A 45,998-nucleotide genomic window follows, 5' to 3' on the forward strand; every position below is an offset into this window, starting at 1 on the left:
GGCGACGGGGGCAATAGTGCATCGCTCCCCGGGGAGATCACGACATAAGCCGTAAAGCCACTGCGCAGGGAAGGCCGGATGTTTTGGCTTCACCTGTATGCCGCTGTGCAGATTTCGCTACTGCCTTTCGCACAGTGGACCGCGGGCGCCAGCCGGCACCCGGTCTTCCCTGCGCCCTCTTTCATGTGAGGGTGAGGCGACCAATCAAAGCTCGGGCGAACAAGCCGCGAGGCTGCGAAGGTGTGTCTACGATGGAGATGCGAATTGAACGGGCGACGTCAACCTCACGCTCCGTCATTGCGAGGAGCCCTTGCGACGAAGCAATCCAGACTGGCGCCTTGGAGGGATTCTGGATTGCTTCGCTGCGCTCGCAATGACGAATTAGGGGGCGGTCTACGCGACTATTATATTTTACGTGCCCAAGCCCCCCGGTGTTACCGTGAGTAGTGCCGGGGGATTCGCGCCCGGACGTCTGTGGGGCTGCCGCCAGATGATCCGAATGTCTTTGCCATGGTTTCTTGATGTCGTGTCAGCGATCGATGCGATACCCAACACTTTCTTCCAAGGGAATCCCACGCGTCCGTCAGCTTACGTGTTCCACAACGCAAAAGGTCAGCTTGAAGCGCTGTTTAATCAGAGTATCTATGCTGCTTACTTACGAGCATCTCGCGAACAGGCAGGCAATCTAACTACCTCTTCTGCTGCAGTGTCCTTGGTTTGAAATCTCACAACCACGCACGCGCGTTATTGCACACGGACAACATCAACAATTTACGACGTCTAACGTCACCCAGCGAGGTAACCAAAAATGAGGACGCCCAGCTAGGCGCCCAGCTGGGCGTTAGATTTGGTCTGGGCTACGGGACTCGAACCCGTGACCTTTCGCTCCTCAGGCGAACTCTCTACCAACTGAGCTACGCCATCGCTGAAATAGGGATGAATCGCCCGAGATCGAGAATTGAAAGGCAATGGAAAATATATTGCCTAAGTGTTTGATCTTACTGAGACAGGTACGTGGGTAGGATGTTCCCGCGTCTGCAAGTGATCGAGCATACCCCAGACATGAGAAAGCGCCCGTGGGGGGCGGGCGCTTTCTGTAGTCGACTTGGGGTTGGGGTCGTCTACATATCCACGTGGCGACTTTGGGGGGCTGATAAAGAGCCGCGTGAATTCCTGAAACTCAAATCTCCTTAGCGAACGAGGGAAACGTTCGAGCTGGTGATGGCGATCGGCTTGCCCGCCTTCATGACGCGAGCGGTCTGGGTCAGGCCTTCATCTGAACTCGTACGCGCGGTGATCCCGAGACCCGCCACCGTGATGCCGGCAACGAGCGCGACAACCACGATCTTGAGGTGGGTCGAGCGATCTGCGCTGTAAATCGAGTGGTTCATGGAAGGCTCCTGCCGCCATCTACCCGAAGTAGTCGCCTGCGTGTTTGGGCAGGTTCATGCTTCCGGTGCCCAACAACCTAGTATTGGGGGGATTCGTTCCCAAGAGGCGATCACAAGAGCGTGACAGGACGTGAGAAGCCGCGATCAAAAACGGCCCTGAATCGTGCAATTTAGCAATTATTTCAAAGCTGTAATGTGCCTGTCAGGCGCCTTGCCGGCCGTTGATCGGCGAGGCGCCAAAACCTGAAAAACCATTTGCCTGTGTCCGAAAAACACACGGCTTCTTAAGGCAAATCAGATGCTTCCGACCGTTTTCAACCTCGCCCTGGGGTGGATTTCAGCCTGCGACAGCACGGTCGTCTGGGCCCGGAACCGCTCGACCAGGGAACGCACGAAGGGACGAATTGCCGCAGAGGTGACCAGTACCGGGGCCTCGCCTTCACGCGCGGCCCGCTCGAAGGCCTCGCGCACGCCGGTCATGAACTCCGACAGCTTCGAGGGCTGCATCGCAAGGCTGCGCTCCTCGCCCTGGCCGATAATGGATTCGGCGAAGGCTTGTTCCCACCGCGCCGACAGCGCAATCAGCGGCAGGTAGCCGCTGTAGGAGGTGTTCTGCGCACAGATCTGCCGCGCCAGGCGGGCGCGGACGTGCTCGACCATGGTGGCGGGATTGCGCGAGAAGGCGAGCGAGTCGGCGATGCCTTCCAGAATGGTCGAGAGGTCGCGGATCGAGATGCGCTCGGCGAGCAGCAGCTGCAGCACGCGCTGGATGCCGGAGACCGTGACCTGTCCGGGCACGATGTCCTTGACCAGCTCGCCCTGCTCCTTCGGCAGCTCCTTGAGCAGCTTCTGCACCTCGCCATAGGAGAGCAGGTCCGACATGTTGGCCTTGAGCAGCTCGGTGAGGTGGGTCGAGAGCACGGTCGCGGCGTCGACGACGGTATAGCCCTTGAGCGAGGCCTCCTCCTTGAGGCTGGCATCGACCCAGGTCGCGGGCAGGCCGAAGGTCGGCTCGGTGGTGTGGATGCCGGGCACCTGCACCTGGCTGCCGCCGGGGTCCATGACCATGAACTGGCTCGGCCAGATCTTGCCGGTGCCGGCGTCGACCTCCTTGATCTTGATGATGTAGGTGTTGGCTTCGAGCTGGACGTTGTCGAGGATGCGCACGGCGGGCATCACGAAACCCATCTCGATCGCGAGCGAGCGGCGCAGCGCCTTGATCTGCTCGGTCAGGCGATCGGTGCCGTCGGGGCCGTTGACCAGCGGCAGCAGGGCATAGCCGAGCTCGATCTTGAGGTCGTCGATCTTCAACGCCGCGGAGATCGGCTCCTCCGCCGTAGCGGAGCCGGCTGCGCCCGGCGTTCCCGGCGCAGGTGCGGTCTTCGCGACTTCCTCAGCCCTGGCAGTCGCGCGGTTGCGGTTGCGGGCATGCCAGGCGAGGGCGCCAGCGCCGGAGCCGAGCGCCAGGAAGGGAAGGGTCGGGATGCCCGGCAGGGCCGCCAGCACCAGCATGACCGCCGCGGACATTGCCAGCGCCTGCGGATATCCGGAGAACTGCTTCATCAGCGCCTTGTCGGCGGCGCCGGAGACGCCGGCCTTGGAGACGAGCAGGCCGGCCGCGGTCGAAACGATCAGCGCCGGCACCTGGGTGACGAGGCCGTCACCGACGGTCAGCAGCGTGTAGCTGCGGCCGGCATCGGCAAAGGACAGGCCCTGCTGCGCCACGCCGATGATCATGCCGCCGACGACGTTGATGAAGACGATCAGGAGGCCGGCGATGGCGTCGCCGCGGACGAATTTGGAGGCACCGTCCATGGCGCCGAAGAAGCCGCTCTCGTCTTCCAGATCCTTGCGCCGCTGCTTGGCGACCGCCTCGTCGATCAGTCCGGCGGAGAGGTCGGCGTCGATCGCCATCTGCTTGCCGGGCATGGCGTCGAGGTGGAAGCGGGCGGCGACTTCGGCGATACGGCCCGAACCCTTGGTGATGACGACGAAATTGACGATGATCAGGATGGCGAAGACGATGATGCCGATGACGAAATTGCCGCCCATCACGAAGCTGCCGAAGGCCTCGATGACGTGACCGGCGGCATCCGTGCCCTCGTGCCCGTGCGACAGGATCAGGCGGGTCGAGGCCATGTTGAGCGACAGCCGCAGCATGGTCGAGATCAGCAGGACGGTCGGGAAAGCGGAGAATTCCAGCGGCGCCTGGATGAACAGCGACGTCATCAGGATCAGGATCGAGAGCGTGATCGAAATCGCCAGGAACAGGTCCAGCACGATCGCGGGCAGGGGAAGGATCAGCACCACCAGGATGGTGAGGACGCCGAGCGCCAGCGCGATATCGCCGCGCTTGAGGATGTTGCCGATCTCGGCAAGGGTGGGGAAACCAGCGTTTGTGCTGCCTACGCCCTGTCCCGCGGTGACGTCGACCATGGTAGCTGCCCCTCCGCGCGACTGCCGTCCGCGCGCCCCAAACGTCTGCCCGACGGCCGAAGGGCCGCCGTTCCGAAAGTGAGGCACCGCACTGGCGTCCACAGGGCACTCCCCGTTCTACGCGGCTGACGACACTCGACTCCACTGGGCAATTCTTGCCGGGTGTATGGTTAGCAAAGGGTTAATAAAGGGTGTGGCATGGGGGCTGACCGGGGTATTTCGGGGCTCTCAGGCCGTCATTCCGGGGCGCGCGAAGCGCGAGCCCGGAATCCATGTGCCGCAGGCGTCGTGGGGAAATGGATTCTCAGATGCGCAATTGCGCATCATAGCTCGCGCCAAGAGGCGCGCCCCGGAATGACCATCGTGGAGGCAGCCTACTTCGCCTTCTCCATTCGGGTCACGGTGTAACCCGAAGCCGCCTCCTCGGCTTCGAAAGTCACCTTGTCGCCGACCTTCACCTGTTTGAGCACGGCCGGGTCCTTGACGCGGTAGACCATGGTCATGGGTTCATCCATGCCGAGGTTCTTCGCGGCCCCGTGCTTGAGCGTGATCTTGCCGGCGCCCTCGTCGATCTTCTTGACCTCGCCGCTGATCGCGGCGCCCTGGGCCGCCAAGGCAGCTGTGGCAAGGCCGACGGCCAGCGACAGCGCTGCGGCGATACGGATGATGCGGTTCATGGGACTCTCCTTTATTGCTTCACGGTGACGTGGCCGACCATGCCGTAGTCGCGGTGGTCGGGAATCAGGCAAGAAAATTCGAATGTGCCGGCCCTGCTGAACTTCCAGAGGATCTCGGCTGTCTTGCTCGGCGCAAGCCTGACACCGTTGGGATCGTCATGCTCCATGTGCGGATGCTTCTTCATCTCCACCGCATGCGCGAGATTCTCCTTTGTGGTGGCGAGCAGGAATTCATGGTCCTCCTTGCCGACATTGCGCAGCACGAAGCGGATCTGCTCGCCGCGTTTGACCTCGATCCTGGCGGGTGCGTAGTCCATCTCGTTCAGCAGGATCTCGATGGTGCGCGCGGGCTTTTTGGGATCGCCGGGCTCGCCGGCCGAAAAGGTGCCGTGCCCGTGCTGGTCATGGGCAAAGGCCGGTGCGGTGGAAAGCGCGGCCAGCGCGAGACCGAGCTTGATCGTCGTCTTCATTGGTATCTCCAGTTGGTGGTGGTTCATCGAAACGCTCACATCTTCATGTTCTGCATCGGCGGTCCCCCGGGTTGTTGCCGCACGGGCTCCGGGGCCGGCGGCGTGACCTCGTAGGCGACGGTGCCTTGCGGGAATTGGTAGGGGCCGGGATCGCGATAATCGTCGCGCGCGAGGCCCTCGCGGATCTTCATCACCGTGAACATCCCGCCCATCTCGATCGGACCGAACTGACCGGTGCCGGTCATCATCGGCAGCGTGTTGTCGGGCGCGGGCATCTCCATGTTGCCCATCGCCATGCCGGTCGAGCCCATCGCCATGCCGTCAGGCGCGAGCTTGCCGACGGCTTTGGCGAGATCCTTGCGCGACACCCCGATCATGTTGCGCATGTCGTGTCCCATCGCATTCATGGTGTGATGCGACTTGTGGCAGTGGAACGCCCAGTCGCCGGGGTTGTCGGCGAGCACGTCGAACACCCTGACAGCGCCGACCGGTACGTCCGTCGTCGTTTCCGGATATTGCGCGCTCTCCGGAATCCAGCCGCCGTCGGTGCAGGTCACCGCAAAGCTGTGGCCGTGCAAATGGATCGGATGGTTGGTCATGCTGAGATTGCCGATGCGCACGCGCACCTTGTCGCCGAGCCTGACCGGCAGCGGATCGATGCCGGGAAATACCCGCGCATTCCACGTCCACATATTGAAGTCGGTCATCTCGTTGACCTTCGGCAGATAAGTGCCGGGATCGACGCGATAGGTGCTCATGACGAAGACGAAGTCGCGGTCGACGGCCCGAAAGTTCGGATCGCGCGGATGCACGACGACCATGCCCATCATGCCCATCGCCATCTGCACCATCTCGTCGGAATGCGGGTGGTACATGAAGGTCCCGCTCTTCCTCATCTCGAACTCGTAGACGAAGGTTTTCCCCGGCTGGATGTGCGGCTGCGTCAGTCCGCCGACACCGTCCATGCCGCTGGGAATGATCATGCCGTGCCAGTGCACGGTGGTGTATTCGGGCAGCCTGTTGGTCACGAAGATGCGGACCTTGTCGCCCTCGACGGCCTCGATGGTCGGGCCCGGCGACTGGCCGTTATAGCCCCACAGATTCACCTTCATGCCCTCGGCGAATTCGCGCACCACAGGCTCGGCGACGAGATGGAATTCCTTCCAGTCGCCGTTCATCCGGAACGGCAGCGACCAGCCGTTCAGCGTCACGACGGGGTGATAGTCCGGCCCGCTGATGGGTTGCAGCGGCGGCTGCATCACCACCTTGTCCATGTGCGGGGCTTCCGGAATGGAGGCGGCCTGGGCGCGGCCGCTGACGACGGATGCGCCGGCGAGCGCGGCGCTGCCCAAAAATCCTCGGCGGGAAAACATGCTGGCCTCCATGTCAATGGCCGCCATCGGCAGGCGCTGCCGCGGCGATAGTGGTTGAATTGTCGCCGTCAGCAGGCGCGCCGCCGCCATTGACGGCGGTCTGCAAGTCGGACTGGGCAAGGAAAAATCTTTGCTTGGCATCGATTGCACCGCGCAGCGACGCGAGCCGCTGCCGCGCCTCGGTGAGCAGCGCGAAGATATCGACCTGCATGCTGGAGAAGCGGAGCTGCATCTCCTCGGTAATGATTTTTCGCAAGGGGATGATCTCGCGCTGATAGTGGCTGGCGATGTCGTAGCCGGAGCGATAGACCCGGTAAGCATCGCGTGCCTCGGAGCGTATATTTACGGCGCACTCGGTCAGCCGGTTGAAGGCGAGATTGTAGGTCTCCGCCGCCTGTCGCACCCGCACCTCGCCGCCGTCGAAGATCGGGATCTGGAACTGGACGTCGAAGCCACGCTCGCGGAACGGCGCGCCTTCCGGATCCCGGGTGCGGCGGGAGATGCCGGCGAGATCGAGCAGTGTTACGAAGCGCGTCGCCTCCGTGAGGTTCAGCGACTTTGCCAGCGCGGTGAGCTCGAGCCGCCCGATCTGAAGGTCGATGCGATGAGCGACCGCGTCGGCTTCGATGGACGGCAAGGCCTGCGGCCGGCGCGGCAATGGCGGCAGCTGGCTGGGCAGGCGGAAGTCGAGGCCGCCGTCCCACAGCCCCATCAGGCGCGCCAGCTTTTCGCGCGCGCTCGTTGCCGTCTGTCGCGCGGTGGCGAGGTCGGCGGTGGTTTCGGCATAAAACACCTGTTCACGAACCTGATCGAGCTTGTTGATCGAGCCGGTTTCGCCGAGCTTGACCGCGAGCTGTGCGGTCGATTCCGCCGTCGCCTTCGCATCTGTCAGCAACGCCACCATCTCGTTGCCGCCAACGGCGCGCCAATAGACGCGGCGGACATCGGCGGCAAGCCGCAACGTCGCCAGGCCTGCGCGCAATTGCGCCTGACGAAAACGATCGCGGGCGATCTCCGAGCGGAACGGCAGCGTGGCGAGCGCAAGGATGTCGCCGACAATTTGACGCTCGATTTCGCTGGCGCCGTTGCCCGAGATCCGCGAGACCGAGAACACGGGATTGGGCGGCAGGCTCTGCTCGACGAGATCGGTCTCGGCCAGCGCCAGCTCGTTATAGGCGGCCTGAAGCCCCTTGTTGTTGAGCAGTGCGATCTGCACGGCGGTCTCGGGGTTGAGTGTTCGCGAGAGCAGTTGGCGAACGCGCGCGTCGACCGCGCCGGCTCCTTCGGTTGTTCGCACAAAGGCGACATCCTTTTTGATGGTCTGGCTCGTCAGCTCCGAGACGGCATTCATGCCGCTGTCGGGCGAGAAGGCGGCGCAGCCCGACAAGCCGAGCGAGGCAAGAACGAGCAGGCTTGGCACGAGACGGCTTGGCGCGAGACGGTGTGTCATGGCGCGCTCCTAACGGTCTTGCTTGGGCTGCGGCGCGACGCTCTCGTTACGCTCGCGCCATGGTGCCGGCGTCACCGGCCGCAGGCTGGTGTACGGCGCAATCGCCGAACGATAGCCGGCGCGCGCGACCTTGGCCGCGGGGTCGGCAGGATCAGCGCCGGCGATCTGTGTCGTTGCCGGCATGCAGCCGGACAACGCCAATGCCGTCGCGGCCAGCAGCGGCCAATTGAATCGAAAATGTCGTCCCCGCGCTGTGGATGCAGCGGCGGACTTCGCCCCGGAAAGCGTAAGCATGAGTCATTCCTGATCTGTCTGGAGACCACAGGTTCGCGCGCGCGGATGCGCGCTCGGCCTGACGTCGTCGCGCGTCAGATCAGACGATGGGAGGGCGGTAGAGCAGGGGAGCCGCCGTGCTGTGCAGGCTGGCCACGATCTCGGGCGAGCAGGCGGAAACCGGCTGAAGCGGCTTTGCGACGCTGGGCAGGTCGGCCGGCAGCGCGCTTACGCACATCATCGCGCAGCACGGTCCCGGCGTACCCTTGCCGTCGTGATGATGGGGCACGGGGGCGTCCTGCGCGGTGGTCTGATGACGCGCATGCGGCCCGGCATGGTCATGCGAGGCGCCGTCATGCGTGTGGCCGGCCTGCATCTGGTGATGCAGCGGCACGAGGTCGGCGAGGAGCGCTTCGTCGAGGCACGGTGCTGGAGCGCTACCCCAGGCGAGGCTTGCGGCCGGCGCGAGCACGCAGAACAGATAGGCAAGGGCAATCACACGCCCCACCCTGATCCGCATCGATCGCGTCAATCGCATCAACATTCAGCCGACATGCCCTTCGCGGGCAATGTTGCACGCGCTGATTTGCAAAATAATGACAAAACCCGCGTTCGCCAAGCTCCTTCTTACCGCAGTGCACCGTGCATGCCCAATATCGCGCCACAATGCTTGACCCTGTGGCGATCCGCGGGCCATGGTCCCGCCCGTGCACGCGCCAAATCAATCAGGACAAACACCCGAAGCATTCACCCCTGATTCGCGTCAGGCCTGGATGCGCCTCGTCATTGCGCTTCTGATCGGTTCGATCGGCGGCGTCGGCATGTGGGCGATCGTCGTCATGATTCCCGCGGTGCAGGCCGAATTCTCCGCCACGCGCGGCGCGGTGTCGCTGGCTTTCACCCTCATGATGTTCGGCTTCGGGCTTGGCGGCGTCATCGCCGGCAGGATCACCGACCGGTTCGGCATCGTGGCGGCGATGGCGATCAGCATCGCCTTCCTCGGCGTCGCCAACGTGCTGGCGGGTCTGTCGACCCAGCTCTGGCAATTCGTGGCGGCCTATTTCCTGATCGGGCTCGGCACGTCGGCGACCTTCGCGCCGCTGATGGCGGAGGCCTCGCACTGGTTCGAGCGCTATCGCGGCCTCGCCGTGACCATTGTCGCCAGCGGCAATTATGTCGCCGGCACGATGTGGCCGCCGCTCGTGAGCACGGGCATGCAGACGATCGGCTGGCGCTTCACGCATATCGGCATCGGCCTGGTCTGCGTCAGCCTGATGACCATCCTGGTGCTCGTCCTGCGCGCGCAGATGGGTGACGACAAGGTTCACGATCATGCCAATGCAGCGCCGCCGCGGGTCGACCTCAAGCTCTCGACCAACACGCTGACGGTGCTGCTCTCGATCGCCAGCATCTCCTGCTGCGTCGCCATGGCAATGCCGCAGGTGCATATCGTCGCCTATTGCGGCGATCTCGGATATGGCGTGGCGCGCGGCGCCGAGATGCTGTCGCTGATGATGGCCTGCGGCATCGTTAGCCGGATCGGCTCGGGCTACCTCGCCGACAAGATCGGCGGCATCCCCACACTGCTGATCGGTGCGCTGGCGCAAGGCTTTGCACTCGTATTCTACCTGTTCTTCGACAGCCTGACCTCGCTGTATTTGATCTCCGCGATGTTCGGCCTGTTCCAGGGCGGCATCGTGCCGAGCTATGCCATCATCGTGCGCGAGGCGATGCCGGCGAGCGAAGCCGCAACTCGCGTCGGCATCGTGATCTTCGCCTCCGTGTTCGGCATGTCCTTCGGCGGCTGGGTCTCGGGCGTCATCTTCGATGCGACAGGCTCCTATGCGGCTGCGTTCGCCAACGGCGTGGCGTGGAACGCGCTCAATATCGGCATCGTCTTGACGCTGCTGATCCGTTCGCGGATGAATGCAGTCAGGACCGGCCCGGGTTTTGCGACCTAGACTGCCTGTCCTGCCTTCAGCAGCGAACAACCCGTGATCTTGTAGCTGCCGTCCGCCTGCTGCTCGAGCGTGTAGAGCGCTTCCCAGGCCTCGCCATTGGCATCGATGATATGGACGTGCTGGGCAATCCGGCTGCCCTCGCTTTTGCTGTCGCCAAATTCAAAGCTCTTGTGCCGATAGACCGGCAGATAGCCGTTTTGCACCATAGACATGAAGATGTCGGGCGCGGGGAAGATCTCCCGGATTGCCGGCGCGGCGTAGGAATAGGCCGCGCGCGCGTCGTCGCGGCCGAATGCCTGCTCCTGGGCGCGGATGATATCCTGTGCCGTCGTGACATCGTCGGCGCGCACTGAGATGGGACCAAAGGCGACACTGAGAAAGACCAGCAAGGCGGCGATGCGCATGACAGGCTCCGCGTTGAAATCCCGGCGGCGCCGATCCTAGCACATCTCGCCGGCTATCGCTTCCGCTTTGCAGCCGGCTTCGCGGGCTTGGCGGCCGCGCGTACCCTGGCTTTCGTGACAGGCTGCACCCGCAAACCGTCGACGAACACGTCGAGCATCCGCAGCACCGAGGATTGCCAGCCGGGCTGGTCGTGCATGTAGCACATGCCGAAGAACGCGCGCAGCAAGTCCTCGGGACTGACGTCTGCCCGCATCGCGCCGGCCGCGGCTGCGCGATCGAGCAGCGAGCCGATCGCCTTGGTCAGGCGCTCAAAGGAAAAGGCATGCAACTCCGACCCGCTCTGCACCGCGAGTGCCAAGGCTGCCACCATGCCCTTCTTGGTAGCAACGAATTCGACCCCCGAGCGGAGCCATCGCCTGAGCGCGTCGACGGGATCCCCGTTCTTCAAATGCTCGGCGAGCTCGCTGAGCTGCTCGACCTCGCGCCGGTATACCGCCTCGAACAAATCCTCGCGGGTCGGAAAATGCCGATAGAGCGTGCCGATGCCGACGCCGGCGCGTTTTGCCACGGCTTCGAGGCTCGCCTCCGGACCACCCGCGTTGAACACGGCCTTGGCCGCCTCCAGCACGCGCTCGCGATTGCGCACGGCGTCGGCGCGAGGCTTGCGGGTCTGGTCGGTGTGGTCGTCCATGCCGGCACTGTAGATCACGAATTGGTTAGATTGAACCCTTCGCTGGCTGCATCGCGTTGATGCGCACGGGCTTTTGACGAATTCCAAATATTTACCACCGGCTCTTGTTAAGCGGAGGGTGCCTCCGTATCTTCGCTGAAGACGTTGGCCCGGATCATGTTCGGGCGGCGCATGTCGACGGCGGCCACGGCGGTGGCGCGCTGCGCGACGACTCATGTCCATATCTGATCGGAGCCTTGTATGAACCACTCCATCAGCCTCACCGTGAACGGTGCGCGGCGCGACTTCGTCCTCGACGATCCGCGCGTCACGTTGCTCGATCTCCTGCGTGAGCGCCTCCATCTGACCGGAACCAAGAAGGGATGCGACCGCGGCCAATGCGGCGCCTGTACCATTCTCGTCGACGGCAAGCGCATCAACTCCTGCCTCGCGCTCGCGATCAGTCATGAAGGCGCCGACATTCTCACAATCGAAGGCATCGCACGCGGCGACCAGCTTCACCCCGTGCAGGCCGCCTTCATCGCCCATGACGGATTTCAGTGCGGCTTCTGCACGCCCGGCCAGATCATGAGCGCGATCGGCATGATGAGCGAGGCGCAGGCCGGCAACGATCCCGCGCGCATTCGCGAATGCATGAGCGGCAATCTGTGCCGCTGCGGCGCCTATGCCGGCATCGTCGATGCCGTGCTCGACGCGCAGGCCGGCATGGACGAATCCAACCAGAGGCGCTCCGCATGAAGCAATTTGATTACGTCAGGCCCGCCACGGTCGCCGAGGCCGTCGCCGCCGCCGCGCAGCCGGGCGCCGTCTATCTGGCCGCCGGCACCAATCTGCTCGATCTGATGAAGGGCGGCGTCACCCGTCCGGATCGTCTGGTCGACGTCACCCATCTCGACGGCCTCGATCGGATCGAGCGCCTCGGCGACGGTGGCATGCGTATCGGCGCACTGGTGAGTAACGCCGATCTCGCGCATGACGCCGACTTTGCCAAGGCCTATCCGGCCGTCGCCGAAGCACTGCTCTCCGGCGCATCGGCGCAATTGCGCAACGCGGCGACGGTCGGTGGCAATCTGCTGCAACGGACGCGTTGCGCGTATTTCTATGACACCGCCAGCCGCTGCAACAAGCGCGAGGCCGGCAGCGGTTGCGACGCGCGTGAGGGCGAGAACCGCACCCACGCCGTGCTCGGCTGGAGCGAAAACTGCATCGCCACGCATCCGTCCGACTTCTGCGTACCGCTGGTCGCGCTTGACGCCATCATCGAGATCGAGGGCAGGAACGGGCGGCGCGAGATCGCGCTCGACGAATTGCATCGGCTGCCCGGAGATACGCCCGAGCGTGAATCGGCGCTCGAACCGGGTGATCTCATCGTCGCGGTGCGCCTGCCGCCGGCTGCGCGCGGCTTTGCCGCGCATGCGCGCTATCTCAAGGTCCGCGATAGGGCGTCCTACGCGTTTGCCGTCGTCTCGGCTGCGGCTGCGCTGCGGATCGAGAATGGCAAGATCGCGGAGGCGCGGCTTGCGCTGGGCGGTGTCGCCGCAAAGCCGTGGCGCGCCCGCGCTGCGGAGGACGTGCTCAGGAACGTCGCGCCCACGGTGGACGCTTTCCAGGAAGCCGCCTCGCGCGCGCTCACCGACGCAAAACCGTCCGGCGACAACGCCTTCAAGATCGAGCTCGCGCGCCGCATCGTCGTGCGCGCGCTGAGCCTCGCCGTCGCCGGTACGCCCGCGCGCATCCCCGCGCTGCCGGCCTCTCCCTTTGCCTCGACCTCCGGAGCCATTCATGCCCGAGCTTAATCTCACCAGCGCACCCGCCCATCTGCGCCACGGCTCGAACATCGGCCAGCCGCTGACCCGCCGCGACGGGGTGCTCAAGGTCAAAGGCCAGGCGACCTACGCCGCCGACAATCATTCGCCCGGCATGCTGTTTGCGGTGATGGCCGTTTCCAGCATTTCGCGCGGTCGCGTGATCTCGCTCGATGTTGCCGCTGCCAAGCGCCACCCCGGCGTCGTCGATGTCATGACGCCAGACCACAAGCCTGAGCTCGCGATCGACCCCGAGATCAAGACCAATCCATTCGTATTCCGGATGGAGGTCTTGCAGAGCAACGAGGTCCGCTACGCCAACCAGCCGATCGCCGTCGTGATCGCCGAGACGCTGGAGGCGGCGACGGAAGGCGCGGCGCTGCTGGCGCCGCGCTACGAGACGCTGCCTGCGCTCATTGGGCTCGATGCGGGTGAAAGCTTCGTGCCGCCGGTCGTCGGCGTCGGCAACCCCACGGAAAATCATCGCGGCGATGTGGAGGCGGGACTTGCGTCGGCCGAGAAGCGGATCGACGCGGTTTACGAAACGCCGCCGCAATATCACAATGCGATGGAGCCGCATGCGATCGTGGCTGCATGGGATGGCGACAACCTGCAGATCGACATGCCGACCCAGGGTCTCATGCTGTCGCTGGCGCGTGTTGCCGAATTGTTCGGCATCGCGCACGACAAGATCCACATCCGCAGTCCGTTCCTCGGCGGCGGGTTCGGCTCGAAGGGGCTCATGGCTGGTCCTCCGGTCCTCGGCATCATGGCGGCAAAGCTCGTCGGCAAACCGGTCAAGCTGGTGCTGCGCCGTGAGCAGATGTACGGCCCGGTCGGCCATCGCGCGCCGACGCGGCAGCGGCTGCGCATCGGCACCGACGGCGAGGGGCGCCTGACAGCGCTCGATCACCACGCGCGCACCGTGTCGAGCACGTTTGATGATTTCTACGAGCCCGCGGCCGATGCCTCGCACACGCTCTATGCGGCGCCCGCGATCCGCACGTCGCATGATGCCGTGCGCGTCAACACCGGCACGCCGCTGTTCATGCGCGCGCCCGGCGAGGCGACCGGCTCGATCGCGCTGGAGAGCGCGATCGACGAGATGGCTTGGGCCTGCGGCATCGATCCGCTTGCCTTTCGTCTGAAGAACTATGCCGAGGTCGAGCCGATCACCAGCAAGCCGTTCTCGTCCAAGGCATTGCGCGCGTGCTACGAGCAGGGCGCGGCGCGCTTCGGCTGGGCGAAGCGATCGCTCCAGCCGCGGCAGATGCGCGACGACGATGGTCTTCTGGTCGGCTGGGGCATGGGCACCGCGACCTTCCCGGCGTTGATGTTCCAGGCGGAAGCGCGTGCCGTGCTTCGCCGCGACGGCTCCGGTGCCATGGAGATCGGCGCGCATGACATGGGGCAGGGCGCCTGGACGGCGCTGGCCCAAATCGCGGCCGACGAACTGGGGCTCGATATCGACCGCCTGGAGTTCAAGGCCGGCACGTCCGACCTGCCCGATGCCGGCATCGCCGGCGGCTCGGCACACACGGCAACCGCGGGTGCCGCGATCCACAGCGCAGGCGCCGCTGTGATTGCAAAACTCGCCGATCTCGCCGCCAGCGATGAGCGCTCTCCGCTGTTCGGCGCCGGCAATGCCGGCGTGATCGCGCGCGATGGCAGGTTGATCCGGCGCGACGACGAGAGCCGCGGCGAAAGCTACGCCGAGATTCTCGCGCGTGCCGGCGTCGCCGAGGTCGAGGCGCGCGGCACAGGCGCGCCGAATCCGGCCGCGATGGAGGAGTATGCGATGCACGCCCATGGCGCGGTATTCGCGGAGGTGAAGGTCGATCCCGAACTCGGTCAGGTCCGCGTCACCCGCATGGTCGGCGCCTTCGCCGCGGGGCGCATCGTCAACCCGCGCATGGTGCAGAGCCAACTGTTCGGTGGCATGATCTGGGGCCTATCCTTCGCCTTGCACGAGGAAGCCATCACCGACCGCCGCACGGGCCGGATCATGAACGCCAATCTCGGCGAGTACCATATCCCGGTGAATGCCGACGTGCCGCCGCTCGACGTGATCACGGTCGATGAGCGCGACCCGTACGTGAACGCGCTCGGCATCAAGGGTGTCGGCGAGATCGGCGTCACCGGCAGCGCGGGCGCGGTCGCTAACGCCGTCTGGCATGCGACGGGCGTGCGTGTGCGTCGCTTCCCGATCCGGATTGAGGAGTTGCTGACGTAGCTTTGAGGCCGCGCGCGGACGATCCTCTCGCTCCGCCGCGCGCTAGTGCAGCTTCTTGCGAAGAGCCTTGAGCGCTTCTCGCTGCGCCTCGATGTAGTTCGCGATGGCCTTGCGCAGCTCCTCCGAATGGAGCCTGTCGCTGTCGCGCTGCACTTCATCGAGTGCGGCCTCTGCATTTGCGAGCGTGATCTTCATAGCGAGCCCTGTTACGAAGCGGCTCCGGAAAGCGGAGGCTGCTTGGCTATGGCTCGAAACATATAGAGGATCGGGCTGCGGAAATTGAGATGGCTCAAGCTCCGTAGGATACCGGTGGCTCCGTAGGATTGCGGATAACTTCAAAACGTCGGCGGCGTGCAGGCCGAGATCACCTCGCACGGCTTGCCTCCGACGCAGCGGAAGCGATGCGGCCGACGGCTCTCGAAGTAGTAGGCATCGCCCGGATTGAGGATGCGGCGCTCGTCCTCGACGGTAACTTCGAGCTTGCCCGAGATCACGATGCCGCCTTCCTCGCCGTCATGGACGAGGTGAACGCGCCCGGTGTCGCTGCCGGGCTCGTAGCGCTCCTTGAGGATCTGCAGGCTGCGACCGAACAGATTGTCGCCTATTTGCCGATACGAGATCGGTTTCTTGCCGACCTCGGTCAGCTCTTCGCCGCGGTAGAAGATCTTGCGCCGGCTCTCAGGCTCCAGCGCGAAGAACTCGGCGAGCCCCATCGGAATGCCGTCGAGGATGCGCTTGAGCGCCCCCACCGACGGGTTCATCTGGTTGGATTCGATCAGCGAAATCGTCGAATTGGTGACGCCGGCGCGTTTGGCAAGTTCGCGCTGCGACAGCTTCTGGCGCGCCCGGATGAATCGCAGCCGTCCACCGATATCGACGCTCATGTCCCTGTCCCGTGTTGCAGGTGTTGCGGATCGCGCAAATATGGACCGGCAGCCCCAGTTAAATCAATGGCTTGCAGCCCGTCAGAAAAGGACTTGTTGCGCTTTTCAAGCCGTGCCTCTGGTACGAGGTCAGCAAAGGAGCGTGGCCCGTGACCCTTCATCAGATTCCGAACACCATCAAGACCGACTCGTTCTGGATGCCGTTCACGGCCAACCGGCAGTTCAAGAAGGCGCCGCGCCTGTTCTCCTCGGCCGAAGGCATGCACTACACCACCGTCGACGGCCGCAAGGTGATCGACGCCTCCGCCGGCCTCTGGTGCGTCAATGCCGGCCACGGCCGCAAGCAGATCGCGGCTGCCGTCGAGCGCCAGCTGATGACGCTGGATTTCGCACCGTCGTTCCAGATGGGCCATCCGCTGGCATTCGACTTCGCCGAGCGTCTGGCCGAGATCGCGCCGAAGGGCCTCGATCGCATCTTCTTCACCAATTCCGGCTCCGAGTCGGTCGATACCGCGCTGAAGATCGCGCTCGCCTATCACCGTGCCAACGGCCAAGCGAGCCGCACCCGCCTGATCGGCCGCGAGCGCGGCTATCACGGCGTCGGCTTCGGCGGCACCTCGGTCGGCGGCATGGTCGCCAACCGCCGCGCCTTCGCCACCCTGCTGCCGGGCATCGACCACATCCGCCATACCCACGATCTCACCCGCAACGCCTTCGCCAAGGATCAGCCCGAGCATGGCGCCGAGCTCGCCGATGATCTCGAGCGGCTGGTGGCCCTGCACGGCGCCGAGACCATTGCTGCCGTCATCGTCGAGCCGGTGCCGGGCTCGACCGCGGTGTTGCCGCCGCCGAAGGGCTATCTCCAGCGCCTGCGCGAGATCTGCGACAAGCACGGCATCCTCCTGATCTTCGACGAGGTCATCACCGGCTTCGGCCGCCTCGGCACGCCGTTCGCCGCCAACTTCTTCGGCGTCACGCCTGATATGATGACGACGGCTAAGGGCATCACCAACGGCACCATTCCCTGCGGCGCCGTGTTTGCGAGCCGCAAGGTTCACGACGGCCTGATGGTCGGCCCCGAGAACGCGATGGAGCTGTTCCACGGCTATACCTATTCGGCCCATCCGGTCGCCTGCGCCGCGGGCATCGCCACGCTCGACATCTACAAGGACGAAGGCCTGCTGACGCGCGGTGCGTCGATCTCAGAATATTGGCGCGATGCGCTGCATTCGCTGAAGGGCCTGCCCAACGTCGTCGACATCCGCAATTGCGGCCTGATGGGCGCGGTCGAACTGTCGCCGCGTGACGGCACCGTCGGCGTGCGTGGCTACGACGTCATGGTCGACTGCTTCAATCGCGGGCTGTACTTCCGCATGAGCGGCGATAGCTTTGCGCTGTCGCCTCCGCTCATCGTCGAGAAGAGCCACATCGACGATATCGTGTCGATCCTCGGCGATGCCATCAAGCGGGTGGCCTGATAATTGCTCTCGCCGTTGCGGAGTTCCCTCTTGCAGCGGCGAGCGTGATGCCGCGGGAGTTTGACGAAGCGTGAAAGTTCTGATCCTCGGCAGCGGCGTCATCGGTGTCACCTCTGCCTACTACCTCGCGCGTGCCGGCCATGAGGTGACGGTTGTCGACCGTCAGCCCGAGCCGGCGCTCGAGACCTCCTTTGCCAATGCCGGCGAAGTGTCGCCCGGCTATTCCTCGCCCTGGGCTGGTCCCGGCGTACCGGTGAAGGCGTTCAAATGGCTGCTGATGAAGCACGGCCCGCTGGTGATCCGGCCGAAGCTCGATCCCGCGATGTGGGTCTGGCTGCTCAAGATGCTGCGCAACTGCACCAGCGAACGTTACGCGGTCAACAAGAGCCGGATGATTCCGATCGCGGAATATAGCCGCGATTGCCTGCGCGATCTGCGCCGCGACATCGGCATCCAGTATGACGAGCGCTCGCAGGGCACCTTGCAGCTGTTCCGCTACCAGGCCCAGCTCGACGGCACCGGAGAGGACATCGCCGTGCTCAAGGAGTACGGCGTACCGTTCGAGGTGCTGAGCCGCGAGGGCTGCATCGCGGCCGAGCCGGCGCTGGCGGGCGTGAAGGAGAAGTTCGCGGGCGGGCTGCGCTTGCCGCAGGACGAGACCGGCGACTGTCACATGTTCACGCAGGCCCTGGCCAAGCATGCCGAAGCGCTCGGCGTGCGCTTCATGTTCAACACCGGCATCGACCGCATCGTCACCGACGGTGCGCGCGTCAGCGGCGTCGCGACCAGCGCCGGCATGTTGCAGGCAGACGCTTACGTGCTCGCGCTCGGAAGCTGGTCGTCGCGGCTGGTCGCGCCGCTCGATATTTCGCTTCCGGTCTATCCCGTGAAGGGCTATTCGATCACGGTGCCGATCAAGGACGCTTCCGGTGCGCCGGAATCGACTGTGATGGACGAGAGCTATAAAGTCGCCATCACGCGCCTCGGCAATCGCATCCGCGTCGGCGGCACCGCCGAAATCTCCGGCTTCTCGAGCCAGCTCTACGACGCGCGGCGCGCCACGCTCGATCACTCGCTGACCGATCTGTTCCCGCGCGGCGGCGATCTCTCCAAGGCGACGTTCTGGAGCGGCCTGCGCCCGATGACCCCGGACGGCCCGCCCGTGATCGGCCCGACGCAATACGCCAACCTTCACCTCAACACCGGCCACGGCACGCTGGGCTGGACCATGTCCTGCGGCTCCGGCCGCGTGCTCGCCGACATGCTGTCGGGCAAGAAGCCGGACATTGATGTGAGCGCGCTGACAGTGGACCGGTACAAATATCGGTTCGGCTAAGTCTCTATCCTCCCGTCATCGCGAGGAGCGAAGCGACGAAGCAATCCAGAGTGTCTCCGCGGTGAGAGTCTGGATTGCTTCGCTTCGTTCGCAATGACGGCTGCGCTACCCCGTCCCCGTCACGCAATTCACCCACAGCACCACCGCCTTGGCATCCTCGGCCGGGTTGGAGAACCGGTGCGGCCTTCGGCTTGCAAACCGAAAACTGTCGCCGGCCTTCAGCGACCATGTCTCGCTGTCCACTGTCAGCATCATCTCGCCTTCGAGCACAAGGCCGGCCTCTTCGCCGTCATGCGTGTAGAGTTCGTCGCCGGTGGAGCCGCCGGGCTCCAGATGTACCAGGAACAGGTTGAGGCGGTTGTCGGCGCTGGCGGGGCTCAGCAATTGCTTCGACACGCCGGTGCGCCAGAGCTTCAGCTCGGGCCGCTGAAGCCCGCGCGTGACGATTTGGTCGGATGCACCGTCGGCGTTCGGGCTCGCGCCGAACAGCGCGGCGATGCCGACGCCGAGCACGTCGGCGAGCGTGGCCAGCACGCGCAGCGACGGCGACGACAGGCCGCGCTCGATCTGGCTGAGAAAGCCGATCGACAGCTCCGTGCGCGAAGCGACCGTCTCGAGCGAGAATTGCCTGATCCGCCTGAGATCGCGAATGCGGCGGCCAACCGCGACATCCATTGCCGGCTCGGCCGCTTTGGCGATAGCCTTGGTGCTGGCGTTGGCTTTCACCTTCGCCTTCATCTGCACCTTCTTCACCGGCTTTGCGGCGGCCGGTCTGCGCATTCTTTTGCCACCGCTCACGTCAAACCGCTTCCTTCATGTCCATGAAAACCGCTTGCAACTGCCGTGAAAGTGTGACCAAATTTTCATATTGGTGAAAATAGGCCGAAACGGCTTGGCCCGCAACGTCTGCGATGACGAGATCCGCGAGCGCCGCCATCGGCCGGACCCAAGGGGGATGCGATGAAGCGTTTTGGTCTGGCCGCGGTAGCGGCACTCGCGATTGCCGCAGCAGCGCCGGCTTCGGCGCAGCAAGTGCTGAAGGTCGGCTCGACGCCGACAGGCATTCCCTTCACCTTCCTCGACACCAAGACCAATTCCATCCAGGGCATCATGGTCGATCTCGTCACTGAAGTGGGCAAGGATGCCGGCTTCAACGTGCAGATCGAGCCGATGCAGTTCTCGGCGCTGATCCCGTCGCTGACATCGAGCAAGATCGACATCATCGCGGCCGCGATGTTCATCACCGCGCCGCGCAAGGAGGTCGTCGACTTCTCCGACCCGATCTACACTTATGGCGAAGGCCTCGTAGTGCCGAAGAGCGATGCCAAGGCCTACGCCACCCAGGACGATCTCAAGGGCGAGACCGTCGGCGCCCAGGTCGGCACCGCCTTCGTCGATGCGCTGAAGAAGTCCGGCCTGTTTGCGGACGTCAAGGCCTACGATACCATTCCCGACATCCTGCGCGACGTGAACACCGGCCGCCTCAAGGCCGGTTACGCCGACTATCCGATCCTCGCCTACAATCTGAAGCAGGGCGGCTTCCCCGAGGTGCGTCTGGTCGACGGCTATAAGCCCGTCACCGTCGGTTCGGTCGGCATCGGCGTGCGCAAGGGCGAGACCGCGCTGCTCGGCAAGATCAACGCCTCGCTCGCCAAGCTGAAGGCCAACGGCACTGTCGACAAGATCCTCGATAAATGGGGTCTGAAGGCGCAAGGTTGATCGCGAGAGGCCGATCGATGAAGGCTGATCGATGAAAGGCTTCTGGCACGACGCGGCCGAATTCTTCCCGATCCTGATGAGCGGCGTCGTGCTGACGATCGTCGTCACCATCGGCTCGCTGCTGCTTTCGACGGTGCTTGGCCTGGTCTGGGCGATGATGCGGGTCTCCGGCATCCGCGCCCTGTCGCTGCTCAGCGCCAGCCTGATCAATGTGATCCGCGGCATTCCGATCATCGTGCTGTTGTTCTACCTCTACTTCGTGATGCCGGATCTCGGCGTCACGCTCAGCGCGTTGCAGGCCGCGATCCTCGGGCTCGGCATCGCCTACTCGGCCTATCAGGCAGAGAATTTTCGCGCCGGCATCGAGGCCATCGACAAGGGGCAGATCGAGGCGGCGCAATCGATCGGCATGGGCTGGTGGCTGACCATGCGTCGCGTCGTGCTGCCGCAGGCGGTGCGTATCGTGCTGCCGCCCTACGGCAACGTCATGATCATGATGCTGAAGGATTCCTCGCAGGCCTCGACCATCACGGTCGCCGAGCTCGCGTTGCAAGGCAAGCTGATCGCGTCCTCGACCTTCAAGAACACCAACGTGTTTACGATGGTTGCGCTGATGTATCTCACCATGAGCATTCCGCTGATCCTGCTGGTCCGCCACTTCGAGAAGCGGGCCGGCAAGAAATGATCGAGCTGACCGACGTCCACAAGAGCTTTGGCGAGAACGAGGTGCTCAAGGGCATCACGGCGTCCGTCCAGAAGGGCGAGGTGGTCTGCATCGTCGGCCCCTCCGGCTCCGGCAAGTCCACCATCTTGCGCTGTATCAATGGTCTCGAAAGCTATGACCGCGGCGAGATCAGCGTCGAGGGATTGAAGGTCGACCGCGACGCGCCGTCGATCGTGCAAGTCCGCACCCAGGTCTCGATGGTGTTCCAGCGCTTCAACCTGTTTCCGCACCGGACCGTGCTGGAGAACGTCGTCGAAGGTCCGCTCTATGTGAAGAAGGAGCCGCGCGCTGCCGCATTCGAGCGTGGCCGCGCGCTGCTCGCCCAGGTGGGCCTTGCCGAGAAAGCCAACGAACATCCGCCGCAGCTCTCCGGCGGCCAGCAGCAACGCGTCGCGATCGCACGGGCGCTGGCGATGCAGCCCAAGGCCATCCTGTTCGACGAACCGACCTCGGCGCTCGATCCTGAATTGGTCGGCGACGTTCTCGGCGTGATGCGCAAGCTCGCCGACGATGGCATGACGATGGTCGTCGTCACCCACGAGATGGGCTTTGCCCGCGACGTCGCCGACCGCGTGCTGTTCATCGACGGCGGCGTCATCGTCGAGCAGGGACCGGCAAAATCGGTGCTCAACCAACCGCAGCATGCGCGGACGCAGGATTTTCTGCGCCGCGTGCTGCATCCGCTCTGATCGGTCTCGCCATGACCACGCGCCTGCCTCTGCCGCCGTCTCTCTATGCCGACACCGCCGTCGCGCCGGTGGCCACGCCGCCACTCGACGCCGACAAGACGGTCTCGGTCGCCATCATCGGCGGTGGCTACACAGGTCTGTCCACCGCGTTGCATCTGGCGGAGCAGGGCGTCGAGGCGCTGGTGCTGGAGGCGCAGGAGCCGGGCTGGGGCGCATCCGGCAATAATGGCGGCCACACCAATCCCGGCTTGAAGCACGACCCAGATCAGATCGAGGCGGATTTCGGCACTGAGCTCGGCCGCCGCATGATCGACTTCTCCTACGGCACGACGAATTTCACGCATGATTTGATCCGCCGCTACCAGATCCCGTGCGAGGCGCGGCAGAACGGTACGCTGCGCGCGGCCTATAACGAGTCCAGCGCCGCGGCGATCAAGACAACCGCAGAACAGTGTATCGCCCGTGGCATGCCGGTGACGTACCTCAATCGCGAGCAATTGCGCGAGATGACCGGCACGGATCGTTACACCGGCGCCATGTTCGATACCCGGGGCGGCGACCTGCATCCCCTCAGCTATGCCCGCGGCCTCGCGCGTGCTGCGATCTCGGCAGGCGCGAAGGTGCATGGTGAGACGCCGGCGCTGTCGCTCCGTCGCGAGGGCAGCCGCTGGCGCATCGAGACTCCGCGTGCGGTGGTGCATGCCGAAAAGGTGCTGCTCGCGACCAACGGTTTTACGGACGATCTCTGGCCGGCGCTCCGCCGCACCATTGTGCCGGTGTTCTCTTCGATCGCTGCCACCGCGCCGCTCTCGGACGACGTCGCGCGTTCGATCATGCCGACGCGTCCCGTCCTTTACGAGAGCGGCCACATCACCGTCTATTACCGCATCGATCAGCAGAACCGCCTCTTGATGGGCGGCCGCGGCCCGATGCGCTGGATCAGTTCGCCCACCGACGTCGCCTATCTCATGCGATACGCCGAACGGCTGTGGCCGCAGCTCAAGGGCGTTGCCTGGACCCATGGCTGGAACAGCCGGCTCGCCATCACCGCGGATCATTACCCGCATGTGCACGAGCCCGCGGACAACCTCCTGATCTCGCTCGGTTGCAACGGCCGCGGCGTCGCGCTCTCGACCGCGATGGGCGCGCAGCTCGCGCGGCGTCTGATCGGCGGCGCCAAGGCCGAGATCGACATGCCCGTCACCGGCATCAAGCCGATCCCGATGCACGCATTCTGGCCGGTGGGCGTGACGACGGCAGTGATCGCGGGCCGGGTGCGGGACCGGCTGGGGATCTAAGCTCAGCCCTCCGCCACCGCGTCGGCCCAGGGCTGGAAGATCTCGACCGCGCCGGAATTGGTGTCGCCGTCGCGCATCACGACGCTCGGGCAGGCGAACTTCTGCGGCAAGGACTGCACCCGCGCTTCCTCATAGTCGAATCGCGCCGCGAGCGTCTCACGTGTGTCCGCCGGCAACCTGGTATCGCCGATCACGATCGCGCCTTCGCTGGCGTCGATCCGCGGTTGGTGGATCGCGGCATCGAGATCCATGCCGAAATCCATCGCAAACGACACGATCTGCATCACCGAGGGCAGGATGCGGCGACCGCCGGAGGCGCCGACCGCGAGCCGTCTGCCGTCCCTGGTCTCGGCGATGACGGGCGTGTAATTGGTGAGGCAGCGCTTGCCAGGGGCGAGCGAGTTGGTGGTGCCCGGCGTCGGGTCGAACCACATGATGCCGTTGTTCATGGCGATGCCGGTGTGCGGCGTGACGTATTTCGAGCCGAAGGATGACAGCAGCGTCTGCGTCACCGCCGCGATGTTGCCGTGGCGGTCGACCACGGAGAAGTGCGTGGTGCAGGCGGGCGCCAGATAGTCCGCGCCGAGCGAGCGCTTGCCGTCGGCATCGCCCATGTCCTTGAGCCGCTCGCGATAGGCCGATTGCAGCGCGGCGGCATATTCGGCGTAGGCGGCCGCATCGGGCGCGCGTCCCGGCTTCAGGTTCTGTTGCAACAGGCGCAGCGCATGCGCCATCGTCGGCCCGGCCGTGAGCTCCGGCGTCGCAAACACCTTGCCGCCGCGATAGGGGATCGCGAGCGGCTCGCGCGGATGGGCTCGGAACGCGGCGAGGTCCTCCACCGACAGCGCGCCGCCGTCGGCGTTGATGTCGGATGCGATGCTCCTGGCGAGATCGCCTTGGTAGAAATCGCGCGGACCGGCGGCCGCAAGATGCGACAACGTCGCCTTCAGCGCATCCAGCGGCAGCCGCGTCTCGGACTTGATGCCCCATGGCGCGCTTGGAGGAAGGCCGTCCTTCAGGAACGTTGTCGCGCTCGCGGGATAGCGCCGAAGATCGGCCGCCGATGCCGCGATCGTCAGCGTGGTCCACCAGTCGACCAGCAGGCCTTCGCCGGCGAGGGCCGCGGCCGGCGCGACCAGATCTTTCCACGGCAGCCTGGCATGGCGGTGATGCGCCTCCTCCATGCCGGCGACGACGCCGGGCACGGCGATCGCGCCGGGGCCGTGGATGTTGCGGTCGTCCTTGACCCGCTGCCAGGGAAACAGATCGGAAGCCGCGCCTTCGCCGCTGAGCGGATAGTCGGCGGCGCGCAGGCCTTGCGGCGCGCACATGCCGTAGTCGATCACCTCGTAGCGATTTTCCGCGGCACGGTAGAGCACCATCGCGCCGCCGCCGCCCATGCCGCTGTTCCAGGGCTCCAGCACGTTCAGCGCGAAGGTGGTAGCGACGATCGCATCCACGCAGTCGCCGCCCGCCGCCAGCACTTGCGCCCCCACTTCGGCCGCCCGCCGGGACTGTGCGGCGACGATGCCGCCTCTGGATGTGACGGCGGGCTTGCGGACGGTTTGGGTGTGGCTGAACTGGTGCGGCATGATGATGTCTGTGTGCTGTCTTCGGTTTGGCTTCGTTGCGCTGAGCTCCGCGAAGAATGGCACATCGCCCCCACCGAGAACATCGAAAGGGCGAGGCGGCATGGCTGGTGTGAAACAGGCGAGGGAGGCGCCAACGCGAGAGTGCCCGGGGCATAGGCGAGCGGAAGCGACGCCGTCCTTCGGACGGCTACGCCCGGGCATCATGAGTTGAGAGACCGATCAGTGGGAAGCGGAAGCTACAGGGCTCAGCGCGCGCGATCCAGCCGGCTGGCCTGATACTTGGCGTGCCATTTCGGGCCAGGCCCGCGCATGTAGTGGAGCTCGGGCCGGTAGGGATTGCCCGCGATCCGGATCAGCGTCAGCCATTTGCTGGCGATGAAGTTCAGGGGCTGGCGGAGCAGGATCAGTGACGCGAGCAACATGGCATCACCTCAGTGCGGCTTGCCGAGCATGGCAGTGAAGGGGAGATCGAAGATCTCCTCGCCGTCGGAGCCGCTGACATGGATCACCCAGTCGCGCCAATCCTCAGCGCCGGGCGTCAGGATCATCGCGTTCATGATCTGGGCGGCACGGTCGCGCGCCTCGGTCAGGTTGGTCACCGCTGTGCCGCTGCGATCGATCAGCGTGCCCTCGGTATTGGAGCAGTGAAAATAGACCTGGACCATATGCGTCTCCTATTGGGAGCGATTGGGACGGCAAACCGATACCATTCCAAGCCTTCGCGAAACATTCGGGTCGAGCCCGGTAAGGGAATCTACGGAGATTGGTCGGCGCCAAGCCCCCTGCTGGTTTGATCACAAGGGGGTGTTGATCAACTGGACGGCATTCCCACGGCATGGAACAACCCTGGACGGAAAGTCCGGGAGGCGCCGTGAACCACCTCACATTTTGGCGTGAAAGCCGAAGCATGCGCGCGTGCGCGGTCGCCTTGGTGGTCCTCCTGACCCTGACCTCGGTAGGCTCATCAGAACCGGTCCGCAAGAGCGGCTATGCCATCGGCACGGAGACCTGCGGCAGTGCCGATCTGGCTTTTCCAAAAATCCAGATCGACATGAAGGCGGGATTTTGTGCGGGCCTCGTCGCCAGCGAGGAGGATCGGCTGAAATTCCCGCGCTCGATCGTCCAGGTGCCCGGTCGTGACCTGTTCGTGGTCGCCGACATGGCGGGCTGGGGCCATACCGATGGTCGGCTGCTGTTGCTCGACCCGCGCGCGCCCCACGGACAGCGGTTCAAGGAGCTGCTGACTGCAATCGAATATCCGTTCGGTCTCGTGATCGGCCCGGACAAGAAGCTCTATGCCTCGAGCGCGGAGACGATCTTCCGGTTCGATCCGCTCGCCGACAATCCGCGCGACACGGTCGAGACCATCGTCCGTCACATGCCGGGCCGCCGGATCACATTGCCCGACGGCGCCAGGGTCGACGAGAGCGCGCACCCGCTCAAGCAGTTTGTGTTCGACAGGAACGGCCGGCTGTTCGTCAATGTCGGCTCGCACAGCGACGACTGCATCACGCCGGCGCCGATCACGAGACCTTGCGCGGCGGCCGAGGGCGCTTCCGCGATGGCGTCGATCTGGCTGTTCACGCCGCCCCCGGGCGGTATCTTCCCGGCGTTGAAGCCTGGCGAACCCGACCCGCCGCACGGCGTCTATGCGCGGGGCCTGCGCAACTCTATGGCGCTGGCGCTGCACCCGAACTTTCCCGATGCGGGCTATGCCTTCCTGCAAGGCGAGAACGGTCGCGACCTGCCTGACATTTTCAAGCCGAACGAGGAGATCAACGCGATCGAGCAGGGCAGGCATTACGGCTGGCCCTATTGCTACGATCTGTCGACGCCGAGCCCCGAATTCAGGATCGTATTGCAGTCGGGGATCTACAAATCGCTGTGCACCGCCAACGCTCTCTACAAGGCGCCGTTCTCGCTGCTGCCGCCGCACGGCGCGCCGCTCGCGATGCTCTATTATCACGGTGCGAAATTTCCGGAGCTCGAGGGCAAGCTGCTGGTCGGCCTGCACGGCTATCGCCCGACCGGCAGCCGCGTCATCGTCTATGACGTCGACGACCACGGTTTCCCGAAGCCCGCCCCGGCGCCGGTGCGCTACCATGTCAGCTGCGCGGCCGATCCGACCCACAGCTTTCAGACCGAGGCCGGCGACGTCGCCGCCGCGCCGTTCGAGGAGCTGATCGCAGGCTGGCACCGCGTCAACGGCGTGCGGCCGCAGGGCGCCCCGGTCGGCATGACGGTCGCGGAGGACGGCGCAATCTGGCTGGTCGAGGACAAGAACCAGACCGTGATCCGGATCGACCGCACCGCGGGCGACGCGCCGCCGCCGTTGCCCTGCGACATGCGGAGCCAGGCGCTGATCGACCAGCTCGCGGCCTTCGTGGCCAGGGATGCTCAGAACAGCGCCCGGCTCACCAGCTTGCGCAAGGGCCTCGTCGAAAAACATTGCGTCGGCTGTCACTCGGATTTCGGCTTGAAGCCGGGCCAATCTGACGCTCAGAAGGACGCGACGGTGCTTCGCTTCATGCTGTCGCAGGATGGCTGGATCTATCCTGGTGATCCCGACTCCGGCAAGTTGCGCACGCGGCTTCGTGGGTTAGGCGCGGAGAAGCTGATGCCGCCGGGTGGCGAAGGCCTGCCGAAGGCCGAGCCTGGTTACACGCGCCTGCTCGATACGGCGGATCTGCTGGTGTCAAAAATGGTTCCAGGCATCCGGATGCGGACCAAATCCGGCCCGCCGCAGCGCAAGTTCTTTGGCAAAACCAACAAGGAATGCGGCGAAATACCGGCCGCCAAGGTCGTCGTCGTGACACAAAGGAACGCTGTAGACAAACCCGGCTTCAGCCGCTTCTTCCGGCCGGCCGATCCCTATCTGAATGGCGAGTGCAGCGACGGCGATGGCTATTACATCCGGCAGGAATTTCTGGTGCCTGTGCAGTAGCGTTGTTCTCGTCCTTGCGACGGCGCCCGCACGAGCGGAAACGAAACTGTTCGAAAGCGTGCAGGTGACGCCGTCAGGCGAATACACCTTTGGCATCGAAGGGCCGGCCGCCGATCTCGACGGCAATCTCTTCGTCGTCAATTTCGGCAAGCCCGGCACCATCGGCAAGCTGCCTGTCGGCGGCGCAGCGTCCGAGCCGTTCACGGCACTGCCCGAGGGCAGCGTCGGCAACGCCATCCGCTTCGCGCGCGACGGCACCATGTTCATCGCCGACTACAAGAAGCACAACATCTTCGCGATCCCGAAGGGATCGACCGAGCCCGCCATCTGGTTTCACTCCGACGAGATGAACCAGCCCAACGACATCACCATCGCCCGTGACGGCACGATCTACGCGAGCGATCCGAACTGGAAAGGTCGCGAAGGCCATATCTGGCGCATCGCGAAGGGAGCCGACGGAACGGTGCAGGGACAGCTCATGTCGGCGCCGCGCGCGATGGGCACCACCAACGGCATCGATCTCAGCCCCGATGACAAGACGCTCTATGTCGGGGAATCCAGCAGCGGTCAGATCTGGTCCTACATGGTCGGCGGCAACGAACTCACCAGTCCAAAACTCGTCAAGGCGTTTCAGCCCGACACCGTCGACGGCCTGCGCACCGACATGGCCGGCCGCCTCTATGTCGCGCGCATCCTCAAGGGCACGATCACGTTGATGAAGGCCAATGGCGCGGTCGAGCGGGAGATCGCGCTGAGGGCCAAGGAGCCGACCAATCTTGCCTTCGGAGGCCACGACGGCAAGACGATCTTCGTCACCCAGCGTCAGGGCGGCTTCGTCGAGTCCTTCCGCACCGACCAGCAGGGTCGCGAGCACTGCCTCCAGCGCGGGCGTTGCTGAGCTTCACGAGCGATCTGCTTCAGGCGCAGGGCGGTGCGACAGGGGCGGCATTCTTCTTGCTTGCATCTCGCCGCCGCGGGGATTTAGACATCTGTGGCACCCTCAAAGCGACCACGGAGTGTTCGAGTGAAAGCCGTCCATACCGAGCTGCATCGCAGCCACGATCCGCAATTCTTCCTCGTTCGCGGTGTCGTCAAGCGCACCACCGAGCAGCCCGAGCGTGCCGACCGCCTGCTCAAAGGGCTCAAGGACGGCAAGCACCAACTGGTCGAGCCAACCACATTCGGGCAGGGGCCGCGTGCGCGCATCCACAGTCCGGAATATTTGTCGTTCCTGAGTGAGGCCTGGGAGGCCTGGACCGCGCTCGGCGATTCCGGCCCGGAGATGATCGGCAATATCCATCCGGTGCGCCATGCCGCGACTTACCCCACCCATATCACCGGCAAGCTCGGCTGGCACACCGCCGACACTGCGGCGCCGATCGGCCCGGGCACCTGGGCCGCGGCCTGCGCTGCGACCGACGTCGCGGTCACCGCGGCACAGATGGTGATGGACGGCGAGGATGCGACCTATGCGCTCTGCCGGCCGCCCGGCCATCACGCCTATCGCGACATGGCCGGGGGCTTCTGCTTCCTCAACAACAGCGCGATCGCGGCGGCGCATCTGCGGCAGAAGCACGAGCGTGTCGTGATCCTCGACGTCGACGTCCATCACGGCAACGGAACGCAAGGAATCTTCTACGCGCGGCCCGATGTCTACACCGTTTCGATCCATGCCGATCCCGTCGCGTATTATCCTTACGTGTGGGGGTACGCGCATGAGCGCGGCGAAGGTCCCGGCCTCGGCGCCAATCTCAACATCCCCCTGGCGATCGGCACCGGCGATGACGGCTACATCCAGGCGATGGAGGTCGCACGCAAGGTGATCGAATCCTTTGCGCCCGGCGCCCTCGTCATCGCGCTCGGCCTCGACGCCTCCGAGCACGATCCGCTGAAGGGGCTCGCCGTCACCACGCCCGGCTTCCGCCGCATCGGCCAGGCCATCGCAAAGATGGGCCTGCCGACCGTGTTCGTGCAGGAGGGCGGCTACCTCTCGGATATCCTCGGCGCGAACCTGACCTCGGTGCTGGCGGGATTCGAAGAGGCGCGGTGATTTTCGCCGAGTAGCCCATCATTCTCCGTCGTTGCGCGCGTATCGAAGCAATCCAGAATCTTTCCGCGGAGGGACTCCGGATTGCTTCGCTACGCGCGCAATGACGATGTGGATGGATAGGTCGACTTCATCCACAACTCAAAACATCCCGCTTGCCGTGACCGCCTTGCAGACGTGCTGTATCTCGGTCTCGTCCGCGACCATGTCGAGCATGATCGTGGTCAGCCCCTTCGCGGCAAATTCCTTCAGCTTCGCGCCGATCTCCGCGTAGCTGCCGACGAGGTAGGGGCAGTCGGCCTGGAAGGTCAGGAACGGAAGCAGCCAATAGCCATTGTCCGCGAGCTCGCCGCTCTGGCCTCTCGTGGAGGCGCCGTTTCCACACGGAATCGCTGTTCTCCACGGTGAGCACGAGCAGCTCGCGATCATCGGCATTATCGCGGAAACGCGCCTTTGCGGCCTGCCGTGCCTCGTCGCGTCCCTCGCGGGCGAAGATTCCAAAATTTACCCCCGGCGCATCGAGGTCGCGGTCGAGATCGGGTGGCAGCATCTGCATCTTGAATGCAGCCGGTCTCCTTCGCTACGCGCCGTGCCGGCTCGGACTGGCCCGCGACCAGAAATTCCGCATGCGACAGCTCGTCGCCGAGCCCCTGCAAATCGCTGACCGCCGTCCCCGTGATCATGTTGAGATAGACCTTGCGGCCGTGGAGCTGCGAAGGACGAGACGAATTTTGCCGCCGTGAACGGGTGCATGTAGACCGGATTGACCGCGATCAGCGGTGAGGACCTCGTCGTCTCGCCGATGATGTGCTGGGCCATCGCCCAGGGCTCGACGAACACGTCGTTGCCTTCGAACAGCAGGATGCCTTCGAAGCCGTTACGGTCGGCGAACTGCGCCACCCGCATCAACTCGCCGATATATTTCTTGGGGGCGCGGTTGCGCGAAATCGCGGGAAAGACGCGCAGCCGCCACGGCGTCATTCAGCCGCCTCCTGCAGCGGCCATGCATTGCGGGTGATGGGAAGGCCGCCGGTGGCGCGGGAGCCGTCGGCGATCGCGAGACGATGCGAGGGCGACGGCGAGATCAGCTGAAATCGCCACCCGTGCGGATCATCGGCGATATCGGGCGTGAAGCTGATCTCGATGGCTTCGCGCGATACTTGCATCGCGAAAGCGTCGAGCGGCAAATTGAGGCCGAAACCCCTGGCCTTCAGATAGGCTTCTTTCAGCGTCCAGTAGTCGAAGAAGCGCTCGGTCGCAGCGGGCTCCGGCAGCCCGCGTAGCGTTTCAACCTCTTCCGGCGCGAAGAACCGAAGCGCAGTCGACAGCGGCGCCACTCGACGCGACACGGTCTCGACGTCGACGCCGACGGTCTCATGCCCTGACACGACGCAGGCGACGCAGCCGTCGGCGTGCGACAGGCTGAAATGCAGCGCGCTCGAGGTCTTGGGCGATACGACAAACGGCCGCCCGTAACGCCCGGGCGCAAATGACCAGTCGGTCGGTGCGACCTCAGGTGCGACGTGCGAGAGCGCAAGGCGCAACATCGCGTGCGCGAAAATATACTGTCGCTGGTGCCGCTCGAACACGAAGCGGTCGGCACGTACCCGTTCGTCGACCGAAAGCAGGCGCCGGCAGGTATCAACCGCATCCGGCGCGTCAAAAGTCTCGATCAGTCCGACAAACAGTTCAATTCTGTCGTCTGCCATCAATTGGGCCCATGGCGTCAGGCCGGGGCCAAATCCCCTGCCATGACGGAAGAATCAACTGAGAAAGAATCCACTAAGCGGACCGCTTCTAGCAGTCCACTCGGGCGAATCCTTGTCGATTGCTGGCCGGTTTACGGGCGCAAGCTTGTGCGAGACCCCAACTCGACACGCGAGCGGCCAAATCTGAAAACTGAAGCCCGAAAACTGAAGCCTGAAGATTCGTACAGCGTCCCGGCCGACGAGTCTTACGTCTTCTTCTTCTTGGACTTCTTGGAGCCGCCCAACATCGAAATGCTGGCGTCGACGTCCTTCAGCGCGGACTGCAGCTTCTTCTTCTCGGCGGCGAGCAACTACTGCAGGGCCTTGCGGTCCTTGTCGCTCAACGAGGTGCCTTTGGTAAATTTGATGAAACCCATAACGAACTCCCCGGTTGAAATATTCGTCCAAATCAAAACGCGAGAATAATCTTGCGCGATGGCGCCAAAGAATCAAGATGCAACTTGGTCATTCACAGCTTTGACGAGTGACCCCGTATTCGCACGTGCTCTGCGGCCGGTCATGCCGCCCTGCGATTGAGCAATCGGCCGAGTGGCGCCGCGACGAGATCCTCCATCCACTGGCCGACGGTAGCGCCGTCGAGCAGCTCGCTCTTGTAATTGCATGAACCGGTGATTCCCGTCGGCCGCTCCTTGAGCATCAGCACAGCCAGGTCTGGTCGATCGGCAGCACCGGCTGGCCTTCGCGGGCGACGTTGCCGATCGATCCTGTCGTGAGGTCAGGCAGATCGAGCGGCTGGCGCAGCGAATTTTGCAGGGTGAAGTAGACCCGGAGCAGCGAGGCTGGATTGACCCCTTCCTGCTCGAACAGCACGCCGATCGACCAGCCATCGACGACGGCGTGGTGCAGCGTCAGCAGCAACACGTGATCGCAATCGTGGAGTCGCAACAGCCGGGGGCGCAGCAGCGGCGCGCGGGTGGTGTCGATCGGGACATAGGTCTCCTGTTCGATCAGGAGATTGATCTTGCGGAGCTCCAGCGCCGTGCGCCGCTTGTTGTTGTGGGGCTGACCGTCGCCGATCGTCTCGACGGTCAGGACACGGTCGAGGGCGCCGGGCGCGGCGACGCGGCTGATGGGCTCCCCGCCGCTCCAGCCGAAATGGGTCCGCAGCGATTCGTGCCGGCGCACGATGTCGTCGATCGCCTGCGCCAGGGCGGCCAGATTGAGCGGCCCCTGGAGACGGAAGGCGAAACGCAGGTTGAACAGCGGCAGTCCCTGAAGATTCTGCTCGATCCGCAGCATCTGCTCCTGCGCGATCGAAAGCGTGGGAGGGCTGCTTTCGATCAGGCTCGCTCCAGCCAGCCTCGCTAGACTTGCGGCCGGCTTGTGTGGCTTTGCCGCGACGGCCTCGTCGACCCGTCGGGCAATCTCGTCGATCGTCGGTGCCTCGAAGATGGTCTTGATCGGCAGCGACACGCCGAGCGCCCGAGCGACGCGCGCCATCGCCTGGCCCGCCAGCAGCGAATGGCCGCCGAGCGCTTTCGCTGCATCGAGCAGGGGCTGCCGTCGGATGGCTAATGCTTCGTTTCATTTTACCTTGATTGCGAATGTAAGTATCCAACGCGTCTCGGCGCCGCTATGACTGCGGCCTGATCGCCATACGAGCGCGCCATGCATTCCGTTGCCCTGCTGACCGCCAGCTACGCCAAGGATATCGAGCGCTTTTCGCTGCTCAGCGAGAGCATCGACACCTGGTTGACGGGCTACACGCGGCATTATGTTCTCGTTAACGATGAGGATCTGCCGCTGTTCGCGCGGTTCGCTTCCGACAAGCGCGTCATCGTTCCGGCCTCCCGCTATTTGCCGAAATGGCTGTGGGCGCTGCCGCCGGCTCTCCAGTTCATCAGCAAACGGCGCGTCTGGCTGTCGCTGCTGTCGTCGCCCGTTCATGGCTGGCATATCCAGCAGATCCTCAAGATCGCCGGCGTCCTCAACGTGCCCGAACAGCGCGTCTGCATCCTGGATTCGGACAATCTGTTCTTCCGCGAATTCGACGTCGGCCAGTATGCCGGCGCCGAGAAGACGCCGCTGTTCGTCACGCGCAACGGGATCGACGCCGCCCACCCCTTGCATGTCCTGTGGCTCCGCACCGTTGATCAGCTCCTTGGCATCAAGGACCGGTCCTTCCCCGCCGACGACTATGTCGGCAACGCGCTGGTCTGGGACAAGGACACCGCGCGTGCGATGACCGACGCGATCAAGTCGGCGACGGGATTGAACTGGGTTCTGGCACTGTGCCGGAGGAAGAAGTTCTCGGAATATCTCATGTACGGCCATTTCGTCGCGAACGCGCCCGCGCATCTGGCCACCCATCGGGTCACCGAGGACAGCATCGCGGTCTCGCATTGGGATGACACCCGCCTCGACCGCCCGGCTATCGAATCGATGATGCGCGCCGCTTCGCCCGACCAGGTGGCGCTGTGCATCCAGTCCTATTCGTCGACCTCGATCGACGACATCCGCGGCGTGTTCCGCCTCAGCTCGCGCGACCGTCGCAGTCCGAGCCTGTCTCCGGAGGACATGGGGGACGAGGTTCAGTTCGAGGCTCCGAAGACGCGCTGAGACCCGGCGCCTTCACGCGTCCTTCGTGAACTTACTGATCACGTTCATGAACGGCTTCGGCTTGAACTCGCCGTCGAGCGGCAAGGGACGGTTCGGCTGCTTGTCCGCCCGCGCAAAGGTGCCGTTGATCCAGCTGTAGCGGTCCGAGAGGCCCCAGGTCAGGATCGAGCGCACTGGTCCGCTGGTCGAGATCGCGCTCAGGAGATCGTCGACGCGCTTGGCGACGATGGCATCGCGCTCCGCCGGCGTCCCCGTCAGCTTCTGGTCGTCGACATCGAGTTCGGTGACGTACACCTCGAGGCCCCAGGCGCGCAGCTCGGTGACGAACTCGGCGACCCCATGGGTGTCGATCTCGAGTTCGGCATGCAGATGCGATTGCAGTCCCACGGCATGCAACGGCACGCCCTGGTCGAGCAGGTCCATGATGAGATTGCGGTAGGCCGCGCGCTTCGCAATGAACGTGTCCTTTGCCGACTCGATGTCGTATTCGTTGATCGCGAGCTTGACGAAGGGGTCGGCCGCGGCCGCCGTGCGGAACGCCAGCGGAATCCAGCGATTGCCCAGGTGCTGCGTCCAGAACGAATCGCGCCGGTCTCTTGGACTGCGTGGATTGTCCGGAATCGGCTCGTTGACGACGTCCCACGACGTCAGCTTGTCCTTGTAATAGGAGACGACGGTGCCGATGTGGTCGAGATAGGCGCGCTCGACGCCCTTGGCATCCATGATCTGCTTGGTCCAGTCCGGAATGTCGTGATACCAAGCGAGCGCGTGGCCGCGCATCGTCAGGTCGTTCTGCCGCGCGAAATCCAGGATCGCGTCGGCGCGTTCGAAGGCAAAGGTGTGCGCGTCCGGACGCAGCATCGGCCATTTCAGCTCGAGCACCGGAACCACCTGCGTGCAATAGGTGCTGATGGCTTCGCCGAGCCTGGGATCGGCTTGCAGATCCCAGAGCGTGGCCGCGGCACCGAAACCCGGACGGCGCTGCGCCAGTTTCGACGCCGGCGCTGCGGACGCCGATGCGGCTGCCGCGAGTGCTGCGGCGCTGCCGAGGAGAAATTCGCGTCTGTCGAGCCTGGTCACGGCGTTCCTTGTCGAGCCAACGCGCCATCGTACCAAGCGGCGCCTTGCAACGCCGGGGTTTCCCCTCGTTGGGTTAACTTTGCTATCTGCGAATCTCGGTTCCTTTCCAGTGGTCGTGCTCCCACCAGGGAAGGGCAAATTTAACGCTAACCCGCGAAAGCGGCCTCAAAGCCGCATTCGCCGCCCGATCTCCAGACTTATGTGACATTCTTGAGAGATGCTGCGGCGCAATTCGTTCGCCCCGCCATGGTCCAATTGATGAACGGCCGTCACACTCGCAACAACGTTGCCGGTCCCGTGCTCGCATGCTGAACCGCCATTTCTCGATTTATCTCGTCGCCTACATCCTGCCTGCGGCGGTGGGCTTCTTCGCCGTCACGGCCTACACCCGGCTGCTGACGCCGGCGGAGTACGGCGTCTATGTTGTCGGTATCAGCCTGGCCGGCATTCTGGGCGCGATCTTCTTCGCCTGGATCAAGCTGTCGGTGTCGCGCTATCAGGCGATGTCGGCCGAGGTGGATTTTCGCGGCACGGCGATGGTCGCCTTCGCGCTCACCGTTGCCGTCCTCTGCGCCACCACGCCGCTGGTCTTCCTGTTCCGCAGCGACCTCAGCGTCGGGCTGTTGCTTGCCAGCATGTTCGTCGCGATCATGGCGAATGCCGTCGATGTCGGCCAGGAGTTCGAGCGCGCAAAACTGCGCCCTTACAGATTCGCGGCGATCTCGATCGTGCGCAGCGTATCCAGCGTCGGTTTCGGCCTGCTCGGCATCTGGCTCGGCTGGGGTGGACTGGGACTGCTTGCCGCATTCGGCCTGGGTTCGCTCGCCGGGATCATCCTGAACCTCGTCGGTGACCGCACCAGGATCGCGCGCTTTCAGCGCAGCCAGTTCGTGCAGCTCGCGCGCTACGGCCTGCCGCTGACGCTGGCCGGATTGTCCGTTGCGGTCTACTCGGCCTGCGACCGGCTCATCGTGGCTTATTTGCTCGGGAAGGACGCCGCCGGCATCTTTGGCGTCGCCGCCGATCTGCCGCGACAGTTCATGGTCATGATCGCCTCCAGCGTCGCCGCGGCAACCGTGCCGCTGGTGTTCCGGTCATTGTCGGAGAAAAACAACGAGACGACGCGGGAGCGGCTGACCGAGAGCCTCGAACTTCTGCTCGTCGTGGTCGCGCCCGTCGCCGTCTGGCTCGCGCTCGCAGCCGACCAGGTTGCCGGCACGCTCGTCGGCGTCGACTTCCGCGCCGGGGTGTCGGCATTGCTGCCGACCCTGGTGCTCGCGCGCTTGTTCGGTATCGCCAATCAATTCTACGTGCAGATCAGCTTCCAGCTTGCCGAGCGGCCGTTCATGCTGGCGGCGCAGTCGTTCCTGACGCTGGTCGTCAGCGTGGCGTTGATGTTCGTGCTGGTGGCCGGCCATGGCCTCTACGGCGCGGCGCTGGCGACGCTTGCGACCGAAGCGATCGGCTTCCTCGTTGCCGTCGTCCTGATGCATCGCGCCCATCCGGTGCCTTTCGACCTCCACCGCCTCGCCGGCGTTGCCGTCTCCGCCGCGGCGATGGCGGCTGCGATTCTCGTTGCACGATCCCAGGTCAATGGCATCGGCCTCGTTGCGCTCATGGTCGTGAGCCTTGCGGGCGGCCTCGCTTATGTCGCCGCCGGGTGGTTGCTGAACGTCGCAAATGTCCGGACGCTGTCGCTGCGTTTCCTGCGAACCTTCAATCGCAAGGCGCTGGGCGTTTAGCCGCGGTCTCTGACGAGACTCGGCCTCTTCGTCTGAAGCTCTGAAAGCGCCGCCTGGCTTGGCGATGACTCGGTTCCGGCCGGAGCGCACAGCCGCCCGGGTCCAGGCGTAGGGCGATTTTGTTGCGTCGGTGGCCATAACCGTGCTTCTTGGGCGGCATGTCGGGAGCAGAGCAGATATGAGCCAAGGAATACCGGAAATCCGCGCATCGGCGCAGTTGCTCGCCCGCTATCGCGAGCCCGACAATGCGCGGGGTGTCCTCGAACTGGCGATTACGGCGATACCGTTCGTCGTCATCTGGGCTCTGATTTGGGCCGCTCTTGACCAGGGCTATTGGTTTGCCCTCCTGCTGGAGGTGCCCGCCGCGGGTTTGCTGGTCCGCCTCTTCATGATCCAACATGATTGCGGACACGGCTCTTTCTTCCGCGGCCGCCTTGCGAACGATTGGGTCGGCCGTGCCCTCGGCGTGATGACACTGACGCCATACGGCTACTGGCGGCGCAACCATGCAGGCCATCATGCGAACTCCGGCAATCTCGATCAAAGGGGCTTAGGCGACATCGACACGTTGACCACGCGCGAATTTCTCGGGCGGTCGCGATGGCGTCGGGCGCTATACCGTCTGTATCGCCATCCCCTCGTGATGTTTGGCGTCGGTCCCAGTTATTTGTTCATCTTGAAGCACCGGTTGCCGGTCGGGATGATGCGTCGCGGCTGGAAACCCTGGCTGAGCACGATGGGCACGAACACCGCCCTCGCGATTCTCGCCGTCACGATGATCCAGCTGGTCGGCTATGGGCCGTTCCTGCTTGTGCATCTGCCGATCGTGGTCCTGGCAGCGTCGATCGGTGTGTGGCTGTTCTACGTCCAGCATCAGTTCGAGCACACGCACTGGGCCCACGACGAAACCTGGAATTTTCACGACGCCGCGCTGCACGGCAGCTCTCACTACCAATTGCCGGGTGTCCTGCGATGGTTCACGGCAAATATCGGCGTTCACCACATCCATCATTTGTCCAGTCGAATTCCCTACTATCGCTTGCAGGACGTGTTGCGCGACCATCCACAGTTCGCTGGTGTCGGGCGGATTACGCTGCTCCAGAGTTTGCGGACCGTGCGGCTGACCTTGTGGGACGAGGAGCGGCAGCGGCTGGTCTCTTTTGGAGAGGCCGCCTTGTTTGGCAAGGCAGCTTACGCCGCCCCCGCGCGGCTGCCGACTGCCGTTAATCCGCGCGTGCGGTAGCTGGGTTCTGCGCGAGCCGTCGATCCGAAGGCGACGGGCGTTCAGCGTCCGCCCCCCGGACATTCTGCCGCAGCGATAGACCGCCAGCTTCGGCCGCACGCCGCCCTTCCGCCTGCGCCAACCGTCGTATATGAGGTTTATCGCCGGAACGTGCCGAATGTCGCCACAGACGGAACGTAAGGCGGCTGCAATTTCTTAATTCAAAGGTCGCAATCTGATCAATGACCGGCGGACTGGCATTTCGACCGAGGATGGCATGAGAAACCTGATGACAACGGCGCAATCCACCGTGGCGATGCGGCGTTGGGGGCCTCCCGGAATTGTGACCTTGGCGGCGATGCTCGCCTTTGCGGCCGTGGGCCCGGCCCATGCGGCCAAGCAGGCGCGTCAGCCGGCCGAGGCGGTGGCGCCGCGCGAGGCCGGCGAACCGATCATGGCGATCGTCTCGATCAAGAGCCAGCAGGTCACCTTCTACGACGCCGAGGGCTGGATTTTTCGCGTGCCGGTGTCCACCGGCACGACAGGGCGCGAGACGCCGGCCGGCGTCTTCGCCATCGTCGAGAAGGACAAGGACCACCACTCGACCATGTATGACGACGCCTGGATGCCGAACATGCAGCGCATCACCTGGAACGGCATCGCGCTGCATGGCGGGCCGCTGCCCGGCTATGCCGCTTCGCATGGCTGCGTACGGATGCCGTTCGGCTTCGCGGAGGGCCTGTTCGACAAGACCAACATCGGGATGCGGGTGATCATCTCGCCGAACGACGCAGCTCCGATCGACATCGTTCATCCCGCATTGTTCATGCCGAAGCGGGAAGCCATTGCGGCGGCGCCGGGCCAGATCGGCAAGCTCTCCGGCGAGGCCGAGGAGGCCACAAGGGCGGCCGACGAGGCCAAGAAGGCCGCGACTTTGGCCGCGAAAGAGGCTGCATCGCTGCCGGCCTTGCTGCGCAAGCTGGAGCAGCAGAAGACCCGCGCTGACGCCGAGTTCGCCTTTGCCGACAAGCAGCTCGCGGCGGCCAAGACCGATCAGGCCCGCGCCAAGGCCGAGGAGCTGAAGCAGAAGGCCGCCATCAAGGCTGCCGACGCGGCGACGCAGCTCGATGCCGCCAAGGCCGCCGCACAGCCGAAGCGCGATGCGGTCGCTGCCACGAAAGAGGCGGCCAAGGCGGCAGCGGCCAGGAAGGCCGACGCCGTGAAGGCCGCGACCGACGCAAAGCTCGCGCTCGAACCGGTCTCGGTCTACATCAGCCGCGCGACGCAGAAGCTCTATGTGCGGCGGAACACGCACAAGCCGGCACCGGACGGCGGCGGCGAGGTGTTCGATACCAGCATCGAGGTGCCCGTCACGATCCGCAATCCGGATCAGCCGCTCGGCACGCACATCTTCACGGCGATGGCGAAGAACGACACGGGTCTGCGCTGGAGCGTGGTCACGATCGAAGACAGCGACAACGCCAGGAACGCGCTCGACCGCATCACTATCCCGCAGGAGGTGCTCGACCGCATCGAGCCGACCGCGTTGCCGCGGTCCTCGATCATCATCTCGGACGAGCCGCTGAGCAGCGAGACCAACTACCGCACCGAGTTCGTCGCGGTGCTGAGCAACCAGCCCCAGGGCGGTTTCATCACGCGCAAGCCGACCGCGCCTCCGATGGCGATGGCGAGCGATGACGGCTGGGACAATGGCGGCAACGGTTTCGGCTTCTTCTTCCAGCGCGATCCGAACCCGCAGCCCGTCAATCCCCGCCGGCGCGGCCAGTATCAATATTACCAGCCGGCACAGCCGATGCAGCGGGGCTTCTGGTAGGAGGCTCTGTGCGTCATCCGGGCCTTCAATCAGTTCTCCGCCACGGCCTGGCCAAGCCGCAACTCGGTATCTGAGCGGCGCTGTAGACCGCGCTGCAGCAGCGATGCCGCGCGCGCCCGTGTGCCGGGGTGAGCCGCCGACGTGAAGAAGGCCGATAGCGCGGGCGGAAAGACGCTGTCGGCCGGCAGTGTGACGTCGTTCATGAGCGCCTTGGCGCCGACCAGCGCATGCTTCTCGAACGAGGCGAGGCGGCGGGCAAAGGCATCGACGAACGTCTCGATCTCCGCGTCGGGCAGCGCGCGATTCACGTAGCCGTAGCGCTCGGCGAGGTCTGCCGAGAAATCGTCGGCGCCCAAAATCACTTCGAGCCCGCGCCCGCGGCCCATCAGGCCGGCAAGCCGCGCCATCGGGTTTCCGCCCGGGACCGAGCCGAGGCCGACCTCGAACTGCCCCAGAATTGCCCGCTCGCGGCTGGCGAAGCGCATGTCGCAGGCCAGCGCGAACTCGCTTCCCGCGCCGCGCGCGCGGCCGCGTATGTCGGCGATCGATGCGACTGGCGCGCGTGACAACCGCACCAGCACGTCGATCCATGGATGCATGCCGGTCGGACCATGCGGCATTGCGGCAACTTTCGTCTTGTCGGCGAGTACATCCCAGTGCGCCATGAAGAAATCCGGATCCGCGCTGCGAAACACCACCACTTTGACCTCCGCATCGCTTTCCAGCGCCGTCAGCAGTTCCTGAAGTTCGCCGATGGTGTCCGGGTCGATCAGATTGATCGGAGGATTGTTGAATGTCGCAGTCCACAGTCCCGGCGAGGGCTTGTCGATGTCAATCTGTCGGGTCATTGAAGTCTCCTTTGTTGTCGGATTCACTGGATCACCTCGTCGGCGCGTGCGAGCAGGCTCGGAGGGATGTCGAGCTCCGTCGCGCCGGCGGTCTTTGCGTTGATAACGAATTCGAACGTCGTCGGTTGGACGACAGGCAGGTCTGACGGCAAGGCTCCCTTGAGAATCCGGCCGGCATAAAGTCCAATTTGGCGGTAGCCCTCGGGCGGGCAGATGCCGTAGCTCATCAAGGCGCCCTGAACCGCGTACTCGCGAGTCTGGTGGATCGCCGGAAGCCGTTGTTGCGCCTCGAAGGCAACGATGAGCTCTCTTCGCGTGTCGAAAAATGGAGACGCGCAAACGAGCAGGCCTTCTGCGTCCACCGTCCTCAGTCGCTCAAAGGCATTGGCGAGCTCGTTGTCGCCGGCCGCGTATACGATCTCGACGGGCTGCTCGATGTCTTGCGCCGCCCGCGTAACTTCGATGACCTGTGTCTCAGCTTCCTCAAAGTCGCGATCGACGAGAACGCCGAGCACTTTGGCGCGAGGCAGTACCTCACGCAGGATTCCGAACCGCTTGGCCTCCAGCTCAGTGGCCAGCAGGCTCACGCCCGTCATATTGCTGCCCGGCCGGTTCAGACTGTTGACGAGGCCGATCTTCACGGGATCGCCTCCGACGGAGAACACGGTTGGGATTTCAGTCGACGCGACCTTGGCCGCGAGCGCGGAGGGCTCGCCGCCGGCCGCGATCAGCACGGACGGATTGAGTCTGACGATCTCGGCCGCGAGCGCCGGAAGCCTCTCATAGTCGCCTTCGGCCCATCGGTAAGCGATCGTCGCGTCCTTGCCCTCGAGGTAGCCGGCTTCGGCAAGCCCTTTACGAAAGGCGGCGAGGATGCGAGCCGAATCTTCGGCGGTGCGGCTGCTCAGAAAGCCGATCACGGGCTTGTGGTGCTCCTCCGTCACGAAAGAAGGCCACAACGCAAATCCGGCGAATGCTCCAAGAAGATCGCGGCGTCTCATGGTCGAGCCTCCATGTTCGGTGCTGCCTGGAAGTATTGCCTTCTTCCGGTCGAGACTTGCCTCGCCATATCCGGTCGGATCTCGCAAGAGTCCGCCCGGATCCTTGGTATCGAATAGGACCGGCTATGCGGCGTCTGTTGCAAACGAGGCGAGGGAGAGCGCATTGACGATCTCCTTCGTGTGCACGATGGCGCTGGCGTAGTTCGGCATGTTGATTTCGAGCGCCGCATGCATCATCTGGTCCGAGTAGTCGGCAACGGCGTCTTTGACGACGGTGACGTCGTAACCAAGTTCGGCGGCAAAGCGGACGGTCGCTTCGATGCAGGTGTGCGCGATCAGCCCGATGACTATGAGCCGCTGGATGCCGTGCCGCTTGAGCTGGAGATCGAGGTCGGTGTTGGCGAAGCCGCTGGAGCACCAGTGTTCGCTGGCGACAATGTCGCCGGGCTCCGGCACGAACTCGGCACGGAATTCGCCGCGCCAAGTGCCGAATTCGAAGCTCTTGGCCTGCCACGCCCTCCGCTGGACCGGCGCCACGTACTTCCAGGATTCGTAATCGCCGGGGCGGTAGCGGTGATGCATGGCATAGAACACCCGAAGCTTCGAAGCGCGTGCGGCTTGCAGAACCTGTTGCATGTGAGGAACGCAATTGTTGGCTTCGGCCACGGCCTTGATCCGTGGCCAGATCTTGCCACCCTCCGAGATGAAGTCGTTGTAAGGGTCAACCACCAGGAGGGCGGTGGAGTTCTTGTCATAAGAAAGGTTAGTCATGGGACTCTCCGTTGCGCCGGTGCCGTGCCCCTCAGTTGTTCCTGAGCGCCGCGCGCTCGATGCTGGCGGCGAATTCCGGCGTTTCGCTTTGATTGTGGGCGATCGAGGCGGGCTGGCGCTGGGCGCGGAACAAATCGAATGGAATGCCCTGCTTGCCGATGAATGCCATGAACTCGTCGGTGGCGTGCGACCTGACGCGATTGGTGAACTCGCACTTGCCGGGCTCGATTTCCTTGACGCTCAATTCCCAGGTCACGTGAATGGTCGTGCGTCCGGTGGGGGTGAAGACGTCGGAGGTTGAATCGAGAATCAAATGATCTTTCTCGCCGAGCGTTTCAACATAGTGCTGGACCATAAGGCTGCCGCCGATAGTTTCCACGTTGATGGACATCCGCTTGCCGTCCGGCGCCGTCGTGAAGCCCGCGGCGATATGCGCCGGCGAACAGCCCTGATAGTCGCGCTCGGACAGGTTGAAGCACCATTCAGGGATGTCGATCTTGTCCTTCGGCGCATTGATGATGGCGGTGAAGCTGGAATCGACGATCTGGTTGCGGGTCATCTCTCGGTCTCCTCGTTGCGTTGCGCCGTTGACGTGATCGAGACTTCACGGTCTCATGTAGCGATCCGCGCGACGCCATCGCGGATCTTCCGAACGGGCTAGTCCGACTGGCCGTTCGTCCTGCAGATACATTGGCGCGGACGGGCGAATTTTGCCCGTTATGGATTGTTATGGATCGTTAGTCTCCGCGAGGACCGCGAAAAGCCCGCGCAAGCGCAGTCCCCGCGGCCTCCATGCGATTGCAAGGCCACGCGTTAGAGGCTGCGAGATTCTGTTAAGGCGGGGCGGTTGCTGGATGCCGCAACCTCGGCTACCTCGGCCGGACCACCACAAGAGGTTACCGCGTCAACTCACAAGCCATTGGCTTTCAAGGTGAAAATCCTGGCAGTACTGCTGCGCAACAAGGCCGACCGTCATGTCGGATATCGCCCCGCTGCACTACTCTGTGGCCCGGAGATCAGATATCACGATCGGCAAGATGACGGTCTTCGTGCCTATTTCGAGATCACCCGGATTGTAGCGCACGACGGTAACAACAAACGCAAATCAATGCCCACAGCGCAGAAATCCGGTATCATTTCGTTTGGTCCCTTCAGTTTGAATTTGGCCGAGCGCGTGCTGACCAGGAACAGCGAGCAGGTGGAGCTCCGGGGACGAGCTTACGATCTCCTGGTGGCGCTGTTGTCGCGCCCAAACGAATTGGTCAGCAAAGCCGAGTTGCTGCGGCAGGTCTGGCCTGGTCTAATCGTCGAAGAAGGCGCCTTGCGTTTCCACATGACGAACCTTCGCAGGGCGCTTGGCGAGAGCGGCGAGGGCAACCGGTACATCGTGACCTCCTCGGGGCGGGGTTACACGTTCGTTGCGCAAATTTCTCGCTCGGTCGGTCGAGAACCGGAAGCAATCGCCGCGCCGTCTTTTCGGCAAGCCAATCTGCCTGTGCGTCTTCCGATGATTGACCGCGAGGTCGAAATCGAGGAAATCCCCGCGCGGCTGGAGGCGACACGTTTCGTGACCATCGTGGGAGCCGGCGGCGTCGGTAAGACGACGCTCGCGATTGCTGTCGGCCACCGGTTGATGCAAAGTTTTGAAGGCGCCGTGCTCTTCGTCGACTTCAGCATGGTCAACGATCCGGCCCTGGTGGGAACGGTCGTGGCATCGCTGCTCGGCCTTTCGGTGCAATCCAGCGACGCGACGCCGAGCATCTTCGCCTATCTCCGGGACAAGCGGACATTGCTGATCCTCGACACCTGCGAACATATGGTTGAGGCTGTCGCCGCATTCGCGTCATCGGTGTTTGCGGCCGCGCCGAACGTCCACATTCTGGCGACGAGTCGCGAAGCACTGCAGACCGATGGCGAAAACGTCTATCGGTTGGACACGCTGGCATGCCCGCCCGAGGGCACAGAGCTGACGGCCGAAGCTGTCCAGGCATTTCCGGCTATCCAGCTCTTCGTCGAGCGCGCCCGCGCAAGCGGCGCCCAGCTGTATTTCAGTGACGAGGAGGCTCCCATTGTCGCGAATATGTGTCGCAAGCTCGACGGCGTTGCGCTGGCAATCGAACTCGCCGCCAGGCGTGTCGAGAGTTACGGCGTGCACGGAACAGCGGAGTTGCTTGATCAGCGGCTCGGATTGTCCTGGCCCGGCTCCAGGAGCGCGCCGCCGCGCCAGAGAACGCTGCACGCGACGCTGGACTGGAGCTTCGGCCTTCTCTCCGATACCGAGCGGGTCGTGCTCTGCCGGCTCGCGATCTTCGTCGGACACTTCACGCTCGACGCTGTGATTTCCGTCTGCGGACGCGATATCAGCGAGAGGGACATTCTCGGCGCGATCGACAGCCTGATCGCGAAATCGATGGTCGCGACCCGTCCGGCCGGACCCATGGTGAGCTATCGTCTCCTGGACACCACGCGTGCCTACGCGCGGGACATCCGGATCGCCGAAGACGAAGCCCACGACCTCGCCGTCCGGCATGCGACTTACTACCGCAACTGGCTGGAACAGCGAGGGCGCGACTGGTCCACCTTTGCGAGCGGGGCGGAGCGAACGTTACATTTCGCGAGCATGAACAACGTGCGCGCCGCGCTCGAATGGTGTTTTGGCGAGGGTAGAGATGGCGGGCTCGGCATTCAGCTCGCGGCGGCCGCCGTTGATGTCTTCCTGGCCATGTCCTTGCTTGCGGAGTGTCATCGCTGGTCGCAGCGGGCGCTGATCGCGCTCGACGCGGCCACTGTCGGGAGCTCGGATGAGATGCGGATCCAGGCGGGCCTCGGGGTTTCCGCATCCCAGATGTACGGCGAGAGCGATGCCGTCAACGACGCCCTGAACAGGAGCCTCGCGATCGCCAAAGCGAGAGGCGATACGGCCTACGAAGCCGGATTGCTCAACATGCAATACATCTTCCACGGCCGCAGCGGGCATTTCAGAATTCTGCTGGAATACGCCCAGCGATGTCGCGGGCTTGCCGAAAGATCCGGTGATCTCGCGATCAGAACCCTGGCTCATTCGGCCCTCGGCATGGCGTTGCAGTTTTCAGGTGATCTCGCCGGCTCGCGCCGCGAACTCGAATCCTTGATGGAAATCCTGTCGTACGCCCAGCAAGGCTCCGTCCTGCTGGGCTACGATCCGCATTATCGGTCGATCGTCGCTCTCGCTCGGACACTCTGGTTGCACGGCTATCCGGACCAGGCTGCGGACCGGGAAGAGAGGCAGTCAAGGCGTCGGAGGCCATGGGACATTC

General features: G+C 64.2%; 41 protein-coding genes and 2 pseudogenes. 18 read left to right on the plus strand and 25 right to left on the minus strand.

The genetic code is table 11. The features are described from left to right. Positions 1-1,190: 1,190 nt before the first annotated feature. From AC0L3S_RS34345 to AC0L3S_RS34380, 8 genes are all read right to left on the minus strand, one after another. Positions 1,191-1,391: a hypothetical protein gene (locus AC0L3S_RS34345; RefSeq protein ID WP_018455714.1), complete on the minus strand. Its 201-nt coding sequence runs from the start codon at positions 1,389-1,391 to the stop codon at positions 1,191-1,193. A gap of 294 nt (positions 1,392-1,685) precedes the next feature. Beyond that, positions 1,686-3,827, minus strand: coding sequence for a flagellar biosynthesis protein FlhA (gene flhA / locus AC0L3S_RS34350; protein WP_027516054.1), 2,142 nt, complete (start codon positions 3,825-3,827; stop codon positions 1,686-1,688). A gap of 374 nt (positions 3,828-4,201) precedes the next feature. After that, on the minus strand, positions 4,202-4,504 hold the full coding sequence (locus AC0L3S_RS34355; protein WP_473263375.1) for a copper-binding protein: 303 nt from the start codon (positions 4,502-4,504) through the stop codon (positions 4,202-4,204). Positions 4,505-4,515: 11 nt separating this feature from the next. Then, entirely contained in the window at positions 4,516-4,974 is a 459-nt protein-coding gene (locus AC0L3S_RS34360) for a cupredoxin domain-containing protein (RefSeq protein ID WP_473263374.1), read from the minus strand. Positions 4,975-5,009: 35 nt separating this feature from the next. Beyond that, positions 5,010-6,347 (minus strand): copper oxidase, encoded by a 1,338-nt coding sequence (locus tag AC0L3S_RS34365; protein WP_473284153.1) that lies wholly within the window; start codon positions 6,345-6,347, stop codon positions 5,010-5,012. Between the two features lie 13 nt (positions 6,348-6,360). After that, positions 6,361-7,797 (minus strand): TolC family protein, encoded by a 1,437-nt coding sequence (locus AC0L3S_RS34370; RefSeq protein WP_473284155.1) that lies wholly within the window; start codon positions 7,795-7,797, stop codon positions 6,361-6,363. Positions 7,798-7,806: 9 nt separating this feature from the next. Further along, complete coding sequence (locus AC0L3S_RS34375) at positions 7,807-8,091, minus strand: hypothetical protein (protein ID WP_473263371.1); 285 nt, start codon at positions 8,089-8,091, stop codon at positions 7,807-7,809. A 79-nt stretch (positions 8,092-8,170) separates the two neighbouring features. After that, on the minus strand, positions 8,171-8,590 hold the full coding sequence (locus tag AC0L3S_RS34380) for a hypothetical protein (RefSeq protein WP_473284157.1): 420 nt from the start codon (positions 8,588-8,590) through the stop codon (positions 8,171-8,173). A gap of 175 nt (positions 8,591-8,765) precedes the next feature. Between AC0L3S_RS34380 and AC0L3S_RS34385 the strand changes: the two genes are divergently transcribed. After that, positions 8,766-10,031 carry an MFS transporter gene (locus tag AC0L3S_RS34385; RefSeq protein WP_473284159.1) on the plus strand — a complete coding sequence of 422 codons (1,266 nt, stop codon included), beginning with the start codon at positions 8,766-8,768 and terminating at the stop codon, positions 10,029-10,031. On the opposite strand, the gene AC0L3S_RS34390 is transcribed toward AC0L3S_RS34385, so the two are convergent. Together AC0L3S_RS34390 and AC0L3S_RS34395 are read right to left on the minus strand one after the other, a co-directional pair. Continuing rightward, the gene (locus AC0L3S_RS34390; protein ID WP_473284161.1) at positions 10,028-10,435 is read right to left on the minus strand and encodes a DUF4864 domain-containing protein; all 408 of its coding nucleotides are present in this window, start codon (positions 10,433-10,435) and stop codon (positions 10,028-10,030) included. The two genes, AC0L3S_RS34385 and AC0L3S_RS34390, sit on opposite strands and share 4 nt — an antisense overlap. A gap of 53 nt (positions 10,436-10,488) precedes the next feature. Then, complete coding sequence (locus tag AC0L3S_RS34395) at positions 10,489-11,127, minus strand: TetR/AcrR family transcriptional regulator (RefSeq protein ID WP_473284213.1); 639 nt, start codon at positions 11,125-11,127, stop codon at positions 10,489-10,491. Positions 11,128-11,367: 240 nt separating this feature from the next. Here AC0L3S_RS34395 and AC0L3S_RS34400 point away from each other — a divergent pair, with 240 nt between their 5' ends. From AC0L3S_RS34400 to AC0L3S_RS34410, 3 genes are read left to right on the plus strand one after another with little or no spacing between them, the layout of a single operon-like run. Continuing rightward, on the plus strand, positions 11,368-11,865 hold the full coding sequence (locus AC0L3S_RS34400) for a (2Fe-2S)-binding protein (protein ID WP_473284163.1): 498 nt from the start codon (positions 11,368-11,370) through the stop codon (positions 11,863-11,865). Then, a complete protein-coding gene (locus tag AC0L3S_RS34405) occupies positions 11,862-12,923 on the plus strand; it encodes an FAD binding domain-containing protein (RefSeq protein WP_473284166.1) in 1,062 nt (353 codons plus the stop codon). The genes AC0L3S_RS34400 and AC0L3S_RS34405 overlap by 4 nt, the downstream gene beginning before the upstream one ends. Then, positions 12,910-15,165 (plus strand): xanthine dehydrogenase family protein molybdopterin-binding subunit, encoded by a 2,256-nt coding sequence (locus tag AC0L3S_RS34410; RefSeq protein ID WP_473284168.1) that lies wholly within the window; start codon positions 12,910-12,912, stop codon positions 15,163-15,165. Before AC0L3S_RS34405 ends, AC0L3S_RS34410 begins: the two co-directional genes overlap by 14 nt. Before the next feature lie 42 nt (positions 15,166-15,207). On the opposite strand, the gene AC0L3S_RS34415 is transcribed toward AC0L3S_RS34410, so the two are convergent. Further along, positions 15,208-15,360 carry a hypothetical protein gene (locus AC0L3S_RS34415; protein WP_219685343.1) on the minus strand — a complete coding sequence of 51 codons (153 nt, stop codon included), beginning with the start codon at positions 15,358-15,360 and terminating at the stop codon, positions 15,208-15,210. Between the two features lie 140 nt (positions 15,361-15,500). Further along, positions 15,501-16,049, minus strand: a complete 549-nt coding sequence (locus tag AC0L3S_RS34420; RefSeq protein ID WP_007600574.1) for a cupin domain-containing protein — start codon at positions 16,047-16,049, stop codon at positions 15,501-15,503. Between the two features lie 149 nt (positions 16,050-16,198). On the opposite strand from AC0L3S_RS34420, the gene aptA reads away from it, so the two are divergent. Together aptA and AC0L3S_RS34430 are read left to right on the plus strand one after the other, a co-directional pair. Then, positions 16,199-17,527, plus strand: a complete 1,329-nt coding sequence (aptA, locus tag AC0L3S_RS34425) for an omega-aminotransferase AptA (RefSeq protein ID WP_473284170.1) — start codon at positions 16,199-16,201, stop codon at positions 17,525-17,527. Between the two features lie 70 nt (positions 17,528-17,597). Continuing rightward, on the plus strand, positions 17,598-18,863 hold the full coding sequence (locus AC0L3S_RS34430; protein WP_473284172.1) for a D-amino acid dehydrogenase: 1,266 nt from the start codon (positions 17,598-17,600) through the stop codon (positions 18,861-18,863). A gap of 105 nt (positions 18,864-18,968) precedes the next feature. Here the strand turns inward: AC0L3S_RS34430 and AC0L3S_RS34435 are convergent, their stop codons facing one another. Together AC0L3S_RS34435 and AC0L3S_RS34440 are read right to left on the minus strand one after the other, a co-directional pair. Beyond that, the gene (locus tag AC0L3S_RS34435) at positions 18,969-19,643 is read right to left on the minus strand and encodes a helix-turn-helix domain-containing protein (protein ID WP_473284174.1); all 675 of its coding nucleotides are present in this window, start codon (positions 19,641-19,643) and stop codon (positions 18,969-18,971) included. Between the two features lie 19 nt (positions 19,644-19,662). Next, a complete protein-coding gene (locus AC0L3S_RS34440; RefSeq protein WP_473284176.1) occupies positions 19,663-19,800 on the minus strand; it encodes a hypothetical protein in 138 nt (45 codons plus the stop codon). Positions 19,801-19,823: 23 nt separating this feature from the next. On the opposite strand from AC0L3S_RS34440, the gene AC0L3S_RS34445 reads away from it, so the two are divergent. From AC0L3S_RS34445 to AC0L3S_RS34460, 4 genes are read left to right on the plus strand one after another with little or no spacing between them, the layout of a single operon-like run. Continuing rightward, the gene (locus AC0L3S_RS34445) at positions 19,824-20,582 is read left to right on the plus strand and encodes an ABC transporter substrate-binding protein (RefSeq protein ID WP_473284178.1); all 759 of its coding nucleotides are present in this window, start codon (positions 19,824-19,826) and stop codon (positions 20,580-20,582) included. Positions 20,583-20,613: 31 nt separating this feature from the next. Next, entirely contained in the window at positions 20,614-21,267 is a 654-nt protein-coding gene (locus AC0L3S_RS34450) for an amino acid ABC transporter permease (RefSeq protein WP_473284180.1), read from the plus strand. After that, positions 21,264-21,995, plus strand: a complete 732-nt coding sequence (locus AC0L3S_RS34455) for an amino acid ABC transporter ATP-binding protein (protein ID WP_027568180.1) — start codon at positions 21,264-21,266, stop codon at positions 21,993-21,995. The genes AC0L3S_RS34450 and AC0L3S_RS34455 overlap by 4 nt, the downstream gene beginning before the upstream one ends. Positions 21,996-22,006: 11 nt before the next feature. Then, positions 22,007-23,293, plus strand: a complete 1,287-nt coding sequence (locus AC0L3S_RS34460; RefSeq protein ID WP_473284182.1) for an NAD(P)/FAD-dependent oxidoreductase — start codon at positions 22,007-22,009, stop codon at positions 23,291-23,293. 2 nt (positions 23,294-23,295) lie between these two features. Here the strand turns inward: AC0L3S_RS34460 and AC0L3S_RS34465 are convergent, their stop codons facing one another. From AC0L3S_RS34465 to AC0L3S_RS34475, 3 genes are all read right to left on the minus strand, one after another. Then, on the minus strand, positions 23,296-24,885 hold the full coding sequence (locus tag AC0L3S_RS34465; protein WP_473284184.1) for a gamma-glutamyltransferase family protein: 1,590 nt from the start codon (positions 24,883-24,885) through the stop codon (positions 23,296-23,298). Positions 24,886-25,130: 245 nt separating this feature from the next. Then, positions 25,131-25,307 (minus strand): hypothetical protein, encoded by a 177-nt coding sequence (locus tag AC0L3S_RS34470; RefSeq protein ID WP_473284186.1) that lies wholly within the window; start codon positions 25,305-25,307, stop codon positions 25,131-25,133. Positions 25,308-25,316: 9 nt separating this feature from the next. Continuing rightward, positions 25,317-25,550, minus strand: a complete 234-nt coding sequence (locus AC0L3S_RS34475; RefSeq protein ID WP_007600593.1) for a DUF6894 family protein — start codon at positions 25,548-25,550, stop codon at positions 25,317-25,319. A 206-nt stretch (positions 25,551-25,756) separates the two neighbouring features. Between AC0L3S_RS34475 and AC0L3S_RS34480 the strand changes: the two genes are divergently transcribed. From AC0L3S_RS34480 to AC0L3S_RS34490, 3 genes are all read left to right on the plus strand, one after another. Continuing rightward, on the plus strand, positions 25,757-27,829 hold the full coding sequence (locus AC0L3S_RS34480) for a PQQ-dependent sugar dehydrogenase (protein ID WP_473284188.1): 2,073 nt from the start codon (positions 25,757-25,759) through the stop codon (positions 27,827-27,829). Continuing rightward, a complete protein-coding gene (locus AC0L3S_RS34485; RefSeq protein WP_473284190.1) occupies positions 27,786-28,727 on the plus strand; it encodes an SMP-30/gluconolactonase/LRE family protein in 942 nt (313 codons plus the stop codon). The genes AC0L3S_RS34480 and AC0L3S_RS34485 overlap by 44 nt, the downstream gene beginning before the upstream one ends. A gap of 126 nt (positions 28,728-28,853) precedes the next feature. Next, positions 28,854-29,879, plus strand: coding sequence for a histone deacetylase family protein (locus AC0L3S_RS34490; protein WP_473284192.1), 1,026 nt, complete (start codon positions 28,854-28,856; stop codon positions 29,877-29,879). A gap of 138 nt (positions 29,880-30,017) precedes the next feature. Here the strand turns inward: AC0L3S_RS34490 and AC0L3S_RS34495 are convergent. From AC0L3S_RS34495 to AC0L3S_RS34505, 3 genes and pseudogenes are all read right to left on the minus strand, one after another. Further along, positions 30,018-30,857, minus strand: a pseudogene (locus AC0L3S_RS34495) (LLM class flavin-dependent oxidoreductase). Continuing rightward, positions 30,854-31,585 carry a 4'-phosphopantetheinyl transferase family protein gene (locus AC0L3S_RS34500; protein ID WP_473284194.1) on the minus strand — a complete coding sequence of 244 codons (732 nt, stop codon included), beginning with the start codon at positions 31,583-31,585 and terminating at the stop codon, positions 30,854-30,856. The pseudogene AC0L3S_RS34495 and the gene AC0L3S_RS34500 overlap by 4 nt, the downstream one beginning before the upstream one ends. A 556-nt stretch (positions 31,586-32,141) precedes the next feature. Continuing rightward, a pseudogene (locus AC0L3S_RS34505) lies at positions 32,142-33,118 on the minus strand (condensation domain-containing protein); the annotation flags it as partial. Positions 33,119-33,253: 135 nt separating this feature from the next. Between AC0L3S_RS34505 and AC0L3S_RS34510 the strand changes: the two are divergent. Further along, positions 33,254-34,204 carry a DUF6492 family protein gene (locus tag AC0L3S_RS34510; RefSeq protein WP_473284196.1) on the plus strand — a complete coding sequence of 317 codons (951 nt, stop codon included), beginning with the start codon at positions 33,254-33,256 and terminating at the stop codon, positions 34,202-34,204. A 12-nt stretch (positions 34,205-34,216) separates the two neighbouring features. Here AC0L3S_RS34510 and AC0L3S_RS34515 read toward each other — a convergent pair whose 3' ends face one another. Continuing rightward, the gene (locus AC0L3S_RS34515) at positions 34,217-35,284 is read right to left on the minus strand and encodes an endo-1,4-beta-xylanase (protein ID WP_473284198.1); all 1,068 of its coding nucleotides are present in this window, start codon (positions 35,282-35,284) and stop codon (positions 34,217-34,219) included. 305 nt (positions 35,285-35,589) lie between these two features. On the opposite strand from AC0L3S_RS34515, the gene AC0L3S_RS34520 reads away from it, so the two are divergent. The 3 genes from AC0L3S_RS34520 to AC0L3S_RS34530 all read left to right on the plus strand — a co-directional run bounded on the left by AC0L3S_RS34520 (position 35,590) and on the right by AC0L3S_RS34530 (position 40,082). Beyond that, positions 35,590-37,026 carry a lipopolysaccharide biosynthesis protein gene (locus AC0L3S_RS34520; protein WP_473263345.1) on the plus strand — a complete coding sequence of 479 codons (1,437 nt, stop codon included), beginning with the start codon at positions 35,590-35,592 and terminating at the stop codon, positions 37,024-37,026. 178 nt (positions 37,027-37,204) lie between these two features. Continuing rightward, the gene (locus AC0L3S_RS34525; RefSeq protein ID WP_473284200.1) at positions 37,205-38,269 is read left to right on the plus strand and encodes a fatty acid desaturase; all 1,065 of its coding nucleotides are present in this window, start codon (positions 37,205-37,207) and stop codon (positions 38,267-38,269) included. A gap of 256 nt (positions 38,270-38,525) precedes the next feature. After that, positions 38,526-40,082, plus strand: a complete 1,557-nt coding sequence (locus AC0L3S_RS34530) for a L,D-transpeptidase family protein (RefSeq protein ID WP_473284202.1) — start codon at positions 38,526-38,528, stop codon at positions 40,080-40,082. 29 nt (positions 40,083-40,111) lie between these two features. Here the strand turns inward: AC0L3S_RS34530 and AC0L3S_RS34535 are convergent, their stop codons facing one another. From AC0L3S_RS34535 to AC0L3S_RS34550, 4 genes are all read right to left on the minus strand, one after another. Next, positions 40,112-40,930, minus strand: coding sequence for an enoyl-CoA hydratase/isomerase family protein (locus tag AC0L3S_RS34535; RefSeq protein WP_473284204.1), 819 nt, complete (start codon positions 40,928-40,930; stop codon positions 40,112-40,114). Positions 40,931-40,953: 23 nt separating this feature from the next. After that, the gene (locus tag AC0L3S_RS34540; protein ID WP_473284206.1) at positions 40,954-41,850 is read right to left on the minus strand and encodes an ABC transporter substrate-binding protein; all 897 of its coding nucleotides are present in this window, start codon (positions 41,848-41,850) and stop codon (positions 40,954-40,956) included. A 204-nt stretch (positions 41,851-42,054) separates the two neighbouring features. Beyond that, positions 42,055-42,702 (minus strand): cysteine hydrolase family protein, encoded by a 648-nt coding sequence (locus AC0L3S_RS34545; RefSeq protein ID WP_473284208.1) that lies wholly within the window; start codon positions 42,700-42,702, stop codon positions 42,055-42,057. Between the two features lie 31 nt (positions 42,703-42,733). After that, positions 42,734-43,261 carry a hypothetical protein gene (locus AC0L3S_RS34550; RefSeq protein WP_473284209.1) on the minus strand — a complete coding sequence of 176 codons (528 nt, stop codon included), beginning with the start codon at positions 43,259-43,261 and terminating at the stop codon, positions 42,734-42,736. A 288-nt stretch (positions 43,262-43,549) separates the two neighbouring features. Here AC0L3S_RS34550 and AC0L3S_RS34555 point away from each other — a divergent pair. Next, positions 43,550-45,998, plus strand: a 2,449-nt coding sequence (locus AC0L3S_RS34555; RefSeq protein ID WP_473284211.1) for an ATP-binding protein, incomplete at its 3' end; no start/stop codon positions are given.

This window comes from Bradyrhizobium sp. Ken01 (genome assembly GCF_055807355.1).

Bases quoted from the DNA above. Each gene is read 5' to 3' on its own strand.
- AC0L3S_RS34450 (WP_473284180.1), top strand. From the start codon at position 20,614: ATGAAAGGCTTCTGGCACGACGCGGCCGAATTCTTCCCGATCCTGATG.
- AC0L3S_RS34525 (WP_473284200.1), top strand. From the start codon at position 37,205: ATGAGCCAAGGAATACCGGAAATCCGCGCATCGGCGCAGTTGCTCGCC.
- AC0L3S_RS34385 (WP_473284159.1), top strand. From the start codon at position 8,766: ATGGTCCCGCCCGTGCACGCGCCAAATCAATCAGGACAAACACCCGAA.
- AC0L3S_RS34485 (WP_473284190.1), top strand. From the start codon at position 27,786: ATGGCTATTACATCCGGCAGGAATTTCTGGTGCCTGTGCAGTAGCGTT.
- AC0L3S_RS34445 (WP_473284178.1), top strand. From the start codon at position 19,824: ATGAAGCGTTTTGGTCTGGCCGCGGTAGCGGCACTCGCGATTGCCGCA.
- AC0L3S_RS34435 (WP_473284174.1), bottom strand. From the start codon at position 19,643: ATGCGCAGACCGGCCGCCGCAAAGCCGGTGAAGAAGGTGCAGATGAAG.
- AC0L3S_RS34455 (WP_027568180.1), top strand. From the start codon at position 21,264: ATGATCGAGCTGACCGACGTCCACAAGAGCTTTGGCGAGAACGAGGTG.
- AC0L3S_RS34520 (WP_473263345.1), top strand. From the start codon at position 35,590: ATGCTGAACCGCCATTTCTCGATTTATCTCGTCGCCTACATCCTGCCT.
- AC0L3S_RS34410 (WP_473284168.1), top strand. From the start codon at position 12,910: ATGCCCGAGCTTAATCTCACCAGCGCACCCGCCCATCTGCGCCACGGC.
- AC0L3S_RS34475 (WP_007600593.1), bottom strand. From the start codon at position 25,550: ATGGTCCAGGTCTATTTTCACTGCTCCAATACCGAGGGCACGCTGATC.
- AC0L3S_RS34470 (WP_473284186.1), bottom strand. From the start codon at position 25,307: ATGTTGCTCGCGTCACTGATCCTGCTCCGCCAGCCCCTGAACTTCATC.
- AC0L3S_RS34545 (WP_473284208.1), bottom strand. From the start codon at position 42,702: ATGACTAACCTTTCTTATGACAAGAACTCCACCGCCCTCCTGGTGGTT.
- AC0L3S_RS34400 (WP_473284163.1), top strand. From the start codon at position 11,368: ATGAACCACTCCATCAGCCTCACCGTGAACGGTGCGCGGCGCGACTTC.
- AC0L3S_RS34530 (WP_473284202.1), top strand. From the start codon at position 38,526: ATGAGAAACCTGATGACAACGGCGCAATCCACCGTGGCGATGCGGCGT.
- AC0L3S_RS34510 (WP_473284196.1), top strand. From the start codon at position 33,254: ATGCATTCCGTTGCCCTGCTGACCGCCAGCTACGCCAAGGATATCGAG.
- AC0L3S_RS34440 (WP_473284176.1), bottom strand. From the start codon at position 19,800: ATGGCGGCGCTCGCGGATCTCGTCATCGCAGACGTTGCGGGCCAAGCC.
- AC0L3S_RS34380 (WP_473284157.1), bottom strand. From the start codon at position 8,590: ATGCGGATCAGGGTGGGGCGTGTGATTGCCCTTGCCTATCTGTTCTGC.
- AC0L3S_RS34395 (WP_473284213.1), bottom strand. From the start codon at position 11,127: ATGGACGACCACACCGACCAGACCCGCAAGCCTCGCGCCGACGCCGTG.
- AC0L3S_RS34500 (WP_473284194.1), bottom strand. From the start codon at position 31,585: ATGGCAGACGACAGAATTGAACTGTTTGTCGGACTGATCGAGACTTTT.
- AC0L3S_RS34550 (WP_473284209.1), bottom strand. From the start codon at position 43,261: ATGACCCGCAACCAGATCGTCGATTCCAGCTTCACCGCCATCATCAAT.
- AC0L3S_RS34365 (WP_473284153.1), bottom strand. From the start codon at position 6,347: ATGTTTTCCCGCCGAGGATTTTTGGGCAGCGCCGCGCTCGCCGGCGCA.
- AC0L3S_RS34345 (WP_018455714.1), bottom strand. From the start codon at position 1,391: ATGAACCACTCGATTTACAGCGCAGATCGCTCGACCCACCTCAAGATC.
- AC0L3S_RS34535 (WP_473284204.1), bottom strand. From the start codon at position 40,930: ATGACCCGACAGATTGACATCGACAAGCCCTCGCCGGGACTGTGGACT.
- flhA (WP_027516054.1), bottom strand. From the start codon at position 3,827: ATGGTCGACGTCACCGCGGGACAGGGCGTAGGCAGCACAAACGCTGGT.
- AC0L3S_RS34390 (WP_473284161.1), bottom strand. From the start codon at position 10,435: ATGCGCATCGCCGCCTTGCTGGTCTTTCTCAGTGTCGCCTTTGGTCCC.
- AC0L3S_RS34360 (WP_473263374.1), bottom strand. From the start codon at position 4,974: ATGAAGACGACGATCAAGCTCGGTCTCGCGCTGGCCGCGCTTTCCACC.
- AC0L3S_RS34465 (WP_473284184.1), bottom strand. From the start codon at position 24,885: ATGCCGCACCAGTTCAGCCACACCCAAACCGTCCGCAAGCCCGCCGTC.
- AC0L3S_RS34355 (WP_473263375.1), bottom strand. From the start codon at position 4,504: ATGAACCGCATCATCCGTATCGCCGCAGCGCTGTCGCTGGCCGTCGGC.
- AC0L3S_RS34460 (WP_473284182.1), top strand. From the start codon at position 22,007: ATGACCACGCGCCTGCCTCTGCCGCCGTCTCTCTATGCCGACACCGCC.
- AC0L3S_RS34415 (WP_219685343.1), bottom strand. From the start codon at position 15,360: ATGAAGATCACGCTCGCAAATGCAGAGGCCGCACTCGATGAAGTGCAG.
- AC0L3S_RS34375 (WP_473263371.1), bottom strand. From the start codon at position 8,091: ATGCTTACGCTTTCCGGGGCGAAGTCCGCCGCTGCATCCACAGCGCGG.
- AC0L3S_RS34420 (WP_007600574.1), bottom strand. From the start codon at position 16,049: ATGAGCGTCGATATCGGTGGACGGCTGCGATTCATCCGGGCGCGCCAG.
- AC0L3S_RS34405 (WP_473284166.1), top strand. From the start codon at position 11,862: ATGAAGCAATTTGATTACGTCAGGCCCGCCACGGTCGCCGAGGCCGTC.
- AC0L3S_RS34370 (WP_473284155.1), bottom strand. From the start codon at position 7,797: ATGACACACCGTCTCGCGCCAAGCCGTCTCGTGCCAAGCCTGCTCGTT.